Source organism: Streptomyces sp. CNP082 (genome assembly GCF_059570535.1).
In genome coordinates this window covers 1-56,964 of sequence record NZ_JCANSZ010000039.1, presented here as the reverse complement: position 1 = coordinate 56,964, position 56,964 = coordinate 1, and the positions used below count along the sequence as shown (strand labels likewise).

General features: G+C 71.9%; 52 protein-coding genes and 2 pseudogenes (1 of these 54 only partly in view). 20 read left to right on the top strand and 34 right to left on the bottom strand.

Annotated features, from left to right (window positions below; genetic code table 11):
- From B124_RS26315 to B124_RS26295, 5 genes are all read left to right on the top strand, one after another.
- On the top strand, window positions 1-379 hold the 3' portion of the coding sequence (locus B124_RS26315; RefSeq protein ID WP_496505442.1) for a TetR/AcrR family transcriptional regulator. It extends 188 nt beyond the left edge of the window; the window shows 379 of its 567 coding nt (coding positions 189-567); the start codon falls outside the window, past its left edge; the stop codon is at window positions 377-379.
- A 91-nt stretch (window positions 380-470) separates the two neighbouring features.
- Window positions 471-2,069 carry a DHA2 family efflux MFS transporter permease subunit gene (locus tag B124_RS26310; protein ID WP_496505441.1) on the top strand — a complete coding sequence of 533 codons (1,599 nt, stop codon included), beginning with the start codon at window positions 471-473 and terminating at the stop codon, window positions 2,067-2,069.
- A gap of 156 nt (window positions 2,070-2,225) precedes the next feature.
- Window positions 2,226-2,645 carry a YccF domain-containing protein gene (locus B124_RS26305; RefSeq protein WP_496505440.1) on the top strand — a complete coding sequence of 140 codons (420 nt, stop codon included), beginning with the start codon at window positions 2,226-2,228 and terminating at the stop codon, window positions 2,643-2,645.
- 201 nt (window positions 2,646-2,846) lie between these two features.
- Window positions 2,847-3,983, top strand: coding sequence for a family 43 glycosylhydrolase (locus B124_RS26300; RefSeq protein ID WP_496505439.1), 1,137 nt, complete (start codon window positions 2,847-2,849; stop codon window positions 3,981-3,983).
- Window positions 3,984-4,052: 69 nt separating this feature from the next.
- Entirely contained in the window at window positions 4,053-4,889 is an 837-nt protein-coding gene (locus B124_RS26295; protein ID WP_496505438.1) for a hypothetical protein, read from the top strand.
- A gap of 82 nt (window positions 4,890-4,971) precedes the next feature.
- On the opposite strand, the gene B124_RS26290 is transcribed toward B124_RS26295, so the two are convergent.
- Complete coding sequence (locus B124_RS26290) at window positions 4,972-5,376, bottom strand: winged helix-turn-helix transcriptional regulator (protein ID WP_496505437.1); 405 nt, start codon at window positions 5,374-5,376, stop codon at window positions 4,972-4,974.
- Between the two features lie 187 nt (window positions 5,377-5,563).
- Between B124_RS26290 and B124_RS26285 the strand changes: the two genes are divergently transcribed.
- Window positions 5,564-6,259, top strand: a complete 696-nt coding sequence (locus B124_RS26285; RefSeq protein WP_496505436.1) for an alpha/beta fold hydrolase — start codon at window positions 5,564-5,566, stop codon at window positions 6,257-6,259.
- A 320-nt stretch (window positions 6,260-6,579) separates the two neighbouring features.
- Window positions 6,580-6,742, top strand: a pseudogene (locus B124_RS26280) (SAM-dependent methyltransferase); the annotation flags it as partial.
- 79 nt (window positions 6,743-6,821) lie between these two features.
- Here B124_RS26280 and B124_RS26275 read toward each other — a convergent pair.
- The 12 genes and pseudogenes from B124_RS26275 to B124_RS26220 all read right to left on the bottom strand — a co-directional run.
- Window positions 6,822-7,157: pseudogene (locus B124_RS26275) on the bottom strand (hypothetical protein); the annotation flags it as partial.
- A 108-nt stretch (window positions 7,158-7,265) separates the two neighbouring features.
- The gene (gene htpX, locus B124_RS26270) at window positions 7,266-8,123 is read right to left on the bottom strand and encodes a zinc metalloprotease HtpX (protein WP_496505435.1); all 858 of its coding nucleotides are present in this window, start codon (window positions 8,121-8,123) and stop codon (window positions 7,266-7,268) included.
- Between the two features lie 141 nt (window positions 8,124-8,264).
- A complete protein-coding gene (locus tag B124_RS26265; protein ID WP_496505434.1) occupies window positions 8,265-9,845 on the bottom strand; it encodes an NADH-quinone oxidoreductase subunit N in 1,581 nt (526 codons plus the stop codon).
- On the bottom strand, window positions 9,845-11,440 hold the full coding sequence (locus B124_RS26260) for a complex I subunit 4 family protein (RefSeq protein ID WP_496505433.1): 1,596 nt from the start codon (window positions 11,438-11,440) through the stop codon (window positions 9,845-9,847). The genes B124_RS26265 and B124_RS26260 overlap by 1 nt, the downstream gene beginning before the upstream one ends.
- A 6-nt stretch (window positions 11,441-11,446) precedes the next feature.
- Complete coding sequence (locus B124_RS26255; protein WP_496505432.1) at window positions 11,447-13,528, bottom strand: NADH-quinone oxidoreductase subunit 5 family protein; 2,082 nt, start codon at window positions 13,526-13,528, stop codon at window positions 11,447-11,449.
- A complete protein-coding gene (nuoK, locus tag B124_RS26250; RefSeq protein WP_496505431.1) occupies window positions 13,525-13,959 on the bottom strand; it encodes an NADH-quinone oxidoreductase subunit NuoK in 435 nt (144 codons plus the stop codon). Before nuoK (B124_RS26250) ends, B124_RS26255 begins: the two co-directional genes overlap by 4 nt.
- Entirely contained in the window at window positions 13,959-14,540 is a 582-nt protein-coding gene (locus B124_RS26245; protein WP_496505430.1) for an NADH-quinone oxidoreductase subunit J family protein, read from the bottom strand. The genes nuoK (B124_RS26250) and B124_RS26245 overlap by 1 nt, the downstream gene beginning before the upstream one ends.
- The gene (locus B124_RS26240) at window positions 14,537-15,082 is read right to left on the bottom strand and encodes a 4Fe-4S binding protein (RefSeq protein ID WP_496505429.1); all 546 of its coding nucleotides are present in this window, start codon (window positions 15,080-15,082) and stop codon (window positions 14,537-14,539) included. Before B124_RS26240 ends, B124_RS26245 begins: the two co-directional genes overlap by 4 nt.
- Window positions 15,083-15,127: 45 nt before the next feature.
- Window positions 15,128-16,087, bottom strand: coding sequence for a complex I subunit 1/NuoH family protein (locus tag B124_RS26235; protein ID WP_496505428.1), 960 nt, complete (start codon window positions 16,085-16,087; stop codon window positions 15,128-15,130).
- Entirely contained in the window at window positions 16,084-17,223 is a 1,140-nt protein-coding gene (locus B124_RS26230; RefSeq protein WP_496505427.1) for an NADH-quinone oxidoreductase subunit C, read from the bottom strand. Before B124_RS26230 ends, B124_RS26235 begins: the two co-directional genes overlap by 4 nt.
- Window positions 17,220-17,834, bottom strand: a complete 615-nt coding sequence (locus B124_RS26225) for an NADH-quinone oxidoreductase subunit B (protein WP_496505426.1) — start codon at window positions 17,832-17,834, stop codon at window positions 17,220-17,222. The genes B124_RS26230 and B124_RS26225 overlap by 4 nt, the downstream gene beginning before the upstream one ends.
- The gene (locus B124_RS26220; RefSeq protein ID WP_496505460.1) at window positions 17,825-18,217 is read right to left on the bottom strand and encodes an NADH-quinone oxidoreductase subunit A; all 393 of its coding nucleotides are present in this window, start codon (window positions 18,215-18,217) and stop codon (window positions 17,825-17,827) included. Before B124_RS26220 ends, B124_RS26225 begins: the two co-directional genes overlap by 10 nt.
- A 291-nt stretch (window positions 18,218-18,508) precedes the next feature.
- Between B124_RS26220 and B124_RS26215 the strand changes: the two genes are divergently transcribed.
- Together B124_RS26215 and B124_RS26210 are read left to right on the top strand one after the other, a co-directional pair.
- Window positions 18,509-19,768: a sensor histidine kinase gene (locus B124_RS26215; RefSeq protein WP_496505425.1), complete on the top strand. Its 1,260-nt coding sequence runs from the start codon at window positions 18,509-18,511 to the stop codon at window positions 19,766-19,768.
- Window positions 19,769-19,917: 149 nt separating this feature from the next.
- Window positions 19,918-21,231 (top strand): sensor histidine kinase, encoded by a 1,314-nt coding sequence (locus B124_RS26210; protein WP_496505424.1) that lies wholly within the window; start codon window positions 19,918-19,920, stop codon window positions 21,229-21,231.
- Between the two features lie 587 nt (window positions 21,232-21,818).
- On the opposite strand, the gene B124_RS26205 is transcribed toward B124_RS26210, so the two are convergent.
- Window positions 21,819-22,967: a helix-turn-helix domain-containing protein gene (locus tag B124_RS26205; protein WP_496505423.1), complete on the bottom strand. Its 1,149-nt coding sequence runs from the start codon at window positions 22,965-22,967 to the stop codon at window positions 21,819-21,821.
- 782 nt (window positions 22,968-23,749) lie between these two features.
- Between B124_RS26205 and B124_RS26200 the strand changes: the two genes are divergently transcribed.
- The 4 genes from B124_RS26200 (at window position 23,750) to B124_RS26185 (ending at window position 28,460) form a co-directional block, all read left to right on the top strand.
- On the top strand, window positions 23,750-24,205 hold the full coding sequence (locus B124_RS26200) for an NUDIX domain-containing protein (protein WP_496505422.1): 456 nt from the start codon (window positions 23,750-23,752) through the stop codon (window positions 24,203-24,205).
- A 413-nt stretch (window positions 24,206-24,618) separates the two neighbouring features.
- Window positions 24,619-25,278 (top strand): response regulator transcription factor, encoded by a 660-nt coding sequence (locus tag B124_RS26195; RefSeq protein WP_496505459.1) that lies wholly within the window; start codon window positions 24,619-24,621, stop codon window positions 25,276-25,278.
- A gap of 223 nt (window positions 25,279-25,501) precedes the next feature.
- Window positions 25,502-27,391: a 2-oxoacid:acceptor oxidoreductase subunit alpha gene (locus B124_RS26190; RefSeq protein ID WP_496505421.1), complete on the top strand. Its 1,890-nt coding sequence runs from the start codon at window positions 25,502-25,504 to the stop codon at window positions 27,389-27,391.
- Window positions 27,384-28,460 (top strand): 2-oxoacid:ferredoxin oxidoreductase subunit beta, encoded by a 1,077-nt coding sequence (locus B124_RS26185; protein ID WP_496505420.1) that lies wholly within the window; start codon window positions 27,384-27,386, stop codon window positions 28,458-28,460. Before B124_RS26190 ends, B124_RS26185 begins: the two co-directional genes overlap by 8 nt.
- Before the next feature lie 75 nt (window positions 28,461-28,535).
- Here the strand turns inward: B124_RS26185 and B124_RS26180 are convergent, their stop codons facing one another.
- Entirely contained in the window at window positions 28,536-28,961 is a 426-nt protein-coding gene (locus tag B124_RS26180; RefSeq protein ID WP_496505419.1) for a winged helix-turn-helix transcriptional regulator, read from the bottom strand.
- Between the two features lie 63 nt (window positions 28,962-29,024).
- Between B124_RS26180 and B124_RS26175 the strand changes: the two genes are divergently transcribed.
- The 4 genes from B124_RS26175 to B124_RS26160 all read left to right on the top strand — a co-directional run bounded on the left by B124_RS26175 (window position 29,025) and on the right by B124_RS26160 (window position 33,287).
- On the top strand, window positions 29,025-29,891 hold the full coding sequence (locus tag B124_RS26175) for an NAD(P)H-binding protein (protein WP_496505418.1): 867 nt from the start codon (window positions 29,025-29,027) through the stop codon (window positions 29,889-29,891).
- A gap of 95 nt (window positions 29,892-29,986) precedes the next feature.
- Entirely contained in the window at window positions 29,987-31,045 is a 1,059-nt protein-coding gene (gene rarD / locus B124_RS26170) for an EamA family transporter RarD (RefSeq protein ID WP_496505417.1), read from the top strand.
- Between the two features lie 119 nt (window positions 31,046-31,164).
- On the top strand, window positions 31,165-32,505 hold the full coding sequence (locus tag B124_RS26165) for a hypothetical protein (protein ID WP_496505416.1): 1,341 nt from the start codon (window positions 31,165-31,167) through the stop codon (window positions 32,503-32,505).
- Window positions 32,502-33,287: an APH(3'') family aminoglycoside O-phosphotransferase gene (locus B124_RS26160; protein WP_496505415.1), complete on the top strand. Its 786-nt coding sequence runs from the start codon at window positions 32,502-32,504 to the stop codon at window positions 33,285-33,287. Before B124_RS26165 ends, B124_RS26160 begins: the two co-directional genes overlap by 4 nt.
- Before the next feature lie 83 nt (window positions 33,288-33,370).
- Here the strand turns inward: B124_RS26160 and B124_RS26155 are convergent, their stop codons facing one another.
- Both B124_RS26155 and B124_RS26150 read right to left on the bottom strand, forming a co-directional pair.
- Entirely contained in the window at window positions 33,371-33,826 is a 456-nt protein-coding gene (locus B124_RS26155) for an NUDIX domain-containing protein (protein ID WP_496505414.1), read from the bottom strand.
- An 18-nt stretch (window positions 33,827-33,844) separates the two neighbouring features.
- Window positions 33,845-34,465: a CGNR zinc finger domain-containing protein gene (locus B124_RS26150; protein ID WP_496505413.1), complete on the bottom strand. Its 621-nt coding sequence runs from the start codon at window positions 34,463-34,465 to the stop codon at window positions 33,845-33,847.
- Between the two features lie 20 nt (window positions 34,466-34,485).
- On the opposite strand from B124_RS26150, the gene B124_RS26145 reads away from it, so the two are divergent.
- Window positions 34,486-34,941, top strand: a complete 456-nt coding sequence (locus tag B124_RS26145; RefSeq protein WP_496505412.1) for a VOC family protein — start codon at window positions 34,486-34,488, stop codon at window positions 34,939-34,941.
- A 77-nt stretch (window positions 34,942-35,018) separates the two neighbouring features.
- Here B124_RS26145 and B124_RS26140 read toward each other — a convergent pair whose 3' ends face one another.
- Entirely contained in the window at window positions 35,019-36,254 is a 1,236-nt protein-coding gene (locus B124_RS26140; RefSeq protein WP_496505411.1) for a LolA family protein, read from the bottom strand.
- A 220-nt stretch (window positions 36,255-36,474) separates the two neighbouring features.
- Entirely contained in the window at window positions 36,475-37,485 is a 1,011-nt protein-coding gene (locus B124_RS26135) for a polyprenyl synthetase family protein (protein WP_496505410.1), read from the bottom strand.
- A gap of 188 nt (window positions 37,486-37,673) precedes the next feature.
- Here B124_RS26135 and B124_RS26130 point away from each other — a divergent pair, with 188 nt between their 5' ends.
- Complete coding sequence (locus B124_RS26130) at window positions 37,674-38,906, top strand: fumarylacetoacetate hydrolase family protein (RefSeq protein ID WP_496505409.1); 1,233 nt, start codon at window positions 37,674-37,676, stop codon at window positions 38,904-38,906.
- 159 nt (window positions 38,907-39,065) lie between these two features.
- Here the strand turns inward: B124_RS26130 and nuoN are convergent, their stop codons facing one another.
- From nuoN to B124_RS26060, 14 genes are all read right to left on the bottom strand, one after another.
- On the bottom strand, window positions 39,066-40,709 hold the full coding sequence (gene nuoN, locus B124_RS26125) for an NADH-quinone oxidoreductase subunit NuoN (RefSeq protein ID WP_496505408.1): 1,644 nt from the start codon (window positions 40,707-40,709) through the stop codon (window positions 39,066-39,068).
- On the bottom strand, window positions 40,702-42,312 hold the full coding sequence (locus tag B124_RS26120; RefSeq protein ID WP_496505407.1) for an NADH-quinone oxidoreductase subunit M: 1,611 nt from the start codon (window positions 42,310-42,312) through the stop codon (window positions 40,702-40,704). Before B124_RS26120 ends, nuoN begins: the two co-directional genes overlap by 8 nt.
- Before the next feature lie 4 nt (window positions 42,313-42,316).
- Window positions 42,317-44,218, bottom strand: a complete 1,902-nt coding sequence (nuoL, locus tag B124_RS26115; protein WP_496505406.1) for an NADH-quinone oxidoreductase subunit L — start codon at window positions 44,216-44,218, stop codon at window positions 42,317-42,319.
- A gap of 12 nt (window positions 44,219-44,230) precedes the next feature.
- The gene (gene nuoK, locus B124_RS26110; RefSeq protein WP_496505405.1) at window positions 44,231-44,530 is read right to left on the bottom strand and encodes an NADH-quinone oxidoreductase subunit NuoK; all 300 of its coding nucleotides are present in this window, start codon (window positions 44,528-44,530) and stop codon (window positions 44,231-44,233) included.
- 115 nt (window positions 44,531-44,645) lie between these two features.
- Window positions 44,646-45,530, bottom strand: coding sequence for an NADH-quinone oxidoreductase subunit J (locus B124_RS26105; RefSeq protein ID WP_496505404.1), 885 nt, complete (start codon window positions 45,528-45,530; stop codon window positions 44,646-44,648).
- Window positions 45,527-46,144 (bottom strand): NADH-quinone oxidoreductase subunit NuoI, encoded by a 618-nt coding sequence (nuoI, locus tag B124_RS26100; RefSeq protein WP_496505403.1) that lies wholly within the window; start codon window positions 46,142-46,144, stop codon window positions 45,527-45,529. The genes B124_RS26105 and nuoI overlap by 4 nt, the downstream gene beginning before the upstream one ends.
- On the bottom strand, window positions 46,137-47,525 hold the full coding sequence (gene nuoH / locus B124_RS26095; protein WP_496505402.1) for an NADH-quinone oxidoreductase subunit NuoH: 1,389 nt from the start codon (window positions 47,523-47,525) through the stop codon (window positions 46,137-46,139). The genes nuoI and nuoH overlap by 8 nt, the downstream gene beginning before the upstream one ends.
- A gap of 52 nt (window positions 47,526-47,577) precedes the next feature.
- A complete protein-coding gene (locus tag B124_RS26090) occupies window positions 47,578-50,049 on the bottom strand; it encodes an NADH-quinone oxidoreductase subunit G (RefSeq protein WP_496505401.1) in 2,472 nt (823 codons plus the stop codon).
- Window positions 50,046-51,392 carry an NADH-quinone oxidoreductase subunit NuoF gene (gene nuoF, locus B124_RS26085; protein WP_496505400.1) on the bottom strand — a complete coding sequence of 449 codons (1,347 nt, stop codon included), beginning with the start codon at window positions 51,390-51,392 and terminating at the stop codon, window positions 50,046-50,048. The genes B124_RS26090 and nuoF overlap by 4 nt, the downstream gene beginning before the upstream one ends.
- A complete protein-coding gene (gene nuoE / locus B124_RS26080; RefSeq protein ID WP_496505458.1) occupies window positions 51,392-52,108 on the bottom strand; it encodes an NADH-quinone oxidoreductase subunit NuoE in 717 nt (238 codons plus the stop codon). The genes nuoF and nuoE overlap by 1 nt, the downstream gene beginning before the upstream one ends.
- Before the next feature lie 47 nt (window positions 52,109-52,155).
- Entirely contained in the window at window positions 52,156-53,484 is a 1,329-nt protein-coding gene (locus B124_RS26075; RefSeq protein WP_496505399.1) for an NADH-quinone oxidoreductase subunit D, read from the bottom strand.
- Window positions 53,481-54,221: an NADH-quinone oxidoreductase subunit C gene (locus tag B124_RS26070; RefSeq protein WP_496505398.1), complete on the bottom strand. Its 741-nt coding sequence runs from the start codon at window positions 54,219-54,221 to the stop codon at window positions 53,481-53,483. The genes B124_RS26075 and B124_RS26070 overlap by 4 nt, the downstream gene beginning before the upstream one ends.
- On the bottom strand, window positions 54,218-54,772 hold the full coding sequence (locus B124_RS26065) for a NuoB/complex I 20 kDa subunit family protein (protein WP_496505397.1): 555 nt from the start codon (window positions 54,770-54,772) through the stop codon (window positions 54,218-54,220). The genes B124_RS26070 and B124_RS26065 overlap by 4 nt, the downstream gene beginning before the upstream one ends.
- Window positions 54,773-54,784: 12 nt before the next feature.
- Window positions 54,785-55,144, bottom strand: coding sequence for an NADH-quinone oxidoreductase subunit A (locus B124_RS26060; protein ID WP_496505396.1), 360 nt, complete (start codon window positions 55,142-55,144; stop codon window positions 54,785-54,787).
- A gap of 807 nt (window positions 55,145-55,951) precedes the next feature.
- On the opposite strand from B124_RS26060, the gene B124_RS26055 reads away from it, so the two are divergent.
- Window positions 55,952-56,689 (top strand): C40 family peptidase, encoded by a 738-nt coding sequence (locus B124_RS26055; protein ID WP_496505457.1) that lies wholly within the window; start codon window positions 55,952-55,954, stop codon window positions 56,687-56,689.
- Between the two features lie 70 nt (window positions 56,690-56,759).
- Here the strand turns inward: B124_RS26055 and B124_RS26050 are convergent.
- A partial coding sequence (locus B124_RS26050) for a transposase (protein WP_496505395.1) occupies window positions 56,760-56,964 on the bottom strand: 205 nt, incomplete at its 5' end.

Below are 56,964 nucleotides of genomic sequence, written 5' to 3'. Positions count from 1 at the left end.
CATCGAGGACACCGGCACCGTGATGCGCACCGCCGCCGAGGGCCTGTCGCCGGAGGAGGCGCACAAGGCGGTGGCCGTCGCGTACCAGCAGATGATCGAGAACCGCGACCTGCTGCTCATGCAGATGCAGATGTACGTCGCGGTGGCCTCGGCCGAGTCGTCGGGCGACCACGAGTTCGGCAAGCCCATCCGGGCCGCCTGGTCCGAGCACCTCTACGACTTCTCACTGCTGACATTCGAGGGCGACACCGCGGAGACCACCACCTTCCTCGCCTTCGGGATGCTGATCAACACCCTGGTCGCGCTCGGCTACCCGCCGGACGACCGGGTCTGGGACGGCTTCTGGCCCGAGACCAAGCCGAGCAAGCCGAGCACGTAGTCACACAGTCACGCAGTCACGCAGTACCGAAACCCCCGCGCATACGCATGGGCGCGAAAGTTATTGAGTAATAACTAATCAGGAGGGAACCATGTCCGCCACCGACACGGCCCCGGCCGCGGCCCCGCTGCCGGCCCCCGCCGGGCGCCGCCTCGGCCCCGTCTTCTGGGCGCTGCTCCTCACCAGCCTCGCCAGCTTCATGGGCGCGCTCGACAACCTCGTCGTCACCACCGCGCTGCACGCCATCCGCGACGACCTCGGCGGCGGCCTCGAGGACCTGGAGTGGACGGTCAGCGCGTACACGCTCACCTTCGCCGTCCTCCTCATGCTCGGCGCCTCGCTCGGCGACCGCTTCGGCCGCCGCCGGATGTTCGCCGTCGGCATCGCCGTCTTCACCGCCGCCTCCGCCGCCGCCGCGCTCTCCACCGGCATCGACGCCCTCGTCGCCGCCCGCGCCGTGCAGGGCCTCGGCGCCGCGCTGCTGATGCCGCTGTCGCTGACCCTGCTCTCCGCCGCCGTACCGGCCGCGCGCCGCGGGATGGCGCTCGGCGTCTGGGGCGCGGTGCAGGGGGTGGCCGTCGCGTCCGGGCCACTGGTCGGCGGGGCGCTGACCGAGCACATCTCGTGGCACTGGATCTTCTGGCTGAACGTGCCCGTCGGCCTCGCCCTCATCCCGCTGGTCCGGCTGAAGCTGGCCGAGAGCCACGGCCCCAACGACCGCCTCGACATCCCCGGCACCGTGCTCGCCAGCACCGCGCTCTTCGGCCTCGTCTACGCCCTGGTGCGCGGCAACACCGACGGCTGGACCGCCGGCCCCGTCCTCGCCGGGCTGATCGCGGCGCCGGTGCTGCTGGCCGCCTTCGTCGCGTACGAGCAGCGCGCCGCGCACCCCATGATGCCCATGCGCCTCTTCCGCAACCGCAGCTTCAGCGCCCTCAACGCCGGGAGCGTGCTGATGTCCCTCGGCATGTTCGGCTCGATCTTCCTGCTCAGCCAGTTCCTCCAGGACGTCGGCGGCTACTCGCCGCTGGAGGCGGGCCTGCGGATGCTGCCGTGGACCGCTATGCCGCTGGTCGTCGCCCCGATCGCCGGGTTGCTCTCCGACCGCATCGACGGCCGGCCGATCATCGTCGCCGGGCTGGCGCTGCAGGCGCTCGGCCTCGCGCTCTTCGCGCTGGCGGCCGAGGTCGGCTTCTCGTACGGGGCGATCCTGGCTCCGCTGACGGTGAGCGGCATGGGTATGGCGATGACCTTCGCGCCCTCCGCCAACGTCCTGCTCTCCAGCGTCCGCCCCGAGGAGCAGGGCATCGCGTCGGGCGCCAACAACGCGCTGCGCGAGCTGGGCGGCGCGCTGGGCATCGCGGTGCTGGCGGCGGTCTTCTCCGCCCAGGGCGGCTACGAGACGGGGCAGAGCTTCGTCGACGGCCTGACGCCGGCGCTGTGGGCCGGTGCGGCGGCGGTGGCGGCGGGCGCGGTGGTCGCGCTGCTGCTCCACAGGCACCGGCCGGCGGCGGCGCAGGCCGCCGCGTCGTCCGCCGCCGTCACGGCGGCGGAGGCGGACGCGGCGGAGGCGGACGCGGCGGAGGCGGACGCGGCGGAGGCGGACGCGGCGGAGGCGGACGCGGCGGAGGCGGACGCGGCGGAGGCGGACGCGGCGGGCGGGCAGGCCCGTACCCCGGTCGGCGTCTGACCGGACCCCGTGACCGTGACCGCGACCGGAACCGCCCCGCGCCACCCCGCGCGGGGCGGTTCCGTGCGCGCTGCGTTTTCGTCCCGCCGCTTCCCGTGCCGATACTTGTCCTGACGGACCGCGACCTGACACGACGGCCCGGGAGAGGCATCGACCATGAAGCTGTTCAACCTCCTCTTGAACGTCCTGTGGCTGATCTTCTGCGGAATCTGGATGGCGATCGCCTACACGATCGCCGCGCTGGTGTGCTTCATCCTGATCGTCACGATCCCCTTCGGCATCGCGGCGCTGCGCATCGCCGGCTTCGTCCTGTGGCCGTTCGGCCGTACGACGGTGGAGCGGCCGGGCGCGGGGACGCCGTCGCTCATCGGCAACGTCGTCTGGGTGATCTTCGCCGGCTGGTGGCTGGCCCTCGGCCATCTGATCACCAGCATCCCGCTGTTCCTGTCGATCGTCGGCATCCCGTTCGGCTGGGCCAACCTGAAGCTCATCCCGGTCTCGCTGATGCCGCTGGGCCGCGAAGTGGTCCCGACGGACGAGCGGTTCGGCTACGCGCGCACGCACGCCCCGCGCTGACACCGGGGGCTTCCCGCCCTGACAGGGGGTGGTTCACCGCGCCCGCGTTCTCTACGCTCCGGCTCCGACGACTTGTATCCGCTTTGTATTCGCGGCTCCTTGAATCGGCGGATCACCGATGACAAGGGGAGAACCGTGCGCAGACGCATCCGCCGGCTGCCGGCCGCGGCCGGGACCGCAGCCGGAGCCGGAGCCCGAACCGTGACCAGGACCGGGCCGAGGTCCGTCCGTCTCGCCGTCGTCGCCGCCGTCGCCGCCGTGACCTCGCTGGCGATCGGCAGCGCCGCCGGTTTACCGCTCCCCGCCGCGGGCGCCTCCGAGGCCGCGCCGCAGACGGCCACCGGCACCGGTGAGGTCTCCCCGATGGCGCACGAGTCGTCCTTCCAACTGGCCGACCCCGACACCGTACGGGCGAAGGACGGCAGGTTCATCACGTACGGCACCACCGTGCCCGCCGGGCGCGGGCAGCGGTGCGACGGCGCCACCGGGCGGCTCTACGTCCCCGTACTCGTGCACGGCTCCGGCAACACGGTCGGCATGACCAACTGCGCCTCCGGCGACGCGCTGCCCGGCGGGCCCGGCGCCTGGGCCGAGCCGGGCGGCGCCATCTGGGCGCCCGGGGTGGCCCGTTACGGCGACCGGTACTTCATGTTCTACACCGCCTCGCGCAAGGGCTCCGGGCAGAAGTGCATCGGCCGGGCGGTCTCGTCGTCCGCCCGCGGCCCGTTCCGCAACGCCGGCGAGTGGGCCTGCCCGCCGGGCGGGCGGTGGGCGATCGACGCCAACCCCTTCGTCGGCGGCGGCTCCCTGTACGTCACGTACCGGGACGACGCGATCGCGTCCGGCGCCGAGACCGGCATCTCGACCGTACGCACCGACAGCGAGGGCCGGGCCGTCTGGAGCACCCGCAGGGACGTGCTGAAGAGCACCGACATCACCTGGGACACCCGCGGGACCAGCGGCGGCACCCACGTCGTCGAGAACCCGTCGATGTGGCGGCGGGCCAACGGCACCTGGTACCTGATGTACTCCGGCAACAACTGGGACAGCGCCCGCTACTCCACGGGCATCGCCGAGTGCGGCACCACGCCGCTCCCCTCGTCGCGCTGCAAGCCCCTCCGCAACGGCGTGGAGCGCCCGTACTTCGGCTACACCGGCTCCGGCGGCCTCGGCCCGTACCGCGGCCTGCCCGGCAACCACCGGGGGCCGGGCGGCATGGACGTCTTCGCCGTGCCTGACGGCAGCTTCCGGGTGGTGTGGCACTGGTGGGACGGCGGCCCCCGGTACCTGATCAACGGCGCGCTGCGTCTCAACGACGGCGGCTACTACGTCCAGTAGCGACCCGGCCGGACACCCGGCACCCGTACGGCACCCGTACGGCACACCAAGCTCGCGGAGGGAGAAGTCGTGGCAGGGATCACCAGGAGACGCGCCCTCGGGCTCGGCGGCGCGGCCGTCGCCGGCACCGCCGGGGCCCTGGCCGCCGCCGGCAGCGCCGACGCGGCCGACGGCTGGCAGCGGCTCGTCGTCGTCACCGCCAACATCGGGCGCAAGAACCTCGGCCAGCGGGAACGCGCCATCCGCGACGTCCGGCACGCCGTGACGGTCGACGGCCGGCTCACCAAGCCGCTGGTGGGCTGGCAGGAGATCGGCGAGGGGGACGCCGACGGGCAGGAGCCGCGGTGGATCAACCAGTACTTCGGCACCGCCTACCGGAACATCTTCGTGAACCACGACAGCGCCAGCCGGGTGCCGATGTCGATCCCCAAGGCGTACGACATCGTCGACCGCAGGGTCACCTTCGTCCACGGCGGGAAGGCGGGCGTCTCGCCGCACCGGGTCATCACCGAGGCCGTGCTGGCGCGGGCGGACGACCCGAAGGTGAGGTTCGTCTTCGCCAACACCCACTACGTGGCCGGAGCGTTCAACGGTACGCAGGACCCGTACGAGGCGTGGCGGGACGACATGTGGCAACTGCACTTCCGCAAGCACCGCGACGACGTGCTCGGGTACTGGCGCGCCCGCGGCTTCCCGGTGATCTGGACCGGCGACGTGAACCGCAGCCCGATGCCGCTGCTCCTGCCCGACTACGAGAAGCGCGCCTTCGGCGGCGGGATCGACCAGATCGGCTGGGTCCCCGGCACGAACGGCACCCAACTGCGGCTGCGCTGGACGAAGGTCGTCCCCATGTACGTGGACGGCCACGACGCCCGCGTCGCCGTGATGCAGGTGCGCCGCGTCTGAGGACCCCGTCTGAGTGCCCCGTCTGAGGGCCGCGCCCCCTCCCGAAACGGCGCAGCCCCCGTCCCCGGGGGCTGCGCCGTTCTCAGTGGCAGCCGTCGTACGCCCGGCGTGCGGCGGCGATGACCGGCCTGTTCCGGTTCGCCCATGCGGCCAGGGTCTCCAGCGGTTCGCGGATCTCGTCGATCAGGGGGGTGGTGGCGTACTCCACCCGCGGTGGTGCGTCGGGGTGGACGGTGCGGGTGAGCAGCCCGTTCCGCTCCAGGTTGCGCAGGCTGTGCGTCAGCATCCGGCGGCTGATGCCCTCGATGGCGCGTTCCAGCTCGGTGAACCGCCGCGGCCCGTCGCCGAGTACGACCAGAACCTGGGCGCTCCACTTGTCGCCGATGAGGGCGAGCACCTCCCGCAGGGGGCAGGAGAGGTCCCACGGGGGCTCGTCTGAGGGGGACCGGGTGACCTGGTCTGTTATCGCGGTGTTCCGTTGCAACATAAAAGTGCCTTCTTCCGCAGTCGCCGGGTTTGCGGCACGATATCGGCTGTTACGAATCGTAACGTTCCTGGTGGCATCCGTGGGCGCGCTTCCGGGAGTCCGGCCGACGAGCATCCGGGGAGCGACGTTGCCGACAGCGCACAGCAACGGATCGAAGATCTTCTACGAAGTGTCCGGGGAGGGGCCCGTGGTGGTTCTGCACCCGGGCATGTTCCAGATCGGCGCGAGCTGGACCACCACCGGATACACCGCGGCCCTGGCCGCCGACCACACGGTGGTGGCCATCGATCCGCTCGGCCTGGGGGCCAGCGACGGACCACACGACCCCGCCGCGTACGCCCTGGAGCGCCGCGTCGCGAACGTCACCGCCGTCCTCGACGACATCGGCGCCGACCGCGCCACCGTCTGGGGCTACTCCATGGGCGCGCTGACCGCCCTCGGCATGGCGCTGCACGCGCCGGAGCGGTGCACCCGGATCGTCGCCGGCTCCTGGGACCCCGTGAACGGCTTCGCCTCGGCGGTGGCGCCCATCCTGAAGCGACTGGGACTGCCCGCCGACACCGACGTGTTCGGCCTGCTGTGCGAGGGCGCTACCGCGCACCCCTCCCAGGCCGCCGTCCTCGACGCCGCCGACCCCGCGGCGCTGCGCGCCAACTACGAAGCGTTCTCGCGCGACCGGGACCTTCAGGCCGGCCTGGCGGCCAGCGGGGTGCCGATGCTGATGTACTGCGGCACGAGCGACCCCTGGCACGAGCCGATGCACGAGGTGGCCCTGCGCAGCGGGGCGGCCTTCTTCTCCATACCCGACGCCGATCACCACGGCGGCTGGGTCCGGTCGGCGGAAGTACTGCCGCACGTACGGCACTTCCTGACCACCGGGTAACGGCACCGCACACAGCGGCCGGCCTCCGGCGCCGCCCGGCCCGGGGACGTTCCGGCGCCGCCCGGACGACGTGAGGACGGCGCACACTTCCCTCCGGCGGTCCGTGGGGGCGCGGATGCCGGCGGGAAGCGGGGGAGCGGGCGGGTCCGCCAGCCAGCGGACCCGCCCGCACCGGGCTGGGGCGGGGGCGGGGGGTCGGCAATGCTGCCGAATCCGCCGGGAAAGTGCTTCGGGCGGTGAGCAGAAGCGGCCCGCGGCGACCTCTCACCGGGGGTGGGACGGGTTCTACGGCGACCGCGCCAAGGGGGTGCCGTTGCGCCGACATCTTCGCCCTCACGGACGCGGAACTCGACGGCCCGTACGACCTGATCCTCGACTCCGGCTGCTTCCACCACCTGCCGCCGCATCGGCGGGTCAGCTGCCTCGCGCTGCTGGACCGCGCCTTGGCGCCGGGCGGGCACTTCGCGCTCACCTGCTTCACCTTGACGGGCGGCGGGTGGGGGCCGGGGGCGCGCTCACCCGCGCGCGTTCGCCACGCAACCGCCCAGGCCGGCCGGCATGATCAAAGCGCGGGCGGAGGAATCCGGTCGTAACTTGCGGTAACACCCCCCGTAATCCGGCCCAAATCGGGCCCCGTCGCCCGAGTTTGCTCTGTGACACGCACCAACCAGCCCTTCGGCGGTGGCTCCCTCGCGTCGGCCCGGGTCGGGTTGCCGGCGTCCAGGGCCGGGGCGAAACCGGTGCCCGCGTACGGCGTGACCCCCGTCGAGTCGCCCAGTTGGTCCGCCGCCCGCTGGACGCCCGAGGCGATCCCCGCGTCGCTTTCCGTCACGCCGCTCACCGCCGCGTACTGCAGCCCGATGATCCCGAACCCCAGCCCCGCCGCGATGAGCAGCATCGTCAGGCCCGCCGCCAGCGGGCTGAGCCCCTGTTCGTCCTGCCGCGACCACCGCGCCCACCAGACATGGGCCTCACGCTACCCCGGCGGGCAGGCGCAGGGTGCCCCTCAGCGGCCCGCCATGCGTTCCAGGCGGGCGATGCGCTCCGCCATCGGGGGGTGCGTCGAGAACAGCCGCGACATGTTGCCGGAGCCCCGCCGGAACGGGTTGGCGATCATCATGTGGCTCGCCGTCTCGATGCGCGGCTCCGGGGGCAGCGGGAGCTGCTTCGTACCCGCTTCGAGCTTCCGCAGGGCGCTCGCCAGGGCCAGCGGGTCGCCGGTGAGCTGGGCACCGGTCTGGTCCGCCTCGTACTCGCGCGAGCGGCTGACCGCGAGCCTGATGATGCTCGCCGCCACCGGGCCGAGGAAGAGGACCAGGAGCATGCCGAAGGGGCCGGGGCCGTTGCCGTTGCGGTCGCCGCTGGGGATCAGCCAGGCGAAGTTCACCAGGAACATCACCACCGACGCGAGGGCGCCGGCGATCGACGAGATGAGGATGTCGCGGTTGTAGACGTGCATCAGCTCGTGGCCCAGGACGCCGCGCAGCTCCCGCTCGTCGAGGATCTGCAGGATGCCCTCGGTGACGCAGACCGCCGCGGTGCGCGGGTCGCGGCCGGTGGCAAAGGCGTTCGGGGCGGGGGTGGGCGAGATGTAGAGGCGGGGCATGGGCTGGCGGGCCTCGGTGGAGAGCTCGCGCACGATGCGGTACAGGTTCGGCGCCTCGATCTCGCTGACCGGGCGGGCGCGCATGGCGCGCAGCGCCAGCTTGTCGCTGTTCCAGTACGCGTACGCGTTGGTGCCGATGGCCACGACGAGCGCGATGACCAGGCCCGTACGGCCGAAGATGCTGCCGATGACCAGGATCAGCGCGGACATGCCGCCGAGGAGCGCGGCTGTCTTCAGCCCGTTGTTCGACCGGTGCACAATGTGCCCTCCAAAGCCTGCCGCCGCACATGTCGGCCGTCTGTCTCCAGTGGACCCCTCCCAGGCACAGAACGCGCGGCTCACCGGGTAAGTTCCCTGGTCAGCGCAGACTCCCGGTGCGCCCGGGCGGGTGAAGCGGCGTTACAGCAGGGCTTCGCCCGCAAACTGGAGGACGAGCTGCGGGGCGCCCGAGAGCGCGACGCCGAGGGCCGCCGTCAGGCAGATCGCGCCGCGGAGCGGGGCGGCCAGGGGGGTGGGGCGGGTAAGGCGGGTGGTGTGGGTGGGTTCCGTCTGGGAGGGCGCCGGGCGGAACAGCAGTGCCGTCCACTTCAGGTAGTAGTACAGGCCCACGACCACGTTCGCCGCCGTGATCACCGCCAGCCACCCGAGACCCGCGTCCACCGCGGCGCCCAGGACCGTCACCTTCGCGAACAGGCCGATGATCCCCGGCGGCAGCCCCGCGAGGTTGACCAGGAAGAACGCCAGCGCCAGCGCGACCGGCAGCCGCGTCGCGGCGAGGCCCCGGTAGTCCGCGAGCCGGCCGCCACGGTCCCCCTTCGCCGCCACCGAGGCGACGACGGCGAAGGCGCCGAGGTTCACCACCCCGTACATCAGCGCGTACGACAGGGTGGCGCCCACCGCGCGCCCCGGCTCGTCGGCGTAGCCCGCGGCGGCGATCGGGACCAGCAGGTAGCCGGCCTGCGCCACCGACGACCAGGCCAGCAGCCGGACCGCGCTGTGCGGGGCGTCGAGGCGCTGGCGCAGGGCGGCGACGTTGCCCGCGGTCATCGTCAGTGCGGCCAGGACCGCGATCGCCGGGCCCCACACGTCGTCGTACGCGGGGAAGGCCAGCACGGTGACGAGGATCAGCCCGCTGAAGCCGACCGCCTTGCCGACGACCGACAGATACGCGGCGACCGGGATCGGCGCGCCGACGTACGTGTCGGGCACCCAGAAGTGGAACGGCACCGCCGCCGTCTTGAACGCGAACCCGACCAGCGTCAGCACCACCCCCGCCGCCGCCAGCGTCTCCAACTGCTCCGGCGCCGACTCCAGCCCGTCGGCCAGGCGCGCCAGGTGCAGGCTGCCCCCGGCGGCGTAGACGAAGCTGACGCCGAGGAGCATGACGGCGGTCGCGGTGACGGAGGAGAGGAAGAACTTCAGCGCCGCCTCGGACGACAGCCGGTCCCCGCGGCGCAGGCCGACCAGCGCGAACGCCGGCAGCGAGGCGACCTCCAGGGCGATCACGAGCGTGGCCAGGTCGCGGGCCGCTGGCAGCAGCGCCGCGCCGGCGGCCGAGGACAGCAGCAGGAACCAGAACTCCCCGGCGGGCAGCTTCGTCGCGCGCACGTCGTGGACGGACAGCAGCGCGGCGAGCAGCGCGCCCGCGAGGACCAGGAGCTGCACGACGAGCGCGAAGCGGTCGGCGGTGTAGCTGCAGACGTTTGAGTCGCCGGTGAGACAGAAGGTGCTGCGGTCGCCGTCGAGCAGCGGCAGGAGCGCGAGCAGGGAGACGGCGAGCGCGGCGACCGCGCCCCAGCCGAGGAGGTGCTTGGCGCGCTCGGGTACGAAGAGGTCGGCGACGAGCAGCGCGACGGCCGCCACGGCGACGATGGTGGGCGGGGCGACGGCGAGCCAGTCGACGGACTGGACGAAGGACTCGGCGAGGACCGTGTCCGCGGTCCCGCCGGCCGGGGTCACGGCGGCGTGTGCGTACGTCATCAGCTTCCTCCCGCGAGGAGCTTCTGCACGGCCGGGTCGGTGAGGCCCAGGAGTGCGGCGGGCCAGAGGCCGGCGAGGACGGTGAGGGTGACGAGCGGGCTCCAGGCGGCGATCTCGTAGCGGCGTACGTCCCCGAGGGCCGCCGGCTTGTCCGCCGTGCGGTCGCCCATGCAGACGCGGCGGACGACGACGAGCAGGTACGCGGCGGTGAGCAGCGTGCCGAAGCCGGCGACGGCCATGCAGACCAGGTACGCCGGCCGGGAGAGCCCCGCGGCCGGGTCGTACGCGGCGAACATCGCCAGCATCTCGCCCCAGAACCCTGCGAGCCCGGGCAGCCCCAGCGACGCGACGGCGCCGAAGGCGAGCAGCGCGCCCAGGCGCGGGGCGCTGCCGTAGAGGGCGGCGCCGGTGCGGCCGGCGAGGGCGTCGAGGTCGGTGGTGCCGGTGCGTTCCTTCAGGGCGCCGACGAGGAAGAAGAGCAGGCCGGTGATGAGGCCGTGGGCGATGTTGGCGAAGAGCGCGCCGTTGACGCCGGTGGGGGTGAGGGTGGAGATGCCGAGGAGCACGAAGCCCATGTGGCCGACGGAGGAGTATGCGATGAGCCGCTTGAGGTCGCCGCGCGCGCCGGTCCGGGCGAGGGCGAGGCAGGCGAGGGAGCCGTAGAGGATGCCGGTGACGCCGAAGGCGGCGAGGTAGGGCGCGTACGTCTCCATGCCGTCGGGGGCGATGGGCAGCAGGACGCGCACGAACCCGTACGTGCCCATCTTCAGCAGCACGCCGGCCAGGAGGACGGAGCCGACGGTGGGGGCGGCGGTGTGGGCGTCGGGGAGCCAACTGTGCAGCGGCCACATCGGGGTCTTGACGGCGAGGCCGATGCCGATGGCGAGGACGGCGATGAGCTGGGTGGTGTGGGTGAGGTTCGCCCCATTGTCAGTGGCGAGTGCCACCATGTCGAAAGTGCCGCCCTTGAACCCGATGAGGAGGAGGCCGAGGAGCATCACGACCGAGCCGAGCAGCGTGTAGAGGATGAACTTCCAGGCGGCGGGCCCGCGTCCGGCGCCGCCCCAGCGGGCGATGAGGAAGTACATCGGGATGAGCACCATCTCGAACGCCAGGAAGAACAGCAGCAGGTTGAGGACGGTGAAGGTGGCGAGCATGCCGCCTTCGAGGACGAGCAGCAGCGCCACGAACGCCCGGGGTGACGGCCCGGCGGCCCGCGGCGACAGCCGCTGATGTTCCTGTTCCTGCGCGAAGTAGCCGTAGACCGCGCAGAGGAAGGTCAGCAGCGCGGTGAGGACGAGGAGGGGGAGCGATACGCCGTCGACGCCTAGGTGCAGCCGGACCCCGAGGGCGGGAATCCAGCTCACGTCGGAGTCGGCCTGCATGGTCTCGGCTTCGTCGTAGTCGAAGCCGGCGGCCAGGACGACGGACAGGACGAACACGGCGCCGGTGACGGTGACGCCGTGGCGCAGCACAGCCTGGTCGGGGCTGGTGCCCTTCAGGCCGGGCGGCGCGGGGAACAGGGCGGCCAGGGCGCCGAGAAGGGGGAGTACGACGATGGCGGCGAGGACGAGCTGCATCGCGGTGTGGTTCATATGCGGTCAGCCTCTGGTGGCGGCGACGACGGCGACGGCCAGGACGAGCGCGCCGCCGAGCAGCGCGCTGAGGTAGCTCTGCACGTTGCCGGTCTGGGCGCGGCGGACGGCGGCGCCGAGCCACCGGGGCGCGGTGCCGGCGCCGCGTACGTAGGTGTCGACGACTTCCCGGTCCAGGAAGCGGACCAGGCGGGCCGCGGCCCGTACCGGGCGGACGAAGAGGGCGGCGTACAGGGCGTCGGCGTGGAAGCCGGCGGCGGCGTGCCGGTAGAGGGCGGGGCCGAGCAGGATCCGGCCGGGGTCCGTGGCGGTGCCGTCGGGGGCGGCGCCCGACGCGGCGGCGCCCTCCTGGGCCGGGCTGCCGTACACCGCGTCGTGGGTGTCCTCCGCCACCGCCTCGGTGAGGGCGGGCTCTTCGTCGGGGTGGGCGGTGACCGCGCCGACGGGGACGCGGGCGGCGGCCCCGGCGGTCTGCTTCCACGCCGCGTACGTCGCCAGCATGCCGACGAGCGCCAGCCCGGTGCCGAGGACGGCGGTGGCGAGCGTCGGGGTGAGGGTCTCGTCGTCGAGCCAGCCGGGAAGCCGGCCGACGGCGAGGCCGAAGGCGGCGGTCGGGAGGAAGAGCACCCACAGCACGGCGTTCATGACCACGGGGGTGCGCACGGGGTGCCCGGCACCGGGGACGCCGGCCTCGGGGACGCCTGCCTCGGGGACGGTGTCCGCGGCGGCTCGTGCCGGCGGTGCCGGTGCGGCGGCGAGGAGCCAGAGCCGGGCGGCGTAGGCCGCGGTGAGCAGGGCGGTGGCCAGTCCGGCGACGAGAACGGTCCAGCCGACCCCGGCCGGCACGCCGTCGGCGTGCCCGGTGGCCGTGTGCTCCGCGGCGGCGAGGATCGCCTCCTTGGAGAAGAAGCCGGCGAAGGGCGGGATGGCGGCGAGGGCGAGGAGGGCGACGGTCATCGTCCAGAAGGCGTCCGGCGCGCGCTCGCGCAGGCCGCCCATCCGGGCCATCGCCGCCAGCGAGTTGGTGCCCATGGCGTGGATGACCACGCCCGCGGCGAGGAAGAGCAGCGCCTTGAAGGCGCCGTGTGAGAGGAGGTGGAAGACGGCGGCGTCCCGGGAGCCGACGGCCAGCGCGCCGGTCATGTAGCCGAGCTGCCCGACGGTCGAGTACGCGAGGACGCGTTTGATGTCGTCCTGCGCCAGCGCGGCCAGCGCGGATCCGACCATGGTGACGGCGGCCACGACCGCCAGCACCACCAGCGCGGCGGCCGAGGCGGCGAAGACGGGCAGCAGCCGGGCCACGACGTACACGCCGGCGGCGACCATCGTCGCCGCGTGGATCAGCGCGGAGACCGGCGTGGGGCCGGCCATCGCGTCGGGCAGCCAGGTGTGCAGCGGGAACTGCGCGGACTTGCCCGCGACCCCGGCGAGCAGCAGCAGCGCGATGAGCGTGGGGTGGGCGATGCCGTCGCCGGAGACGGCCGCGTTCAGGACGCCCTCGATGCGGAACGTACCGGCGTCGGCGGCGAGCGCGAAGATGCCGAAGAGGAAGGGGACGTCGCCCAGTTTGGTGACCAGGAACGCCTTGAGCGAGGCGGCGCGTGCGACCTCGGTGTCCCAGTAGTGGCCGATGAGGAAGTACGAGCAGATGCCCATGACCTCCCAGCCGACCAGCAGCACCATCAGGTCGCCGGAGTAGACGACGAGGAACATCGCGGCGGTGAAGAGGGAGACGAGGGCGGCGTACGAGGAGTAGCGCGGGTCGTCGCGCAGGTAACCGGTCGAGTAGACCTGCACGCACGTGGCGACGACGCCGACGAGGACGGCGATCAGCACGGCCATGCCGTCCAGGTGCAGCGCCAGGTCGACGGGCACGGAGCCGGTCGGGGTCAGCTCGGTGGCGGCGGTCACCGGCTCGTCGCCGCCCTGCCGGACCGCGACGACGGCGGCGAGCACGGCGGCGGTCACGGACGGCAGCACCGCCAGCGGCTGCACCATGCCCGGCGAGCGGCGGCCCAGGAGCAGGCCGGCGACGGCGCCGAGGAAGGGCAGCAGCGGGACGAGGGCGGCGAGGGTGGTGATGGTCACGCGGTGGCCTCGGCCTTCTTCGACGCGGTCCCGGACTCCCCCGGCCCGGCGCCGGCTTCGGCTTCCGCGCCGGCGCCCGGGTCCGTTCCCGTGCCGGCGCCCGGGTCCGTACCGCCCGGGACGTCCGTGTCCGCGAGGTCACGCAGGCTGTCGACGGCGGAGGTGCCCCGGTTGCGGTACACCATCAGCACGATGGCCAGCCCGATGCCGATCTCGGCCGCGGCCACCGCGATGATGAACAGCGTGAACGACTGCCCGGCGCGCAGGGTGTCGCGGAGCCAGACGTCGAAGGCGACGAGGTTGAGGTTGACGGCGTTGAGCATCAGCTCGACGGACATCAGCACCAGGATGGCGTTGCGCCGGGCCAGTACGCCGTAGAGGCCGACGCAGAACAGCAGCGCCGCCAGCACCGCCGGATACGCGAGATGCATCAGCCCTCCCCGCCCTCGTCGCCGGCTGCGCCGTCCCCGGCCGCGGCCCCGCCGTGCTTGCGGGACAGCACGATCGCACCCACCAGCGCCGCCAGCAGCAGCACCGACAGCGCCTCGAACGGCAGCACCCAGTGCCGGAAGACGCTGGCCCCCAGCAGATCGGTCGTGCCCCTGGGCTCGTCCAGGTCGGCCCATGTCGTACGGAACGCGTCCACGACCAGCGTCACCAGCAGCACCGCCGCCGCGCCCGCCACGCCCAGCGCCACCCACCGGTTGCCCGAGTCGGCGTCCGGCGAGCGGCCTATCGGCGCCCGGGTCAGCATCAGCCCGAAGAGCAGCAGCACGACCACGGAGCCGACGTAGATCAGCACCTGCACCCAGGCCACGAACTCGGCGGTCAGCAGCAGGTACTCGACCGCCAGCCCGCCGAGCGCGACCACCAGCCACAGGGCGGCGTGCACCAACTGCCGCGTGGTCACGGTGATCACGGCGGCGCCGAGGGTCACGAGGCCGGTGAGGAGGAAGACGACCTCGACGCCGGTGGGCGACAGGAAGCCGTGGGACTCGGCGGCGAACGTCATGCGTCGTCGCCTTCCCCCGCCGCCGGCTCCCCTGCCGCCCGCTCCCCCGCCGCCGGCCCTCCCGTGTCCCGTACCCGCGCGGCCTCCGCCTTCTCCGCCGCCTTGCGCGCCGCGCCCAGCTCCTTCGGCTCCTCCCCCGCCGGATCCAGCGCGGGCGGCACCGGCACCGTCCACATCCAGTCCCGCAGCCGCTCCCGCTCGTGGATCAGCTCGTGGATATCGGTCTCCGCGTACTCGAACTCCGGTGACCAGAAAAGCGCGTCGAACGGGCAGACTTCGATGCAGATCCCGCAGTACATGCACAGCGCGAAGTCGATCGCGAACCGGTCGAGCACGTTGCGGCTGCGCTCCCGGCCGCCGGGGGCGGCGGGCGGCACGGTCTCCTTGTGCGAGTCGATGTAGATGCACCAGTCCGGGCACTCACGGGCGCACAGCATGCAGACGGTGCAGTTCTCGTCGAACAGCGCGATGACGCCGCGGCTGCGCGGCGGCAGCGCGGGCAGGGCGTCGGGGTAGTGGGCGGTGTGCGAGCGGCGCGTCATCGTACGCAGCGTGACCGCAAGCCCCTTGGCGAGCCCCTTCACCGGTCAGATCACCACCTTCACGATGCCGGTCAGCGCGATCTGCGCGAGCGCGAGCGGGATGAGGGTCGTCCAGGCGAAGCGCTGGAGCTGGTCCTCGCGCAGCCGGGGGTACGTGACGCGCAGCCAGATCACGGCGAAGGCGAGGATGCCGGTCTTCAGCAGCGTCCACAACCAGCCGAGCCCGTCGGCGTACGGGCCGTGCCAGCCGCCGAGGAAGAGCACGGCTGTCAGCGCGCTGAGCACGACGATGCCGGCGTACTCGGCGAGCAGGAACAGCGCGAAGCGCAGCCCGGAGTACTCGGTGTACGCGCCGAAGATGATCTCCGAGTCGGCGACGGGGGCGTCGAACGGCGGCCGTTGCAGCTCGGCGAGCCCGGCGGTGAAGAACACGAAGCCGCCGACGAGCTGCCACGGCAGCCACCACCACTCGAAGCCGTCCGTGATCCCGACGAGGGACACCGTCCCGGCGGCCATGGCGACGGAGGCGGCGGCGAGCAGCATGGGCAGCTCGTAGGCGAGCAGTTGCGCGGCGGTGCGGAGGCCGCCGAGGAGCGAGTACTTGTTGGCGGACGCCCAGCCGCCCATGAGGGAGCCGAGCACGCCGACGCCCATGACGGCCAGCACGAAGAAGATCCCGGCGTCGAGGGCCTCCCCGACGCCGCCGTCGGGGGCGAAGGGGATGGCGACGAGGACGACGAGGTACGGCAGGAGCGCGACGGCGGGGGCGAGCTGGAAGACCCGCCGGTCGGCACCGGCGGGGACGACGTCCTCCTTCTGCACGAACTTGACGCCGTCGGCGACGAGCTGGGCCCAGCCGTGGAAGCCGCCGGCGTACATGGGGCCTACGCGGCCTTGCATGTGGGCCATGACCTTGTGCTCGGTCTGGCCGACGACGAGCGGGAAGAGCAGGAAGACGACGAGCACGGCAAGCAGCGTGAGCAGGGTCTCGAACACGTCGTTCACGACTCACCGCCTTCGCCGGCGGCGTCGCCTGCGGCGGGCGGGGGCGACTCGTCGTCGGGACGCGGGTGTTGCCACGGGGCGTCGGGCGTACGGGTACGGGGTCGCGGCGCCCCCTCCGCCGGAGCGGCCCCGCCACCGCCGCCCCGCTGCGAGGCGGAACCCTCGCTCGCCGAGCGAGCACGCCGGGCGCCGCGTGCCGGGCCCTCGGCGACGGCCGACGCCGCGCCCTCCGCGTCGGCCGTCGGTGCCGTCGGCCCAGCCCCCTCCGTGGACCCTCCGTCCGCGGCCCGCTGCGACGCCGAGCCCTCGCTCGCCGAGCGGGTGCGCCGTGCACCGCGCGTCGGGCGGCCCGGCCCCGCTTCGCCGGGTGTCGCGTCGGACGGGGGCGCCGTCGGCCCGGTCCCCTCCGCTGACCCGCCGGCCGCCTCCGCTGGGCCGCCGCCCGCGGTTCGCTGCGACGCCGAGCCGCCCCCCGCCGAGCGGGCTCGGCGGGGGGCCGCGCGGCGCGGGGTGCGGGCCGGGGCCGGGGGGAGTTGGCCCTTCTGGGGGCCCCAGTCGTTCGGGTCGGGGACGCCCGGGGGCTGCATCTGGCGGCGTTTGGGGCCGCCGTCGTGGGGCTCGCCCGGTTCCTTCGCGCCCGGCCACGCCTTCGCCACCCGGGCCGCCAGGACGAAGTCCTTCCGCAGCGGGTGGCCCTCGAACTCCTCCGGCAGCAGCAGCGGCACCAGGTGCGGGTGGCCGGGGAAGCCGACGCCGAACATCTCGTGCGTCTCCCGCTCGTGCCACGCCGCCCCCGCGTACACGCCCGTCGCCGTCGCCAGCGCCGGCGCCGCGTGCGGCGCCGTCGTACGGAGCAGCAGCCGGCGCGGCGGGGTACCGACCGCGACGACGTGGGCGGCGATGCGGAAGCCCTCCTCCGGTTCGTCGACGGCGCTGAGCCAGTCGAAGAACGTGCAGCCCAGTTCGTCACGGGCGGTCTGCAGCGCCGCGGTCCAGGCGGCGGGCGGTACGTCCACGGTCAGGACCTCGTACGCCTCGCTGGCCACCGCTCCCGGGCCGAACAGCTCCTCCGCCGGCCGCGGCAGCCAGCCGACCCGGGCGGCCTCGTCCGGCTCCGCCTCCCCCGGCTCGGTCATCTGCCGCCCTCCCCGGCCGGCGGCTGCACCGGGCCGCCCCCGTCAGGCGGCTGCACCAGACCGCTGGTCAGCGCCGCCGCGGAGGCGCCGGGACCGGCCGCCCCGTTCCCGTACCGCTCCTCCAGCGACTCCCGCGCGATCTTCTCCTGCAGCTTCAGGATCCCCTGCAGCAGCGCCTCCGGCCGCGGCGGGCACCCCGGCACGTACACGTCCACCGGGATGATCTGGTCCACGCCCTTCGTCACCACGTGCGAGTCCCAGTACGGGCCGCCGCAGTTGGAGCACGCGCCGAAGGAGATCACGTACTTCGGCTCCGGCATCTGCTCGTACAGCCGCTTCACCGACGGCGCCATCTTGTCCGTGACCGTGCCGGACACCACCATCAGGTCCGCCTGCCGCGGGCCCGGCGCGAACGGGATGACGCCGAAGCGGATGAAGTCGTGCCGGGCCATCGAGGTGGCGATGAACTCGATCGCGCAGCAGGCGAGGCCGAAGTTGAAGACCCACAGGCTGTAGCGGCGGCCCCAGTTGAGCACGACCTTCATCGGCTGCGGCGCCAGCCGCTGCAGGACGCCCACGCGCTGCGCGGGCCGCACGGGGTTCAGGTCCATTCCAGGACGCCCTTCTTCCACGCGTACAGCAGGCCCACGGCGAGGAAGCCGAGGAAGATGAACATCTCCACCAGCGTCACCGCCCCGTACCCCGGCGCCGCGAAGACCGTCGCCCAGGGGAAGAGGAAGATGACGTCGACGGCGAAGATCACGTACAGGAAGGCGTACACGTAGTAGCGGACCTGCGTGTGCGCCCAGCCCTCCCCGACCGGGTCCACCCCGCACTCGTACGTCAGCAGCTTCTCGGGTGTCGGCACCGCGGGCCGCAGCAGCCGGGCGCCGCCGAAGGCGACCACGACGAGGAGCAGGCCCAGCACGGCGACGAGGCCGACCACCCCGTAGCCGTCGAAGTACCCGGCGGCAACGGCGTCGGCGGCGAGCATGTCCGGCACGTCCGCTTCGCTCCCTGGCTGCTGTGGCTGGATGGCCCGTGGGCATTCGGTCAGGCATCGACCTGTACGGGCAAGGAGTGTAGGCCCTGCCCCGCGCGCTGTGCCCCTCCCGTGTGCGCCACTTCCTGCGCGCCGGGATCGCCGCTGGCCCCGCACCCGCCCCACCGGCCCCACGGCCGCGGCCGAAACGGAGCATTCTCCGATACGGGTGGGGTTAACCCCCGTACGTTCCCCCCACACCCCCCATGGCGCCGCCGCGCTCCGACGCGGCACCCTGGGAGGATGACCCACAGCCGCCCCGGTGCGGCGCCGCTGGCCAGGCCGCGCCCGCCGCTGCCGCCGCCGCGCCCGCCGCTCGCGCCGCTGGCCACGTCGCGCGACGCCGAGCCGCTGCCCCCGCCGCACCCGCCGCTGAGCGGCAGGACCTGGCTTGAGATCGTGCACCTGCTGGTGAACCTCCCCCTGGCGATCTTCGCCTTCACCTACGTCTCGATCTGGCTGTACGCCGGCGCGGTGCTGTCGATCACCGTGATCGGCCTGCCGCTGCTGGCCGCGGGGCTGACCGGCGCGCGCGGGATCGGTTCGTGGGAGCGCGCGCGGGCGCGCGCGCTGCTCGGCGTGCACGTCGAGGCGCCGACGCCGATCCGGCGCAGCACGTACGGGGGCTTCCTGCCGTGGCTGTGGGCGACACTGAAGGACCCGGTGGGCTGGCGCACGACGCTCTACAGCCTGATGCGGCTGCCGTGGGGGGTCTTCACCTTCGGCGTGACGATGGTCTCGCTGTTCGTCCTGTGGCCGCTGCTGCCGTGGCTGGCGCGCGGGCTGACGGAGGTGGACCGGGCGATGGTCCGCGGGCTGCTGGGGCCGTCCGACTCGCTGGAGCGGCGGATCAAGGAGCTGGAGGAGAACCGAGGGGTCGTGGTGGACACGGCGGCGGCGGACCTGCGGCGCATCGAGCGGGATCTGCACGACGGCGCGCAGGCCCGGCTCGTGGCCCTGGCCATGGGGCTGGGGCTGGCGAAGGAGAAGCTGCTGGAGGACCCGGAGGCGGCGGCCCAGATGGTCGGCGAGGCGCACGGCGAGGTGAAGCTCGCCCTGGAGGAGCTGCGCGACCTGGCGCGCGGCATCCACCCGGCGATCCTCACCGACCGCGGCCTGGGCCCCGCGCTGTCGGCCGTCGCCGCCCGCTGCACCGTGCCGGTGTCGGTGACCGTCGACCTCAAGGACCGCCCGGCGCAGGCCATCGAGGGCATCGCGTACTACACGGTCTCCGAGCTGCTGCAGAACATCAGCAAGCACAGCGGCGCGATGTCCGCCAGCGCCGACGTGTGGCGGGCGGAGGGGCGCATCATGGTGCAGGTCACCGACGACGGGAAGGGCGGCGCCCGGCTGGACGGCGGAACGGGCCTTTCGGGGCTGACGGAGCGGCTGGGCTCGGTGGACGGGCTGCTGGTCGTCGACTCGCCGGAGGGCGGTCCCACGGTCGTCACCGCCGAACTGCCCTGGCGCAACCGCGAGTCCCAGGCGCAGGCGCGCGCGTAGACCCACCCGCGCAGTTCCACCGACGGTGGTGGGGTTTTCCCCCGTACCGACAGACCGACCTGCTCCATGGCCCGCGGCGCCCCCGCCGGGGAGGCTGGAAGCACAGGGTCGACAGACCTCACAGCGCTCCGGCAGAAGGACTTCCGACGATGGACAGCACCGCGTACGCTCCCGAGGCCCGCCGCCCGCGGCTTCCCCTCGCGCTGCGTGCCCCCTTCGAGGCACGCACCTGGCGCGAGTTCCTCTTCCACCTGCTCAGCCTGCCGCTGTCGATCGTGTTCTTCGTCTACACGATCACGATGCTGTCGCTGGGCGTCGGCCTGCTGATCACGTTCCTCGGCGTCCCCGTGCTCGCCGGGCTGCTGGCGGGCTGCCGCGGCGTGGGCTACTTCGAGCGGGCACGCGCGCGACTGCTGCTGGACCTGCACATCGACGAGCCGGAGCCGCTGCACCGGCGGGCCTCCGGGTTCATGGGCTGGGTCGGGTCGCTGTTCCGCAGCGGCGAGTCGTGGCGGGCCGTGGTCTACGGGCTGCTGCACCTGTTCTGGGCGGTGTTCGCGTTCGCCGTCTCGGTGTCGGTGATGTTCCTGAGCTGGTCGCTGGTCACGTACCCGCTGTGGCAGTGGACCCCGGCGGGCTGGGGCACCGACGGCCTCCAGGTGTACGGGGACGGGGACGGCAACGGCTGGTATCTGGACTCGCCGCCGGAGCAGCTCTTCGCGGTCGGCGTCGGCGCGGTGCTCGTGCTCGCCTCGCCGTGGGTGGTGCGCGGCCTGTCGTACGTGGACCGGCTGATGGTCGTCGGGCTGCTGGGCCCGTCGAAGCTGGCGACCCGGGTGCAGGAGCTGGAGACGGACCGCGGCGTCGTGGTCGACACGGCGGCGGCGGACCTGCGGCGCATCGAGCGGGATCTGCACGACGGCGCGCAGGCCCGGCTCGTGGCCCTGGCGATGGACCTGGGGCTGGCGAAGGAGAAGCTGCTGGAGGACCCGGAGGCCGCGGCCCTGATGGTCGACGAGGCGCACGGCGAGGTGAAGCTGGCGCTCCAGGAGCTGCGCGACCTGGCCCGCGGCATCCACCCGGCGATCCTCACCGACCGCGGCCTGGGCCCCGCGCTGTCGGCCGTCGCCGCCCGCTGCACGGTGCCGGTGTCGGTGACGGTGGACCTGCTGGAGCGGCCCGCGCAGTCGATCGAGGGCATCGCGTACTACACGACCTCGGAGCTGCTGCAGAACATCAGCAAGCACAGCGGCGCGAGCCGGGCCATGGTGGACCTGTGGCGCGCGGAGGGCCGGCTGATGATTCAGGTGACGGACGACGGCCGGGGCGGCGCGCGGCTGGACGCGGGCTCGGGTCTGGCGGGTCTTGCGGAGCGGCTGGGCTCGGTGGACGGGCTGCTGGTCGTCGACTCGCCGCCCGGCGGCCCGACGGTGGTCACGGCGGAGCTGCCCTGGCGGGCGTGAGCGCGGCGACGCCGCGCAAGTGACCGCCGGGGCCCGCCGCGGGGCGCGGCAACGCCGCGCAGCACCGACCGGGCTCGCCGCCCGAGCCCGGCTACGGGCCCGGCCCGCGGGGCGCGGGGCGCGGCAACACCGCCCAGACAACCGCCGGACCCACCGCCCTGGCCACGGCAACACCCCGCAGGTGACCGCCCGGGCCTACAAGCCCGGCTCCCCGCGCCCGCACGCCGCACGCCCGCGCCGGACGCCGCGGCACCCGGCCGCGGCCGGCTCCGCGCCCGCGCTCCCTCGGCGGATCCGACCCACTCCCCCCGGCTCTCCCCGACTCCCCCCAGCTCGCGACGCCGCCCCGGGACGGCCCCACGCCACCCCAGGGCCGCCGCGCGCCTCCCCGCTCGCGGCGACCTTCGCGTGGGGTAGTACCGCTCGGCCGCGATTTCAACATTCCATGTTGGGTGCCGGGGCTTCGCCATCCTTGCGGTAGCGGACGCTATGTGCGGCTATCCCGGGAACTTCTGACTCCATGGCCCCCGATCGCTGGCCCTTGCTGGGTGGCTGTCGGGGGCCACCCTTCATTCCTGACTGCTTGATCAGATTTTATACGGGTCTTCGCTTATCGAGGATTCGATGTGGTCTAGTGCGTCCCGTAGGTTGCTCGGGGCAGCGTGCATGTACTTCCCATTCTGCGCGGTGTCGCTGAGCAGCCTAAGCGTGCGGGCAGACGAAGTCTCCCCAACGATGGGGATGATTGACTCTGCCAAGTCTTCGGCATCCCGCCATGCCTGCACTCCCAGGAAACAGCCGAGAAGACGGACAGCGGAGATCGCCCTGTAGCCTACTGCTGCTCCTGATTCCTGACGCATGGCTCTTTGAAGGTAGGGAATCCCCTTCTTCCACTGACCTGATTCTTGGAAAACGGATCCCTGATGCCCGTCAATCTCGTCTGTGGTAACCCACCAGACCCAAAGAGGGTCGCCACTCGTTTCACTGTCTTGAAGTAGCGAACGGGCACAGTCGAATGATCGGATTGCTTCCGATTCTCGCCCTGCCCCGATGAGACCATTGGCTTCGCGGACTCTGAAAATGGCTTCAACGCGGGAGGAGATCCGGCCTTGCTCGATGACAGACCGTGCGATTGCCAGCTCTTCGCGGGGGCGCCCTACCCAGCCCGCCTGCATGGCGATGTTCTGCATGACCAGTAGCTCAACCGCCCGATCCCCTGAAAGTTTCGCCAAGAACAAGGATTCTTGGTTGAACCGGCGGGCTGGGCCGTGTTTCTCGGCGTCGAAGAGTGCCCATCCGGCAACTTCGGCCAACTCGGCTGCCGCTGCTTGAATATCGTGTTCGGTCTTCGGGTCGTAGCCCCCTTCTCCCAGGCGACGGTGAACCTTCTTGAAGGAACGCGCGGCTACGTCTGCAATGGGTAAGCCGTTCAATTCGTTGTCCAGCACGATAAGGCGCCGTGACATTTCACGGATAGTGAGCGCCATACCTTCGCCCTCGTCCTCGTTGAGAACGGGCAGCGCTGGTTCCTCAGGCATGAGCAGTGTGTCGAGTTCTTCGGGATCGACTTGAAGAATCTTGGCCATTCTTGGCCGCTGATGCGGTTGGGGCTCAACCTCCCCACGCTCCCACCGTTGCACCGTGCTGCGATCCACCCGCATCGCTTCGGCAAACGACTCTTGTGTGTGGCCGCATGTCCTCCGGCGCTGTACCAAGCGCTTCCGCCTGCCTGCCATGCCCGTACTCCGTCCGGCTGCCGTCTTCCCTGATCAGGGTACTCCGTGCAGCCAAAATGCAGCCTGAATACGGCAGTTCTGCCGTGGTGCTGCTGCTGGCCACTGGGAAGGGTGGGTGGACACAGGTCCCCCGCGACGGGCGAACGTCCGGGGAGTGGTCACCAACCGGTAGGAGGTTGACGACAATGGCCAAGGCTACGACCAGACTTCCCGCGAGTCGCCAGCGGGCGGGAGCGGACACCGACGCTTACCAGGAGGAGTACTCGACCTACGCGCCGAGCGGGGAAACGTGCCCCGCGTGCGAGCGGCCGATCAACAGCCTTGAGTTGTGCCGTCGGGTCGCACGTGACCGAACGTTGCCCGGTCCGGTCGTCCGCTACCGGCATGTGGAGTGCCCGACGTGACGGCCCCGGCGAGACGGCCGGACATCCGGGCGACGGCCTTGCCGCCCCCGGAACCGGTCAGCCTTGCTGGCGACCCGACCCGTCCGTACGCGGACTCTCCGGCGGGTTGGTGGTCCGAGCGGGGCGGAGCGCTGGACATGCGTTCTCAGGTGGTCTGCTTTCCGCCCACTGCTCAGCCGCCCCCGTGCCCCTTCCCGTGCAAGTTCTGCGAGCGGAAGGGGAGACGGTGAGGTGGGTGCGTGACGCCCTGGCCGCGTTCGCGGACACGGCCCACGAGAGGGCGGGGTCAAATCCTGGGCGTGACCCGCACCCCGCGGCATAGGTTGGCTCTGTCACCGCAAGCGCCCGCGGCGCGCTTGCCCTGTCGAAAGGGTGTGCATGAAGCGAATTGTTCCCGGCCTGTGGAAGCTCATTCGTGGCCCTTTGCAATGGCGAGTCCTGTGGTTCGCGCACGCCAAGTTCATGATTGGTGTGACGGGCGTGGTGCGCAACACGGAAGGAGAAGTCCTGCTCCTTAAGCATCGCATGTGGCCCGCTGATCGGCCGTGGGGTCTCCCTACCGGTTACGCGATCAAGAGCGAGGAATTCCAGAACACTATTGTTCGAGAGGTACGGGAGGAAACCGGCCTTGAAGTCGTTCCGGGGCGGCTCGTACAGGTGACCAGCGGCTACAAGCTGCGTGTGGAAATCGCGTACGAAGCCCTCCTCGTGGGCGGAGCTCTCAAGCCCGATGGCTTCGAGATTCTGGAGGCGAAATGGTTCAGGCTGGACGCACTCCCAGAAGGGACGCACGAGGCTCACGTTCAGTTGATCAAGGAGGGCGCGACGAGTTAGCCGCGCTCGCCCCGAACGAGACAGTAACCGGGCTCCGTGCGATGGCAGCGCTGGCGGTCATGCGTGCGGATGCCTCGGCACTCACGGGAAAGCATCCCGCCCACGTGTTCCGACCCCTGTCGGAAGTTCTCAGCAGGTGGGAGGCCGAGGGCATCGCCACCACCCAGCCCGCCGCGGGCGACTGACCGGTACCGGCCTCGGCTTCGGTGTCGTGCTCGCGCATCCACGTTATGCAGACCTGTCACCACCCCTGGGGAAGGGCACCCCCGCACGTCTGGTACGGCCCGGCCGGCGAGGCCCACGCGGCCCCGCCCTCGCGGTATCCGCTCCGGTGGCTCCCCCCGTCGCCGAATCCTGGGATGCTGGAGGTCTACACATCTTCGTATGGGGGGCAGGCAACGGTGGAAGACAGCGTGCGGGTGGTCATCGCCGAGGACTCGGTGCTGCTCCGGGAGGGGCTCACCCGGCTGCTCACCGACCGGGGGCACGAGGTGGTCGCCGGCGTCGGCGACGGCGATGCGCTGGTCAAGACGGTCGGCGAGCTGGCCGCCGGGGGCAGCGCGCCGGACGTCGTCGTCGCCGACGTCCGGATGCCGCCGACGCACACCGACGAAGGCGTCCGCGCGGCCGTCCAGCTCCGGCGCGACCATCCCGACGTCGGCGTGCTGGTGCTCTCGCAGTACGTCGAGGAGCAGTACGCCACCGAGTTGATCGCCGGCTCCAGCCGCGGGGTCGGGTATCTGCTGAAGGACCGGGTCGCGGAGGTCCGCGAGTTCGTGGACGCCGTCGTCCGCGTCGCCGAGGGCGGTACGGCGCTCGACCCGGAGGTCGTCGCCCAGTTGCTGGGCCGCAGCCGCAAGCAGGACGTGCTCGCCGGGCTGACCCCGCGGGAGCGCGAGGTGCTGGGCCTGATGGCCGAGGGGCGGACGAACTCCGCGATCGCCGGGCAGCTCGTCGTGAGCGACGGCGCGGTGGAGAAGCACGTGAGCAACATCTTCATGAAGCTCGGTCTCGCGCCGAGTGAGGGAGATCACCGCCGGGTGCTCGCGGTCCTCACTTATCTCAACTCCTGAACCCGCTGTAACCGGGGGCTCGCCGTGTGACAAGGGATTGCCCCCGGCGGCGGAGGACCCCCGGGGGACAGATGGCGACAAAGACGGATATACCTCGACGTCTCGCCACCGTCCAGTTTGCGGACAGAGTCGGGAAGGCATACCTAACCGACGTACGATGTTCTCTGGGTCAGGCGGTCGGAATCCCGTTCCCGAACGGCCGCCGCGAGGGAGGTCCACGAAGGTGACCAGCGAGGTCAACAGCAAAGAGGTCAAGCGCCTGGACCGGGTGATCATCCGGTTCGCCGGTGACTCCGGTGACGGGATGCAACTGACCGGGGACCGCTTCACCTCGGAGACCGCGTCGTTCGGCAACGACCTGTCGACGCTCCCGAACTTCCCCGCCGAGATCCGCGCCCCCGCAGGCACGCTGCCGGGGGTTTCCAGTTTCCAGGTGCACTTCGCCGACCACGACATCCTCACCCCGGGCGACGCGCCCCACGTCCTGGTGGCGATGAACCCGGCGGCCCTGAAGGCGAACATCGCCGACCTCCCGCGCGGCGCCGAAGTGATCGTCAACACCGACGAGTTCACCAAGCGCGCGATGACCAAGGTGGGGTACGAGGCCAGTCCGCTTCAGGACGGCTCCCTCGACGGGTACAGCGTGCACGAGGTGCCGCTGACCACGCTGACGGTCGAGGCGCTCAAGGAGTTCGGGCTCTCCCGCAAGGACGCCGGCCGCTCCAAGAACATGTTCGCTCTCGGCCTGCTGAGCTGGATGTACCACCGCCCCACCGAGGGCACCGAGCAGTTCCTGCGGACGAAGTTCGCCAAGAAGCCGGACATCGCCGAGGCCAACATCACCGCCTTCCGGGCGGGGTGGAACTTCGGCGAGACCACCGAGGACTTCGCCGTCTCGTACGAGGTCGCCCCGGCCGGGTCCGCGTTCCCCGCCGGCACGTACCGCTCGATCTCGGGGAACCTCGCCCTCGCCTACGGCCTGATCGCCGCCGGCCAGCAGGCGGACCTGCCGCTCTTCCTCGGCTCGTACCCGATCACCCCGGCCTCGGACATCCTGCACGAGCTGAGCCGCCACAAGAACTTCGGCGTACGGACCTTCCAGGCCGAGGACGAGATCGCCGGCATCGGCGCCGCGCTCGGCGCCGCCTTCGGCGGCGCGCTGGGCGTGACGACCACCTCGGGCCCCGGCGTCGCGCTGAAGGCCGAGACCGTGGGTCTGGCCGTGTCGCTGGAGCTGCCGCTGCTGATCGTGGACATCCAGCGCGGCGGCCCCTCGACCGGGCTGCCCACCAAGACCGAGCAGGCGGACCTGCTCCAGGCGATGTACGGGCGCAACGGCGAGGCGCCGGTGCCCGTCGTCGCGCCGGCCACGCCGTCCGACTGCTTCACGGCGGCCCTGGACGCGGCCCGGATCGCGCTGACGTACCGCACGCCGGTGATGCTGCTCTCCGACGGCTACCTCGCCAACGGCTCCGAGCCCTGGCGCATCCCGGAGGTCTCCGAACTGCCCGATCTGCGGGTGCAGTTCGCCAGCCAGCCGAACCACACGCTGGACGACGGCACCGAGGTCTTCTGGCCGTACAAGCGCGACCCGCAGACCCTCGCCCGCCCCTGGGCGATCCCCGGCACCCCGGGTCTTGAGCACCGCATCGGCGGCATCGAGAAGGAGGACGGCTCGGGCAACATCTCGTACTCGCCGTCCAACCACGACCTGATGGTGCGCACCCGCCAGGCGAAGGTCGACGGCATCGAGGTGCCCGACATCGAGGTCGACGACCCCGCGGGCCCCGACGGGGAGAAGGCGCGCACGCTGGTGCTGGGCTGGGGGTCGACGTACGGGCCGATCACCGCGGCCGTACGCCGCGTGCGCCGCGGCGGCGACCGGATCGCGCAGGCCCACCTGCGCAACCTCAACCCGTTCCCGGCCAACCTCGGCGAGGTGCTGGCCGGGTACGACAAGGTCGTCGTCCCCGAGATGAACCTCGGCCAGCTCGCGACCCTGATCCGCGCCCGCTACCTCGTGGACGCCTTCTCGTACAACCAGGTCAACGGCATGCCGTTCAAGGCCGAGCAGCTCGCCACCGCCCTCAAGGAGGCCATCGACAATGGCTGAGACGACCGCCGGGGGAACGGCGATCGAAGCACTTTCCCTCGTCCCCAAGGCCGAAGCCAAGCAGTCCATGAAGGACTTCAAGACGGACCAGGAGGTGCGCTGGTGCCCGGGCTGCGGTGACTACGCGGTCCTCGCCGCCGTCCAGGGGTTCATGCCGGAGCTGGGGCTGGCCAAGGAGAACATCGTCTTCGTCTCCGGCATCGGCTGCTCGTCCCGCTTCCCGTACTACATGAACACCTACGGGATGCACTCCATCCACGGCCGCGCCCCGGCCATCGCCACCGGCCTGGCCAGCACCCGGCGCGACCTGTCCGTCTGGGTCGTCACCGGCGACGGCGACGCACTGTCCATCGGCGGCAACCACCTGATCCACGCGCTCCGCCGCAACGTCAACCTCAAGATCCTGCTCTTCAACAACCGGATCTACGGCCTGACCAAGGGGCAGTACTCGCCGACCTCCGAGGTCGGCAAGGTCACCAAGTCCACGCCGATGGGCTCGCTGGACGCGCCGTTCAACCCGGTCTCGCTGGCGCTCGGCGCGGAGGCGTCGTTCGTGGCCCGTACGGTCGACTCGGACCGCAAGCACCTCACCGCGACGCTGCGCGCGGCGGCGGCCCACCCGGGCACGGCGCTGATCGAGATCTACCAGAACTGCAACATCTTCAACGACAACGCCTTCGACGTGCTCAAGGACCGCCAGCAGGCCGAGGAGGCGGTGATCCGGCTGGAGCACGGGCAGCCGATCCGCTTCGGCGCCGACCAGCACAAGGGCGTCGTGCGGAACGCGGCCACCGGCGACCTGGAGATCGTGGAGGTGACGCCCGGGAACGAGGCGGACGTCCTCGTCCACGACGCGCACGCCGCGACCCCGACGACAGCCTTCGCGCTGTCCCGGCTGGCCGACCCCCACACGCTGCACCACACGCCGATCGGCATCCTGCGGGACGTGGAGCGGCAGGTGTACGACGCGGAGATGACGGAGCAGCTCGACGACGCGGTGCAGCAGAAGGGCAAGGGCGACCTGGCCGGACTGCTCGCGGGCGGCGACACCTGGACGGTCCTCGGCTGAGCTGCCGACCGGCCGCCGGCTGACCCGACCCGGACCCCGGCCCGCACGGCGGGCCCGGGTCCGGCTGCGTGGGGATCAGGCCCGGGCCTCGTCGTATCCGGCGCGCGCCGCGTGCACCTCGGGCACGATGTCGTTCGCCCAGATCGCCAACGGCCGTACCAGCCCGGCCGCCTGCTCGCCGAGCGCCGTCAGGGAGTACTCCACGTGCGGCGGGATGACGGGCTTCGCCTCGCGCAGCACCAGGCCGTCGCGCTCCAGGGTCTGCAGGGTCTGCGCGAGCATCTTCTCGCTCACCCCGCCGATCCGCCGCCGCAGCGCGCTGAACCGCATCGTGCCGTCCAGCAGCGCCAGCAGCACCAGCACGCCCCAGCGGCTGACGACGTGCTCCAGGATGTTCCGGGCGGGGCAGTCGGCCGTGATCACGTCCGGGAAGTCCCGCAGCCGGGGCGCCGAGTCTGCCGCGTCCACCGCATCCGCCCCCGCCTCTATGCTTACTTTCATATCAGTACCTTACGTCGAAGTGGGTACTTTCATGTCGTAAGCGTGCAGATTACGGTGACTCTCATGAAGATCACCGTCACCGGAGCAACCGGACAATTCGGTCGGCACGTCATCGCAGGATTGCTGGAGCAACTGCCCGCGGAGCACGTGGCGGCCGTCGTACGCACCAGGGACAAGGCCGCGGACCTCGCGGCGCGCGGCGTGGAGCTGCGGATCGCCGACTACGACGAGCCGGCCACGCTCGCGGACGCCTTCCGCGCGGGCGAGCGGGTGCTGTTCGTCTCGGGCAGCGAGGTGGGGCGGCGGGTGCCGCAGCACCGGGCGGTCGTCGAGGCCGCCGCCGCGGCGGGCGTCGGGCTGCTCGCGTACACCGGCGTCCTGGGCGGGCCGAAGGCCGACTTCCGGCTGGCGGACGAGCACAAGGCCACCGAGCAGCTGATCCTCGACTCCGGCCTGCCGTACGCCTTCCTGCGCAACGGCTGGTACCACGAGAACTACACCGAGAACCTCGCCCCCGTGCTCGAACACGGCGCCGTCATCGGCAGCGCGGGCACCGGCCGGGTCGCCTCCGCCGCCCGCGCCGACTACGCCGCGGGGGCCGTCGCGGTGCTGACCGGCGAGGACATCGAGGGCGAGGCGTACGAACTGAGCGGCGACACGGCATGGAGCCTGCCGGAGTACGCCGCCGAGGTCGCCCGGCAGTCCGGCACCCCGGTCACGTACCGCGACCTGACCCCCGACGCGCACCTGCGGACCCTGCTCGACGCCGGGATGCCGCAGCCGGTAGCCGAGATGCTGGTCGACATCGACGCGGCGATCTCCCGCGGGCTGCTGGCCGCCACTCCGGGCGACCTGGCCCGGCTCATCGGCCGGCCGACGACACCGCTGGCGGACGCGGTGGCGGCGGCGCTCAGGGCCCAGCGTTCGTAAGGACCCAAATACTGATACGGATATGACAATGGGCCCTTCCGCCCGCTACCGTCAGCACGGCGCAAGCCGTGGGACTGCGGGACGGGAGGGCGGCCGTGGGGTCATCAGGTGAAGCTCCGGCGCGCGCGGCGAGCGAGACGCGCCTCGGGCTCCTCTACGGCTTCGCCGCGTACGGCAGTTGGGGTGTCATCCCGCTGTTCTGGCCGCTGCTGGAGCCCGCGAGCCCCGCGGAGATCCTGGCCAACCGGATGGTGTGGTCGCTGGTCGCGTGCGTGCTGCTCCTGCTGGTGCTGCGCCGCTGGGCCTGGATCCGGCCGCTGCTGCGCGAGCCGCGGCGGGTGGGACTGGTCACGGCCGCGGCGGCGACGATCACGGTCAACTGGTTCGTCTACATCTGGGCCGTCAACTCCGGCCACGTCGTCGAGGCCGCCCTCGGCTACTTCATCAACCCCCTCGTCACCATCGCCTTCGGCGTGCTGCTGCTGCGGGAGCGGCTGCGTGCGCTCCAGTGGGTCGCGGTCGCGGTGGGCGCGGCGGCGGTGGTCGTGCTCACGGTGGGCTACGGCCGGCTGCCGTGGATCGCGCTGGTGCTGGCGTTCTCCTTCGGCACGTACGGGCTGATCAAGAAGCGGGTCGGGCTTGAGGGCATCGATTCGTTCGCGGCGGAGACGTCGGTGCAGTTCCTGCCGGCGCTGGTGTTCATGCTGGTGCTCGGCGCCCGCGGGGACTCGACGTTCCACACGGAGGGCGTGGGCCACGCGCTGCTGCTCGCGAGCTGCGGGGTGATCACGGCGTTCCCGCTGATCTGCTTCGGCGCGTCGGCGGTGCGGCTGCCGCTGTCGACGATCGGGCTGATGCAGTACCTGGCGCCGACGCTCCAGTTCCTGCTGGGCGTGCTGTACTTCCACGAGTCGATGCCGGCGGAGCGCTGGGCGGGCTTCCTGCTGGTGTGGCTGGCGCTGGCGCTGCTCACGTACGACGCGCTGCGCACGGCGCGCCGGGGCCGGCTGGAGCTGCGCCGGGCGGCGGCGGAGGCGCGGGCGGCCCGGCCGGCGGAGCCGGCGGGCGGGAGCCCGGCGGCGGGGGCTGCGGCCGGGGATCCGGACACGGCGCGGGCGAGCGCGGAGACGGCGGACCCGGCGCGACCGGTGTGAGGCGTCTGGGTCCGGCGGCGGACGGCCGCGCGGTGCCGACGCTGAAGGCGCCACGGTCGCGTACGTCCGCCGCCCACGGCGGCGGGGGCCGGCCGGGAAGGCGCGCGTAGGCTGCGGGGATGGCGAGCAAGCGGGTGGTCGAGTCGAAGTTGCCGGGGCAGGTGGGGACCGCGGGGGTCATGGGCGCGCTCGCGGGTGCCGCGCTCGCCGGTGGCCGCGGCGCCCGTGCGGTGGCCGCGGGCGCGGCGGCCGGGGCGGTCGGCCTCGGGGTGGCCGAGGCGGTCTCCCGGGTGCGGCAGCGGCCGGGTGAGATCCCCGCGCTGTGGCAGCGCATCGCCACGAGCGGCGCGCTGGCCGCCGCCGCGGGCTGGGCGGTCACCCGGCTGACGGGCGCGGGCCCGGTGACGGTGGGCACGGTGGCCGGCACGGCGGCGGGGGCGCTGGGGATACGGCCGCAGAAGGTGGCGCTGGGCCCGGTGGTAGGCGCGGCGGTGGGCGGCACGGTCGCGCTGCGCGAACACGGGCACGGCTCCGCCGCACCCGGGAGGGTCGCCGCGCGGGGGGCCGCGGTTGCCGCCGGTGCTGTTGTGGCGTTTCGGGTCATCTCCGCGCTCGTGTTCCGGGAGGCGCAGGTCAGTCTCGTCGCCGAGGAGGTCCCCGCCGCGGACCTGCCCTTCGTCGTGCCGCTCGAAGCGCGGTCCGGCTACGTCGGCACCTCGTACGTACGTGACCTCGCGGGCGTCCTCGGCGGCACCTACACCGCCGACGCGCCCGATGTCGGCATCGTCGAGTCCCTCGACGCGCTCGCCGGACCCGGCTTCGACCCCGCCGACGTGGACCCGCGGGTGCGGGAGTTCTATGAGCACACCGCCCGCTTCACCCTCGACATCGAACCCCGCTGGCGGCTCTGGGTCCGCCCCGGCTACCTCCTCTACCGCACCCTCGTCGCCCAGCCCCTCGGCCAGGCCAACGTGCCCATGAACCAGCGCGAGGTGCAGCGCGGCATGCGCAGCCGCATCGACACGATCACGCCGGCCCCGGACGGGCCGGCCGGGGCCACCGCCGTCCGCGGCTGGATCCGGTCCTTCGCGGACACCGACGACCCCATCTACGTCGGCATCTACACCACGTACCGGCACGGCGACCGCGGCTACGTCAGCGTCGGGTTCCCGCTCCCCCACGCCAGCTTCACCGCCACCCTCCTCCCCCGCGCCCGCCCCGGCGGCGGCCTGACCCTCACCAGCCACGCGGGCGCCCGCGCGGGCACCGACCACCCCGGCCACTACCTCGCGTACATCGACCCCGAGACCCGCGAGCTGACCACCCTCGGCGTGCACGGCTTCGCCGAGCATCTCGACGTGTACGTGACGGACGACGGCCGGCTGCGCGCCGAGCACGCCTTCTCCGTCTTCGGCATCCCGTTCCTGGTGCTGCACTACCGGATGGAGCGCAGAGGATGACGCACGACGGCGGCTGGACGCCCGTCACCAGCGGCGAGTCGGGAGCCGCCGTCTTCCGCAGCGCGGACGGCACCCGCTACGCCAAGCACGTGCCCGCGACCGACCCCGCCGGCGCCGCCGCGCTCGCCGCCGAGCGCGACCGCGTCGCCTGGCTGGCCGGCCAGGGCGTACCGGGACCCCGCGTCCTCGACTGGCACGAGGACGCCACCGGCGCCCGCCTGGTCACCGCCGCCGTCCCCGGCGTCCCCGCGGACCGGCTGCCGCCCGACGGCCTGCGGGCCTGCTGGGGCCGCATCGCCGAGGCCGTACGGACCCTCCACGCGCTGCCCGCCGCCGACTGCCCGTACCGCAGGGACCTGGACGACGTGATGGCCACGGCCCGCGACGTCGTCGCCCGCGGCGCGGTGAATCCCGACTTCCTCCCCGAGGAGCAACAGGACACCCCCGCCGCGGAGTTGCTGGCCCTCCTCGAACCGCAGCTCCCGCGGCGCCGGAAGCAGGCGGCGGCCGACACGGTCGTCTGCCACGGCGACCTCACCCTGCCGAACATCGTCCTCGACCCCGGCACCCTGGACGTGGCGGGCTTCGTCGACCTGGGCCGCCTGGGACTCGCCGACCGCCACGCCGACCTGGCCCTGCTCCTCGCCAACGCCCGCGAGACCTGGCTGGCGGAGGCCGAAGCCCGCACCGCGGACGCCGCCTTCGCCACCCGCTACGGCACGGCCCCCGACCCCGACCGCCTCCGCTTCTACCTCCACCTCGACCCCCTTACCTGGGGCTGACCCGCCCTCAGCCCGCCCTCAGGCCGCCGTCAGGCCGCCGTCAGGCCGCCGTCAGGCCGGATCAGCAAGCCCTCAGCCCGCCGTCAGGCCGGCGCGCCCGCCCTGATCAGCCGGACGTGGGCCTCCTGCAGCCCCTCCGGCAGATCGTCCGGGCTGAACCACTGGGCCGCCAGGATCTCGAAGTCGTCCAGCCTGAGGGTCCCGCCCACGTGCAGCGCCTCGTACGCGATCTCCGCGCGGAGCCGGTAGCCGCTGGTCACCTGGACCAGCCGGCCCGGGACGACGTCGAGGCCGGTCTCCTCCCGCACCTCCCGGACGACGGTCTGCGCGAACTCCTCGCCCTTGACCGCGTAGCCGCACGGCAGCCCCCAGGGGCGGGCGTCGGGCCACAGGCGGTGTTTGAGCAGCAGGACCTGCCCCTGTTCGTTCCGCACCACGCCCGTCACGCCGATCATGAACTTGGCCTGCGTGAGCCAGAGAACGCGCCACTGGAGGGAGCCGCGCAGGAGTTTCCACGCCCTGGCAACGATTCGCTTCACACGCGTCCTTTCGGGGTTTCAGGGGTGGTCGTCCGACTCCCGGCGGGCTCTGAGGGCACGGACCTTGTGGCGGTTGCCGCAGCGTTCCATCGAACACCAGCGGCGGCGGCCCGGACGGGAGGTGTCGGCGAAGAGGAGGTAGCAGCGGTCGCCGGCGCACTCGCGGATGCGGTGGGCGTACGGGCCGGAGAACAGGTCCACCGCGTCGCGGGCGACCGTCGAGAGCAGGTGGGCCGTCGTGGCCGGGCCGGGGGACCAGGAGGCGGCGCCGTCGGGGGTGAGGCGGAGGGCCAGGGAGGGGTGGGCCGCGGCGGTGTTGAGGGCGGCGAGGTCCCCTGCGGGGAGGCGTTCGGCGTGGGCGCGGGCCCGGGTGAGGCGGAAGAGGGCGTCGCGCAGGTGGCGTACGGCGGCGACGCCGGCGTCCGTGACCGTCAGCTCCGGCGCCGGGCGGAGCCTGCTCGCCGCCGCCCACGCCGTGACGTCCGCGGGGGTGTGCAGCACCTCGTACCGCGCGAAGGGGCCGGGACCGCCCGTGGTCAGCAACTCCAGGCTGAGCGCGCCCGGATCGAAGCGGAAGACCTGGCCGTCCGGGGGGCGCATCTCGATGCCCGGGGCGCGGGCGCTTGCCTCGTCCACCACGTAACCAGTATAACCGGTACATGGTTCCCACGCACTGGAAAGTCGTCATCGACGCCACCGACCCGCACGCCCAGGCCGACTTCTGGGCCGCCGCCCTCGGGTACGAAGTCGAGGACAACAGCCCGCTCATCGAGCAGCTCCGCACCGCCGGCGCCATCCCCGAGGACGTGCTGACCCGCCACCGCGACCGCCGCGCCTGGCGCACCGCCGCCGCCGTCCGGCACCCCGACGACCCGTACGACCCCGCCTCCGGCGCCGGCCTGGGCCGGCGGCTGCTCTTCAACCAGGTCCCCGAGCCCAAGCCCGCCGGCAAGAACCGGCTCCACCTCGACCTCCACCCCGAGTCCGGCCGGCGCGAGGAGGAGACGGCCAGGCTGGCGGAGCTGGGCGCGACCGTGCTGCGGCACGTCAAGGAGCAGGGCGGGGAGTGGACGATCATGGCCGACCCGGAGGGCAACGAGTTCTGTGTCCACTGACCGGGACACGCGCGAGGGCCGCCGCGTGCCGTGAGGCGCGCGGCGGCCCTCATTTGGAGAGAGCGTCGGTGGTGCGGTCAGTCCGCGGCGGCCTGGAGGGCCTCCGGGGTGACGGCGCCGACGTAGACCTTGTCGTCCGTGATCAGCACGTTCACCAGTCGGCTCTCGAAGACCCGGCCGGCGTCGGTCTTGTCCGTGAAGAAGTCGAGGGCGGCCCCGACCCCGTCCTCGCTCAGCGTGCCACCGGGGAGGGAGAGTTCGGCGATCGTGCCCCAGCCCTCGCCGTGGACCTTGACGTCCTCCAGGCCGGCGAGGCTGCCGCCCTCGGCCCAGTCGCCGCCGGCCGGGCCGCCGCCGGCCCACTCCTCGCCGGCCCAGTCCTCGCCGCCGGCCCAGCCGCCGCCGAAGCCCTTGCCGAAGCCACCTCCGAAGCCCCCGCCGAAGTCCTCGCCCAGGTCCCTCTCCGTCACCTCAGCGCCCGCCGGCGGTGCGAACAGGTCCGCGTCCGGCTTGTTGAAGTCGACCTTCGTGAAACCGACGTCCACGACCGCCTTGCCGTCGTCCGCCGTCAGCGCCACCCGCAGCGGCACGCCGTTGTCGGCGTCCACCGCGATGGTGATGTCCCGGACGGTGGACTCGTCCTGCTTCGGCGTCAGCCGCAGCTCGTACGCGTCCTGCCCGGCCACCTGCGCCGTGCCGGCGACCGACACGTCCGTCGTCTCGCCCGCGGCCTTCAGCAGCCGCTCCGCGAGCTCCTGCGGGGTGGCGTCCTTCAGGTCCTTCGGGAGGGCGAAGCCGTCGTGCTCCGCAGAGCCCTTCCCGGCGCCCTCCGGGACCGTCGAGTGGAACACCTCGTCCGCGTCGCCGTCGAAGGTCCACACGTCCTCGCCGTTGTGCACCACCGTGTGGTCGCCGTCCGGCCCGGGCAGCGTGACCCGCTGCTTCTCCGGGCCGTCGGCCGCGATCTGCAGTTTGGTGTCGCCGGCGAGCAGCCGCGAGAGGTCCGCGCCCCCGCCTCCGCCGCCGAAGGGTATCGACGGCAGGCCCAGGTCCGTGCTGACCTTCACCGTGCCGTCGACCGACTCGACCTCCGACGCCAGCGCCTTGGTGATCAGTTCCTCGGCCGTCACGTCGGCCGCGGAAAGACCCTCGTCCTGGGCGAGCGCGGGCACCAGGCCGATGGTGGCGGCGGCGAGGCCCGCGACACCCAGGGGCACCCCGTAGCGCACCGCCTTTCTGCGCCGGGCCGCGGCGAGTTCCGCCGCGCGGTCCTCGGCCGGGTCGGCGGGTCGCTCCGGTGGGATCAGTGCCATGGGAAGTACCTCCGTCTCCGCGGTGGTCCGCGGAAAGTCATCCACTGCTTCGCACGCCGTACGGGGCGTATCACCCATCTCAACAAATCGGGCGGCCCAAGGCGTCAGCCCGTGGGCGCACCTTCGATTACTCCTGTCGTATGACGGCACCCGCCCGGAATGAGGACTCACCCTGATCGATGTACGGGGCATCCAACTGGGCGCCGACGCGGACCCGCCGCTACCCGGCCCGGTCCACCACCGCGTCGCACAGCCCCTCCAGCGCCGTCCGCGCCGGGCAGGCCGGCAGCGCGGTCAGGATCGCCCGCGCCTCGGCCGCGTACCGTACGGTGTCCCGCCTGGCCTGCTCCACCGCCGGGTGGGCCCGCAGCCGGGCCAGGGCCTCCGCGTGCCGCGCGTCGTCCGTCAGGTCGTCGGCGAGGAGCGCCGCCAGCTCCAGGTCCGCCGGCCTGCGGTAGCGCTGGGCGGCGGCGCGCAGGTGCAGCACCGGCAGCGTCGCGACGCCCTCGCGCAGGTCCGTGCCCGGGGTCTTCCCGGACTCGGCGCCGTCGCTGGTGATGTCCAGCAGGTCGTCCGCGAGCTGGAAGGCGATGCCGATGCGCTCGCCGTACTGCGTCAGCACCTCCACCACCGACTCGTCCGCGCCCGCCGTCAGCGCGCCGAAGCGGCCGGAGACGGCGATGAGCGAGCCGGTCTTGCCGGCGAGGACCTCCAGGTAGTGGTCGACCGGGTCGCGGCCCTCGGCCGGCCCCGCGGTCTCCAGGATCTGCCCGGTGACCAGCCGCTCGAACGCCTGGGCCTGGATACGGACCATCTCGGGGCCCAGGTCGGCGAGCAGCCGCGAGGCGCGGGCGAAGAGGAAGTCGCCGGTCAGGACGGCGACGGAGTTGGCCCAGCGGCTGTTGGCGCTGGGTACGCCGCGGCGTACGGCGGCCTCGTCCATCACGTCGTCGTGGTAGAGCGTGGCCAGGTGCGTCAGCTCGACGACGACGCCCGAGGGCGCGACGCCCGGCGCGTACGGGTCGCCGAACTGCGCGGCGAGCATGACCAGCAGCGGGCGGAATCTCTTGCCGCCGGCGCGGACGAGATGCCGCGCGGCCTCGGTAATGAACGGCACATCGCTCTTCGTCGCCTCGAAAAGCCCTTCCTCGACGGCCGCGAGCCCCGCCTCGACATCGGCTTCCAGGGCTCGGTCCGAAACGCTGAGCCCCAAGGGCGCGACCACGGTCACGAGGGCTCCTCCTGTCTGCAGACGTTCACGTGGAACAGATTGTCGATGTGTCGTTAGCAGCACCATGCACCACGTGCGCAGCGTAGCCGGTCACGCGACGATCACGTCGGGCGGCTTCCCCTTGGCCGACCTGGGGGTCGTAACCTGAGGTCCCCAGCCCACCGACCACGATGAGGCAGGACTCCGCGATGTCCGAGCACAGCCCGCTCGACGTGCCAGAAGGTGATCCCTTCGGGCCGCACAACCTTCCGTACGGCGTCTTCTCCGTGCCCACCGGCACGGACCCCGCCGGCAAGGACCCCGCAGGCGCCAGCCCCCGCGTCGGCGTGCGCTACGGCGCATCCGTCCTGGACACCGCCGCCGTCGCCGCGGCCCTCGGCTCCCCGCACGCCGCGCTGCTCGCCGCCGGGACGCTGGCGCCGCTGATGGCCGCGGGCCGGCCGGTGTGGCAGGCCGTACGGGCCGAGGTGACCGCCTGGCTGACCGACCCGGCGCACCGCGCGGCCGTCGAGCCGCACCTGCACGCGCTGGAGGGCATCGCGCTGCACCTGCCGTTCGAGGTCGGCGACTACGTCGACTTCTACGCCAGCGAGCACCACGCCGCCAACGTCGGCCGCATCTTCCGCCCCGCCGAGGACCCGCTGACGCCCAACTGGAAGCACCTGCCCATCGGCTACCACGGCCGGTCCGGCACGATCGTCCCCTCCGGCACGCCCGTCGTACGCCCGGCCGGCCAGCGCAAGGGCGCCGACGGCGCAGGACCCGTGTTCGGCCCGTCCCTCCGCCTGGACATCGAGGCGGAGGTGGGCTTCGTCGTCGGCGTACCGTCGCGGATGGGCACGCCCGTGCCCCGTACCGCCTTCCGCGACCACGTCTTCGGCGTCTGCCTGGTCAACGACTGGTCCGCGCGCGACGTCCAGCCCTGGGAGCAGCGCCCCCTCGGCCCGCACCAGGCGAAGTCCTTCGCCACGTCCGTCGGCACCTGGATCACCCCCCTCGACGCCCTCGAAGCCGCCCGCGTCGCGCCGCCGGAGCGTACGCACCCGCTGCTGCCGTACCTCGACGACACGGGTGCAGGAGAGCCGGACAACGGCTACGACCTGCGCCTTGAGGTACGGATCAACGGGGAGGTCGTCTCCCGGCCGCCGTTCGCCTCGATGTACTGGACCGCGGCGCAGCAGTTGGCCCACATGACCGTCAACGGCGCCTCGGTACGCACCGGCGACCTCTACGCCTCCGGCACGGTCAGCGGGCCGGAACCCGATCAGGTGGGCTCGCTGCTGGAGTTGACGAAGGGCGAGGGCCCGTGGCTGGCGGACGGGGACGTCGTCGAGATCGACGGCTGGGCCCCCGGCCCGCGCGGGGTGCGGATCGCCCTCGGCGGGGTCACCGGCCAGGTGAAGCCGGCCGCCGCAGGCTGAGCCGACGTCCGTCGGGGAGCAGAGCGCCGGGATCCGGGGGCAGCGCCCCCGGGATCCTGCCGGCGCCCGGCCCGGCGCAGCCGCCGGCCCCCGTGGCGCGGACCCGGGCGCCAGCCCTCGGGGGCCCGGGGGCAGAGCCCCCGGCCCTCGCGGAGCGGCCTAGCGGACGAAGAACCCCGCGTCCCCGGCCAGCTCCAGGAAGTACTGCGGAGCCACGCCCAGCACCAGGGTCGCGGCCAGGCCGACGGCGATGGTGGTGACGGTGAAGGCGCTCGGCACGGCCACCGCCGGGCCCTCGGGCCGCGGCTCGCTGAAGAACATCAGCACGATGACCCGTACGTAGAAGAACGCGGCGATGGCCGACGCGATGACACCGACGACGACCAGCGGCGTCGCGCCGCCCTCCGCCGCCGCCTTGAACACCGCGAACTTCCCGGCGAAGCCGCTGGTCAGCGGGATGCCCGCGAACGCCAGCAGGAACACCGCGAAGACCGCCGCGACCAGCGGCGAACGCCGGCCGAGCCCCGCCCACTTCGACAGGTGCGTCGCCTCGCCGCCCGCGTCCCGTACCAGCGTGATGACGGCGAACGCGCCGAGCGTCACGAAGGCGTACGCGGCCAGGTAGAACAGCACCGAGGAGATGCCCTCCTCGTTGGCCGCCGTGACACCGGCGAGGATGAAGCCGGCGTGCGCGATCGAGGAGTACGCGAGCAGCCGCTTCACGTCGGTCTGGGTGATCGCGAGGATGGCGCCGATGACCATCGTGAGGATCGCCACCCCCCACATCACCGGCCGCCAGTCCCACTTCATCCCCGGCAGCACGACGTACAGCAGCCGCAGCAGCGCGCCGAACGCGGCGACCTTGGTGGCCGCGGCCATGTAGCCGGTGACGGGCGTGGGCGCGCCCTGGTAGACGTCCGGGGTCCACATGTGGAACGGCACGGCGCCGACCTTGAAGAACAGGCCGAGCAGCAGCATGGCGCCGCCGATGAGCAGCAGCGCGTCGTTGCCCATGGTGTCGGCCAGCGCCGGCGTCATGTTCTGCGGCTTGCCCGCGACGACGTCGGCGATGACGGCGTACTTCACGCTGCCCGCGTAGCCGTACAGCAGCGCGATGCCGAAGAGCAGGAACGCCGACGAGAAGGCGCCGAGCAGGAAGTACTTCACCGCCGCCTCCTGCGACATCAGCCGCTTGCGGCGGGCGACGGCGCAGAGCAGGTACAGCGGCAGGGAGAAGACCTCCAGCGCGATGAAGAGCGTCAGCAGGTCGTTCGCGGCGGGGAAGATGAGCATGCCGCCGGTCGCGAACATCAGCAGCGGGAACACCTCGGTGGTGGTGAACCCCGCCTTGACCGCGGCCTGCTCCGCCTTGCCGCCGGGCACGGCCGCGGCCTCCGCCGCGAAGGAGTCGACCTGCTTGCCGTGCGCGGCCGGGTCCAGCCGGCGCTCGGCGAAGGTGAACACCGCGAGCACGCCCACCAGCAGGATGGTGCCCTGCAGGAAGAGCGCCGGGCCGTCCACGGCCAGCGCGCCCATCGCGGCGGTCTGCGCCTCGTCGGTGCCGTGGCCGGTCGCGGCCAGCGTGATGACGGCGCCGAACGCCGCGGCCATGGCGAGCACGGCGAGCCCGACCTGCACGACGTAGCGGTGCCGCCGGGGGACGAACGCCTCGATGGCGACGCCCAGGACGGCCGCGCCGACCACGATCAGCGTGGGCGCCAGCAGGTCGTACTCGATGTGCGGCGCCTCGATCTTGTCGACGCCGTCCTGCGCCATCCACAGGCTGTGGACACCCCTACTCATGCGCGGCCTCCACAGGGTTCACGTCCGGCTCCGGGTCGGACTTCTGCACGTCGGACATGGTGTGCTCGACGGCCGGGTTGACGATCTCGGTGAGCGGCTTCGGGTACACCCCGAGGCCGATGAGCAGCGCGATCAGCGGCGCCACCACCAGCACCTCGCGCACCCGCAGGTCGGGCAGCTTCGCCACCTTCTCGGCGACCGGCCCGGTCATCGTCCGCTGGTACAGCACGAGGACGTAGATCGCGGCCAGCACTATCCCGACGGTGGCCACGATGCCGATCGCCGGGTAGCGGCTGAACGTGCCCACCAGCACCAGGAACTCGCTGACGAACGGCGCCAGACCCGGCAGCGACAAGGTGGCCAGGCCGCCGATCAGGAACGTGCCGGCGAGCACCGGCGCGACCTTCTGCACCCCGCCGTAGTCGGCGATGAGCCGCGAGCCGCGCCGGGAGATGAGGAACCCGGCGACCAGCATCAGGGCGGCGGTGGAGATGCCGTGGTTGACCATGTACAGCGTCGCGCCCGAGTGGCCCTGGCTGGTCATCGCGAAGATGCCCAGGATGATGAAGCCGAAGTGGGAGATCGAGGCGTACGCGATCAGCCGCTTGATGTCCCGCTGCCCGATGGCGAGCAGCGCGCCGTACAGGATGCTGATCACCGCCAGCACCAGCACCACCGGCGTCGCCCAGTCGCTCGCCTCCGGGAACAGCCCGAGGCAGAAGCGGAGCATCGCGAACGTGCCGACCTTGTCGACCACCGCGGTGATGAGCACGGCGACCGGGGCCGTCGACTCCCCCATCGCGTTGGGCAGCCAGGTGTGCAGCGGCCACAGCGGCGCCTTCACCGCGAAGGCGAAGAAGAAGCCGAGGAAGAGCAGCCGCTCCGTGGACGTCGACAGGTCCAGGTCGCCGTCGGCCCGCGCCCGCAGGATCTCCTGCAGCGAGAACGTGCCCGCGTCGAGCTGGTCGCTGGTGGCGGCGTACAGCCCGATGACCGCGGCCAGCATGATCAGGCCGCCGGCCAGGTTGTACAGCAGGAACTTCACGGCCGCGTACGAGCGCTGCCGCGCCGCCTCTTCCTCGCCGTGCTGGTGTGCCTTGTCCCCGAAGCCTCCGATGAGGAAGTACAGCGGGATGAGCATGGCTTCGAAGAAGATGTAGAAGAGGAAGACGTCCGTGGCCAGGAAGCTTATGATCACCATCGCTTCGACGGCCAGGATCAGCGCGAAGAAGCCCTGGGTGGGGCGCCAGCGCGAGGACGTTTTCCCGGCCGGGTCCGCGTCGTGCCAGCCCGCGAGGATGACGAACGGGATCAGCAGCGCCGTCAGCGCCACCAGCACGACGGCGATGCCGTCGACCCCCAGCTCGTATCTCACCCCGAAGTCGGCGATCCACGCCCGCGACTCGGTGAGCTGGAAGCGGTCGCCGTCCGGGTCGAACCGGACCGCGATCACCGCCGCCAGCACCAGCGTCACGAGCGAGACGCCCAGCGCGAGCACCTTGGCCAGCTCGCGCTTGGCCGCGGGCACCGCGGCGGTGGCGATCGCGCCCACGGCGGGAACAGCGGCGGTGATCGTCAGCAGCGGGAAGGAAGAATCAGCCATGGGTTCAGACCGCCCTCATCAGCAGGGTGGCGGCGATGAGCACCACCGCGCCCCCGAACATCGAGACCGCGTAGCTGCGGGCGTAGCCGTTCTGGACCCGCCGCATGCGGGCGGAGAGCCCGCCGAACGCCGCCGCGGTTCCGTTGACGATGCCGTCGACCAGCTTGTGGTCCAGGTAGACCAGGCCGCGGGTCAGGTACTCGCCGGGCTTGACCAGCGCCACGTGGTTGAAGTCGTCCTGCAGCAGGTCGCGCCGGGCGGCGCGGGTGAGCAGGGAGCCGCGCGGTACCGCGGCGGGGACCGGGCGGCGGCCGTACTGCAGCCAGGCCACCGCGACGCCGAGCACCATGCAGGCGACGGTGGCGCTGGTGACCATCCCGACGCTCAGGCCCTCCGGCAGGTGCCCGTGCTCGAAGCCGGTGACCGGCTCCAGCCAGTTGACGAACCGCTCACCGACGTCGAAGAACGCACCCGCGCCGACCGAGCCGACCGCCAGCACGATCATCGGGATCGTCATGGACTTCGGCGACTCGTGCGGGTGCGGCTCGTTGCCGTCGGCGTCCGGCTCCCAGCGCCTCTCGCCGAAGAACGTCATGAGCATCACGCGCGTCATGTAGTACGCGGTGATCGCCGCGCCCAGCAGCGCGGCGCCGCCCAGGATCCAGCCCTGCGTACCGCCCTTGGCGAACGCGGCCTCGATGATGGCGTCCTTGGAGAAGAAGCCGGACAGCCCGGGGAACCCGATGATCGCCAGATAGCCGAGGCCGAACGTGACGAACGTGACCGGCATGTACTTCCTGAGGCCCCCGTACTTGCGCATGTCGACCTCGTCGTTCATGCCGTGCATGACGGAGCCCGCGCCGAGGAAGAGCCCGGCCTTGAAGAAGCCGTGCGTCACCAGGTGCATGATCGCGAACGCGTAGCCGATCGGGCCGAGCCCGGCGGCCAGCACCATGTAGCCGATCTGCGACATCGTCGAGCCGGCCAGCGCCTTCTTGATGTCGTCCTTCGCACAACCGACGATCGCACCGAAGAGCAGCGTGACCGCGCCGACGATCGTGACGACGAGCTGCGCGTCCGGCGCCGCCTCGAAGATCGCGCCGGAGCGGACGATCAGGTAGACGCCCGCGGTCACCATCGTCGCGGCGTGGATCAGCGCGGAGACCGGCGTGGGGCCCTCCATCGCGTCGCCCAGCCAGGACTGCAGCGGCACCTGCGCCGACTTGCCGCACGCCGCGAGCAGCAGCATCAGCCCGATGGCCGTCATCCGGCCCTCGCTGGACTCGCCGACCGAGTTCATCACCGGCTCGAACGCGAAGGTGCCGAAGGTGGTGAACATCAGCATGATCGCGATGGACAGGCCGACGTCGCCGACGCGGTTGACGATGAACGCCTTCTTCGCCGCCGTCGCCGCGCTCGGCTTGTGCTGCCAGAAGCCGATCAGCAGGTACGAGGCGAGGCCGACGCCCTCCCAGCCGACGTACAGCAGGAGGAAGTTGTCCGCGAGGACGAGGATCAGCATCGCCGCGAGGAAGAGGTTCAGATAGCCGAAGAACCGGCGGCGGCGCTCGTCGTGCTCCATGTAGCCCACGGAGTACAGGTGGATGAGCGAGCCGACGCCGGTGATCAGCAGCACGAACGTCATCGAGAGCTGATCGAGCTGGAACGCCGCCTCCGCCTGGAACCCCTCGACCGGAATCCAGGTGAACAGGTGGCTGTGCAGCGCCCGCTCCTCGCCGTCCTTGCCGAGCATGTCGGCAAAGAGGGCCAGGCCGAGGACGAAGGAAGTGAAGGCCAGGGCCGTGCCGAGCCAGTGGCCCGTACGGTCCAGCCTCCGCCCGCCGCAGAGCAGCACCGCCGCGCCGAGCAGCGGCGCCGCGACGAGCAATCCGATGAGTGACTCCACTGGTGCGTCCCCTTACAGCTTCATCAAAGCGGCGTCGTCGACCGAAGCCGAGTGGCGGGAGCGGTAGAACGACACGATGATCGCCAGGCCGACCACGACTTCCGCGGCGGCGACGACCATGGTGAAGAAGGCGAGGATCTGGCCGTCGAGGTTCCCGTGCATCCGGGAGAACGTGACCAGCGCCAGGTTGCAGGCGTTCAGCATCAGCTCGATGCACATGAACACCACGATGGCGTTCCGCCTGATGAGCACCCCGGCCGCGCCGATGGTGAACAGCAGCGCGGCGAGATAAAGGTAGTTGACCGGGTTCATGACATCACCTTGTTCTCCCCCTGGGACTTCGTCCCGGGGGCGCCCCCATCTCCGCCCGCGCGGCGAAGGTCACGACACGCTGTCGGGTGCGGCTGGGCAGCCGCGCGTGCGTCGCTCACTGTCCCTCTCCCTTTCCGGCCGTGCCACCGGTGCCGGCGCTGACGGCGTTCTTGCCGTCGCCTTCGCCGGTGTCCGGTTCCAGGGCCTTGCCCTGGTAGTCGGCGGTGCGCTTCTCTATGGCCGCGAGATCCGCCAGCGCCTGCGCGGAGACGTCCCGGATCTGGCCGCGGTCGCGCAGCGTGCGGTTGACGGTCAGCTCGGACGGCGTGCCGTCGGGCAGCAGGGCCGGGATGTCCACCGCGTTGTGGCGGGCGTAGACGCCGGGCGCGGGCAGCGGCGGCACCTGGACACCGTCGCGTACGCGCTGCGCGGCCTGCTCGCGCTGGGTCGGGGTGCCCTCGGTCTTCTCGCGGTGGGTGAGGACCATGCCCGCCACCGCGGCGGTGATCAGCAGCGCGCCGGTCAGCTCGAAGGCGAAGACGTAGTCGCGGAAGATCAGCGCGGACAGCCCGTGGACGTTGCCGCCGGCGTTGGCCTCCTCAAGCCCCTCGAAGCTGCCGAGGCTCGCGTTGCCGATGCCGGCCATCAGCAGCACGCCGAAGCCGATGCCGCAGAGCATCGCCAGCCAGCGCTGGCCCTTGATGGTCTCCCTCAGCGAGTCCGCCGCGCTGATGCCGACGAGCATCAGCACGAAGAGGAAGAGCATCATGACCGCGCCGGTGTAGACGACGATCTGGACGACGCCGAGGAAGTACGCGCCGTTGGCGAGGTAGAAGACCGCCAGGATCACCATCGTCCCGGCGAGGCAGAGCGCCGAGTGCACCGCCTTCCTCATCATCACGGTGCCCAGCGCACCGGCGACGGCGAAGACGGCCAGCACCCAGAACTGGGTCGCCTCCCCGGTGGAGGTGGTGTAGCCGACCTGGGCGAGGGCGTTCATGCCTGGACTCCTTCGGCGTGCTCCGGGTCCGGCCCCTGCGCCGACTCGCCCTTGCTGACGGCGACCTGGCGTTCCGTGCCCGGGGCGGCCTCGGTGACGAGACCGCTGTAGTAGTCCTTCTCCGTCATCCCCGGGTAGATGGCGTGCGGCGAGTCGACCATGCCTTCCTGCAGGCCGGCGAGGAGCTCGTCCTTGGTGTAGATGAGCGACTCGCGGCTCTTGTCGGCCAGTTCGTACTCGTTGGTCATGGTCAGCGCCCGGGTGGGGCACGCCTCGACGCACAGCCCGCACAGGATGCAGCGCAGGTAGTTGATCTGGTAGACGCGGCCGTAGCGCTCACCCGGCGAGTAGCGCTCCTCTTCGGTGTTGTCCGCGCCCTCGACGTAGATCGCGTCCGCCGGGCAGGCCCACGCGCACAGCTCGCAGCCGATGCACTTCTCCAGCCCGTCCGGGTGCCGGTTGAGCTGGTGGCGGCCGTGGAAGCGGGGCGCCGTCGGCTTCTTGTACTCGGGGTACTGCTCGGTCAGCCGCTTCTTGAACATGGCCTTGAAGGTCACGCCGAAGCCGCCCACCGGGTTGACGAACCCCTGCTTGTCCTTCTTCTCGTCAGCCATTGTCGGCCTCCTCAGTGTCGCCTCCGGGACCGTTCGTGCCCACCAGCTCACGCTCGCGCTCGTGGCGCGAGGGACGGCGGGGCACGGGCGGGAGGGTCTGACCGGGCAGCGGCGGTACGGGATAGCCCTCCGCCATCGGGTCGAACTCCGGCTTGGGCTGGGCCGCCACGCGGGCGGCCTCCTCCTTGTCCTGGCGGTCGCGGAAGATGTCCACGACGAAGGACAGCAGCAGGATCACCAGCAGCCCGCCGGCGATGTAGAGCACGATCTCGGTGAAGTCCACGTCCTCGTTGCGCAGCGCCCGGACGGTGGCGACCAGCATCAGCCAGACCATGGAGACCGGGATGAGGACCTTCCAGCCCAGCTTCATGAACTGGTCGTAGCGCACCCGCGGGAGCGAGCCGCGCATCCACACGAAGATGAACATGCAGGCGAGCAGCTTGCCGAAGAACCAGAGCATCGGCCACCAGCCGGTGTTGGCGCCCTCCCACACGCTGCTGATCGGTGCGGGCGCGCGCCAGCCGCCGAGGAAGAGCGTGACGCCCACCGCGGACAGCGTGATCATGTGCACGTACTCGGTGAGCATGAACAGCGCGAACTTGATCGACGAGTACTCGGTGGAGTACCCGGAGACCAGGTCGCCCTCGGACTCCGGCATGTCGAAGGGCAGCCGGTGCGCCTCGCCGATCATCGAGACGATGTAGACGAGGAACGAGACCGGCAGCAGTACCCCGAACCAGCGGTCGTCCTGAGCCGCGACGATCTCCGAGGTCGACAGCGACCCGGAGTAGAGGAACACCGCGGCGAACGACAGGCCCAGCGCGACCTCGTACGAGATCACCTGGGCCGTCGCGCGGACACCGCCGAGCAGCGGGTACGTCGAGTTGGACGCCCAGCCGGCGAGGACCACGCCGTAGGCCCCGATGGACGCGGTGGCCAGCACGAACAGCATGGCGACCGGGAGGTCGGTGAGCTGCAGCGCGGTGCGCTCCCCGAAGATCGACACCTGGTTGTCGGCCGGGCCGAAGGGGATGACCGCGATGGCCATGAAGGCGGGGACGGTGGCGATGATCGGCGCCAGGATGTAGACGAACTTGTCGGCGCCCTTGGGGATGATGTCCTCTTTGAACATCAGCTTCATGCCGTCGAAGAGCGACTGCAGCAGGCCCCAGGGACCGTGCCGGTTCGGGCCGATGCGCAACTGCATCCAGCCCAGCACCTTGCGCTCCATGACGATGGCCGCGAGGACCATCACCACCAGGAACGCGAAGCAGAAGACCGCCTTGAGGAGGATGAGCCACCAGGGGTCGCCCCCGAAGTAGCCGAGATCCTCCGCGGCGAGGACGCTCGCGCCGTGCGCCGCTGGTGCGCTTGCGATCACCGTCGTACCTCCGTCGTATACGCAGCTACGCAGGTTCGCGTCCGCATCGAAGTCACGCTTCGACCTCCTTGGATACGGCGGAAACCTGGACCAGGTCGCCGGGGTTCGCGCCCGTGGCCGCCGTCACGCCGGGGGTCGCCGACTGCAGTGGCAGCCACACGACCTGATCGGGCAGCTCCGCCGTGACCCGCAGCGGGAACGTCACCGTGCCGGCCGGGCCGGTGACCGCAAGCGGGTCGCCGTCGGCGACGCCGGTGGCCTGGGCGGTGGCGGGCGACAGCCGGGCCGCCGCCTCGTGGCGGGTGGCGGCCAGGGCGTCGTCGCCCTCCTGCAGCCGGCCCTCGTCGAGCAGCAGCCGGTGGCCCGCGAGCACCGCCTCGCCGGCGCCGGGCTGCGGCAGCGGCGCGGCCCGCTCGTCCGGCGGCACGGGGCGCGCGCCGGCGGTGCGGATGCCGAGGCGGTCCAGCTCGGCCCGTGCCGTACGGGCGTCGGGCAGGCCCAGGTGGACGTCGAGGGCGTCAGCGAGCATGTGCAGCACCCGCTGGTCGGCGGGCGCGACGCGGCGGGTCATCTGGTCCGGCTTCAGCGCGGCCTCGAACGGCCGGGGGCGGCCTTCCCAGTTGAGGTACGTGCCCTGCTTCTCGGCGACGGCGGCCACCGGGAAGACCACGTCGGCCCGCTCGGTGACCTCGCTGGGCCGCTGCTCCAGGCTGACCACGAACTCCGCCCGGTCCAGCGCCTCGCGGGCCTTCGCCGGGTCCGGCAGGTCGCTGACCTGGACGCCGCCGACGAGCAGCGCGCCGATGTCACCGGCCGCCGCCGCGTCGAGGATCCCGCCGGTGTCGCGGCCCGCCGCGTGCGGCAGTTCCGCCAGGCCCCAGGCGGCGGCGGTCTCGCGGCGCGCCTCGGTGTCGGTGGCGGGCCGGCCGCCGGGCAGCATCCCGGGCAGCGCGCCGGTCTCGATCGCCCCGCGCTCGCCGGCGCGGCGCGGGATCCAGGCGAGGGTGGCGCCGGTGGCCTCCGCGGTGCGTACCACGGCGGACAGCGCGCCGCGTACCCCCGCCAGCCGCTCGCCGACGAGGATCACCGCGCCCTCCTGGCGCAGCGCGTCGGACGCGGCCTTGCCGTCCTCGCCGAGGCCGGCGCCGGAGCCGAGGGCGTCGAGCCAGCTCGGTTCGGTGCCGGGGGCGGCCGGCAGCAGCGTGCCGCCGGCCTTCGTCAGGCCCCGGGTGGCGAAGGGGGCGATGGCGTAGACCTTCAGGCCCTTCTTCCGCCACGCCTTGCGCAGCCGGAGGAAGACGCCGGGCGCCTCCTCCTCGGCCTCCAGGCCGGCGAGCAGCACCGCGGGCGCCTTCTCCAGGTCGCCGTAGGTGATGCCGCGTCCGCTGCCGGCGATCCGCGCGGCCAGGAACTCCGTCTCCTCGGCGCTGTGCACCCGGGCGCGGAAGTCGATGTCGTTGGTGTCGAGCCCGACGCGCGCGAACTTCGCGTACGCGTAGGAGTCCTCCAGCGTCAGCCGCCCGCCGGTGAGCACTCCCGCCCGGCCGCGGGCCGCCGCCAGGCCGGTGGCCGCGACGCGCAGCGCCTCGGGCCAGCTCGCCGGCTGCAGTTCACCGTTCTCGTCGCGGACCAGCGGGTGGGTGAGCCGGTCGGGGAGCTGCGCGTAGCGGAAGCCGAAGCGGCCCTTGTCGCACATCCACTCCTCGTTGACCTCGGGGTCGTTGTCGGCGAGCCGCCGCATGACCTTGCCGCGGCGGTGGTCGGTGCGGGTGGCGCAGCCGCCGGCGCAGTGCTCGCAGACGGTCGGCGAGGAGACCAGGTCGAAGGGGCGCGAGCGGAAGCGGTACATCGTCGAGGTGAGTGCGCCGACCGGGCAGATCTGGATGGTGTTGCCCGAGAAGTACGACTCGAAGGGCACGCCCTCGCCCGTACCGACCTGCTGGAGCGCGCCGCGCTCCAGCAGCTCGATCATCGGGTCGCCCGCGACCTGGTTGGAGAACCGGGTGCAGCGCGCGCACAGCACGCAGCGCTCGCGGTCGAGCAGCACCTGCGCCGAGATCGGCACGGGCTTTTCGAAGGTGCGCTTCTGGCCGTCGAAGCGGCTCTCGGCCTGCCCGGCGGACATCGCCTGGTTCTGCAGCGGGCACTCGCCGCCCTTGTCGCAGACCGGGCAGTCCAGCGGGTGGTTGATGAGCAGCAGCTCCATGACGCCGCGCTGCGACTTCTCGGCGACGTCGGAGGTGAGCTGCGTCTTGACCACCATCCCGTCGGTGCAGGTGATGGTGCAGGACGCCGACGGCTTGCGCTGGCCCTCGATCTCGACGATGCACTGCCGGCAGGCGCCGACCGGGTCGAGCAGCGGGTGGTCGCAGAACCGCGGGACCTCGATGCCGAGTTGCTCGGCGGCCCGGATGACCAGGGTGCCCTTGGGCACGCTGACCTCGACGCCGTCGATGGTCAGCGTGACCATGTTCTCCGGAGCGACAGGCTTCTCGGGCGCCTTCTCCGGCTCCGTGACGGTCACGCGGTCACCTCCTGGTGGGTCGTGGAGCCGGGGGTGTCGGCCCAGGCGGTGGATCTGGCCGGGTCAAAGGGGCAGCCGCCGCCGTTGATGTGCTGCTCGTACTCCTCGCGGAAGTACTTCAGCGAGGAGAAGATCGGCGCGGCGGAGCCGTCGCCGAGGGCGCAGAACGACTTGCCGTTGACGTTGTCGGCGATGTCGTTGAGCTTGTCGAGGTCGTCCAGCGCGCCCTTGCCCGCCTCGATGTCGCGGAGGAGCTGGACCATCCAGTACGTGCCCTCGCGGCAGGGCGTGCACTTGCCGCAGGACTCGTGCTCGTAGAACTCGGTCCAGCGGGTGACGGCCCGCACCACGCAGGTCGTCTCGTCGAAGCACTGCAGCGCCTTGGTGCCGAGCATGGAGCCGGCGCCGCCGACGCCCTCGTAGTCGAGGGGGACGTCCAGGTGCTCGGCGGTGAGCATCGGGGTGGACGAGCCGCCGGGGGTCCAGAACTTCAGCCGGTGGCCGGGGCGCATGCCGCCGCCCATGTCGAGCAGTTGGCGCAGCGTGATGCCGAGCGGCGCCTCGTACTGGCCGGGGCGGGCGACGTGGCCGGAGAGGGAGTACAGCGTGAAGCCCGGGGACTTCTCACTGCCCATCGTGCGGAACCACTCCTTGCCCTTGTTCATGATCGAGGGAACAGAGGCGATGGACTCGACGTTGTTCACCACAGTGGGGCACGCGTACAGGCCCTCGACGGCGGGGAAGGGAGGACGCAGCCGGGGCTGCCCGCGGCGGCCCTCCAGCGAGTCGAGCAGCGCGGTCTCCTCGCCGCAGATGTACGCGCCGGCGCCGGCGTGCACCGTGACGTCCAGGTCGAGTCCGGAACCGAGGATGTTCTTGCCGAGGAAGCCGGCGGCGTACGCCTCCCGGACGGCCTCGTGCAGCCTGCGCAGCACCGGCACGACCTCGCCGCGCAGGTAGATGAACGCGTGGTTGGACCGGAACGCGTGACAGGCGATGACGATGCCCTCGATGAGGGAGTGCGGGTTGGCGAAGAGCAGCGGGATGTCCTTGCAGGTGCCCGGCTCCGACTCGTCGGCGTTGACGACGAGGTAGTGCGGCTTGCCGTCGCCCTGCGGGATGAACTGCCACTTCATGCCGGTGGGGAAGCCGGCGCCGCCGCGACCGCGCAGACCGGCGTCCTTGACGTACGCGATGACGTCGTCGGGCGGCATCGCGAGCGCCTTGCGCAGGCCCTCGTAGCCCTCGTTACGGCGGTACGTCTCCAGGGTCCAGGACTCGGGGTGGTCCCAGAAGGCGGAGAGCACCGGGGTCAGCAGCTTCTCCGGCGAGTCGACGGTCATCACGCGCCCTTTCCTTCACCGTCTCGCGGCCCGACGACCCGACCCGGGCCCGGTGCCGTTTCGCCCTTGGCCATGCGCAGCCCGGCGAGCGAGGCGGGGCCCGCGCCGCCGGACTCGGCGACGGCGCCGGCGCGTTCGTCGGGGAAGCCGGCCAGTATGCGGGCCGTCTCCTTGAACGTGCACAGCTTCGCGCCGCGGGTGGGGTGCACGTCGTTGCCGGCGCGCAGGTCGTCCACGAGCCGCTTGGCGGACTCGGGCGTCTGGTTGTCGAAGAACTCCCAGTTGACCATCACCACGGGGGCGAAGTCGCAGGCGGCGTTGCACTCGATGTGCTCCAGGGTGACCTTGCCGTCCTCGGTGGTCTCCTGGTTGCCGACGCCCAGGTACTCCTGCAGCTCCGCGAAGATGGCGTCGCCGCCCATGACCGCGCAGAGCGTGTTGGTGCAGACCCCGACCTGGTAGTCGCCGGAGGGCTTGCGCCGGTACATGGTGTAGAAGGTGGCGACCGCGGTCACCTCGGCGGCGGTCAGGTCGAGCATCTCGGCGCAGAACTGCATGCCGGTGCGGGTGACGTGGCCCTCTTCCGACTGCACCAGGTGCAGCATCGGCAGCAGCGCGGAGCGGCTGTCCGGATAGCGGGCGATGATCTCCCCGGCGTCCGCGGCCAGCCGCTCGCGCACCTCGGCCGGGTAGTCCGGGGCCGGCAGTTGGGGCATGCCCAGCGAGACGGCCGCCTGGCTCCCCGGGTCGCGTTCTGCTGTCGTCATCGGTCGACGCCTCCCAGCACCGGGTCGAGCGACGCGATCGCCACGATCACGTCGGCAACCTGGCCGCCCTCGGTCATGGCCGCGATGGCCTGCAGGTTCACGAACGACGGCTCGCGGAAGTGCACCCGGAACGGGCGGGTGGCGCCGTCGCTGACGGCGTGGACGCCCAGTTCGCCCTTGGGGGACTCCACCGCCACGTACGCCTGCCCCGGCGGCACCCGGAAGCCCTCGGTGACCAGCTTGAAGTGGTGGATCAGGGCCTCCATCGAGGTGCCCATGATGTTCTTGATGTGATCCAGCGAGTTGCCGAGGCCGTCGGGGCCCAGCGCGAGCTGGGCGGGCCAGGCGATCTTCTTGTCGGCGACCATCACCGGGCCCGGCTCCAGCCGGTCCACGCACTGCTCGACGATCCGCAGTGACTGGCGCATCTCCTCCAGCCTTATGAGGAAGCGGCCGTAGGCGTCGGCGGTGTCGGCGGTGGGGACGTCGAAGTCGTACGTCTCGTAGCCGCAGTACGGGTCCGTCTTGCGCAGGTCGTGCGGCAGCCCGGTGGCGCGCAGCACCGGGCCCGTGATGCCCAGGGACATGCAGCCGGCCAGGTCCAGGTGCGCGATGCCCTGCATCCGGGCCTTGAACGCCGGGTTGTTGGTGGCCAGCTTGTCGTACTCCGGGAAGTTCTTGCGGAGCGTCCTGACCGTCTCCCTTATCGAGTCCACCGCGCCCGGGGGCAGGTCCTGGGCGAGGCCGCCGGGGCGGATGAACGCGTGGTTCATCCGCAGGCCGGTGATCAGCTCGAACAGGTCGAGGACCAGCTCGCGGTCGCGGAAGCCGTAGATCATGACCGTGGTGGCGCCCAGCTCCATGCCGCCGGTGGCGATGGCCACCAGGTGGGAGGAGATCCGGTTCAGCTCCATCAGCAGCACCCGGATGACCGTGGCCCGGTCGGGCACGTCGTCGGTGATGCCGAGCAGCTTCTCGACCGCCATGCAGTACGCGGCCTCGTTGAAGAACGAGGTCAGGTAGTCCATGCGGGTCACGAAGGTGGAGCCCTGGGTCCAGGTGCGGTACTCGAGGTTCTTCTCGATGCCCGTGTGCAGGTAGCCGATCCCGCACCGGCACTCCGTCACGGTCTCGCCGTCGATCTCCAGGATGAGCCGCAGCACGCCGTGGGTGGACGGGTGCTGGGGGCCCATGTTGACGACGATCCGCTCGTCGTCGGCCCGGTGCACCGACTCGACGACCTCGTCCCAGTCGCCGCCGGTGACGGTGTAGACGGTGCCCTCGGTGGTCTCCCGGGCCGCCCCGGTCGCGTGGGTGGTGCTCATCGGTACGACCTCCGCTGGTCGGGAGCCGGGATCTGGGCGCCCTTGTACTCGACGGGGATGCCGCCGAGGGGGTAGTCCTTGCGCTGCGGATGGCCCTGCCAGTCGTCGGGCATGAAGATCCGGGTCAGCGCCGGGTGGCCGTCGAAGACGATGCCGAAGAAGTCGTAGACCTCGCGCTCGTGCCAGTCGTTCGTCGGGTAGACGTCCACGACGGACGGGATGCGCGGGTCGGCGTCGGGCGTGCTGGTCTCGATCCGGAGGAGCCGGGTGTGGGTGAGCGAGCGCAGGTGGTACACGGCGTGCAGCTCGCGGCCCTTGTCGTCGGGGTAGTGCACGCCGGAGACGCCGGTACACAGCTCGAAGCGCAGCGCCGGGTCGTCGCGCAGGGTCCGCAGCACGCGCGGCAGGTACTGGCGGTCGACGTGGAAGGTCAGCTCGCCGCGGTCGACGACGGTCTTCTCGATGACGTTCTCGGGGACCAGCCCCTGCTCCTCAAGGGCGCCCTCCAGCTCGTCGGCGACCTCGTCGAACCAGCCGCCGTACGGCCGTACGGACTCGCCGGGCAGCCGGACGCTGCGCACCAGCCCGCCGTAGCCGGAGGTGTCGCCGCCGTTGACGGCGCCGAACATGCCGCGCTGGACGCGGATGGTCTCGCCGTGGTCGCCGCGCCGCCCCGGCAGGTTCTCGGCGTTCACGTCCTGGTCGGGGTTGACCCCGTCCGTGCTCTCCGCACTCACCGGAGAAGACCCTTCATCTCGATCGTCGGCAGCGCCTTCATCGCGGCCTCCTCGGCCTCCCGGGCCGCCTCCTCGCGGTTCACGCCGATCTTGTCGTGGCGGATCTTCTCGTGCAGCTTGAGGATCGCGTCCAGGAGCATCTCGGGGCGCGGCGGGCAGCCGGGCAGGTAGATGTCGACCGGCACGACGTGGTCGACGCCCTGCACGATCGCGTAGTTGTTGAACATGCCGCCGGACGAGGCGCAGACGCCCATGGAGATGACCCACTTGGGGTTCGGCATCTGGTCGTACACCTGGCGGAGCACCGGCGCCATCTTCTGGCTCACCCGACCGGCGACGATCATCAGGTCGGCCTGGCGGGGCGAGCCTCGGAAGACCTCCATGCCGAAGCGCGCCAGGTCGTAGCGGCCGGCGCCGGCGGTCATCATCTCGAACGCGCAGCAGGCCAGGCCGAACGTCGCGGGGAAGACCGACGACTTGCGTGACAGCCCTGCGAGTTCCTCGACCGTACTCAGGATGAACCCGCTCGGGAGCTTTTCCTCAAGTCCCATTCGTGGTGCCTCCTAGTCCCATTCCAGTCCGCCGCGCCGCCACACGTAGGCGTAGGCGACGAAGACAGTGAGCACGAAGAGCAGCATCTCCACGAGCCCGAAGATCCCCAGGGCGTCGAAGGAGACGGCCCAGGGGTAGAGGAAGACGATCTCGATGTCGAAGACGATGAACAGCATCGCCGTCAGGTAGTACTTGACCGGGAAGCGACCGCCGCCGGCCGGCCCCGGCGTCGGCTCGATGCCGCACTCGTAGGCGTCGAGCTTGGCCCGGTTGTAGCGCTTGGGACCCACGAGCGCCGCCGTGACCACGGAGAACACCGCGAAGGCCGCCGCAATGGCTCCGAGCACGAGGATCGGCGTGTATTGGTTCACCGCTGCCCCGCTCCTCTCCAGTCGACGATGACTGCCTGCCAGTCCACACCGGACTCGCGTTCCCGCCCCACCAAGATCACGTACATGTGAGGCAGTTCACAAGCCCTACTGATGGGCATCTTATGCCCCCTGGCCTGTGATCTGTGACACCGGGGTCCCCTTCGACTTCGTGATCCTTACCACCCGGGGACCGGCCGGACGGGCGAATGCCGACGGGGCGGGTCACGCGGCGCGATGCGATGATCACCGGATCGCTGCTGCCGCCATGAAGCTGCAGGTCAGCGAGGTGGCAGTGGAGAGCTCCGGGTACGGGGATTTCACCGGGGCCGGCGGGAGGCGAATTCGAGCGCCCGCACGCTCAAGTGATATTCGAGCGTCCTGCGGCGTGCGTACGCGCCTTCGGCCGTCCCCGCGGGGAGCACGCGCCGCGGAAACGGATCCGAGTGATGTGGGCCACAGCACGAGTTCGGAGCGGGAGCCGTTGCTTGGCTTGCGGCGGAAGAAATGATAACCGTCCGGCAACGTTCGGCGGCCGGCCCAAATCCCGTGCGTATCGCGCAGGTAACGACGCGCGGGCCGCCCGGCACCGGTCATCGCTCGGGGAACAGACCACTCAAATGCCTCATTTCGCAGGCCGGCGCGCCAAGTGTGGCGCATCCCACGACTGTTGAAACACGGACCTTACGCCTGATAGCGCTGGTGTTCATGTCCCGTAAACCGCACATACCCAGCCACCGGAAACCCCGGCGCCGGCAGACCCCCGCGTGGGTCGTCCGCACCGGAGTCGCCGGTGGCGCCCTCGGCACGATGGTCGCGACGGCGGCGTCCGCTCCCGCCCTCGCCGACTCCAGCAGGACGGCCGGGTCGACGGCCACCGAGTCGACCGCAGAACTCCCCGCCGTGAACGTGAGCACGGCGCTCGCCACCGGCGTCGAGCAGAGCGCCGACGCCACCCAGACCGCGGCCCTGCGCCTCGAACTGCGCACGGACGCGGAGGAGGCCGCCGACGACGCCCGTAAGGCGGCGGCGAAGGCCAAGAAGAAGGCGGAGGCCCGCGAGGCCGCCGAGGAGCGCGCCCGCGAGCAGGCGGCAGCCCGCGCCGCGGAGCGCGAAGAACTCGCCACGGCCGCCGCACCCGCCGCCGACTCCGCCCCGGCCGCCGAGACCCCCGCGGCGGCCCCGGCCGCGTCGGGCAGCGTCGGCACGGTGCTGGACTTCCTCAACGCCCAGGTCGGCAGGGCGTATGTCCTGGGCGGCACAGGCCCGTCCTCGTACGACTGCTCGGGCCTGACCCAGGCGGCGTTCCGCACCGTGGGCGTGGAACTCCCCCGCACGGCCGCGGAGCAGTCCACGGTCGGCACCCCGGTCGCGGTCTCCGACGTCCAGCCGGGCGACCTGGTCTTCTGGGGCGGCACTGGCTCGGCGTACCACGTGGCCGTGTACATCGGCGACGGCAAGTACCTGGACGCGGCCAACCCGTCGAAGGGCGTGGTGATCCAGGAAATGTCGTACTACATGCCCACCTCGGCCGCCAGGGTCCTCTGAGCCCGTATCGGCACGACACGAGAGCCCCCCGCCGGTGGCGACGCTGTTGGTTAATCCGCCCCGCTGGATCTCATCCAGCGGGGCGGAGTGCTGCGAAGGGTGAGACGCGGGTGCGGGCGAGGGGCCTGCCGGTGAGCCAGGCGTCGATGCGGGCGAGGTTGATGGCGGCGCCGGTGAAGTGGTGCTGGAGCCGGGTCTTGGCGAGGCCGCGGTAGCGGGATCTGCGCAGGCCGAAGGCTTGGACGCCCTGGGAGATGGTGCCCTCGACGCCAGCG

Excerpts from the sequence above, each read along its gene's own strand:
- nuoK (WP_496505405.1), bottom strand. The coding sequence starts at position 44,530 with ATGAACCCGGTCAACTACCTTTATCTCGCCGCGCTGCTGTTCACCATC.
- B124_RS26075 (WP_496505399.1), bottom strand. The coding sequence starts at position 53,484 with ATGAGCACCACCCACGCGACCGGGGCGGCCCGGGAGACCACCGAGGGC.
- B124_RS26105 (WP_496505404.1), bottom strand. The coding sequence starts at position 45,530 with ATGAACGCCCTCGCCCAGGTCGGCTACACCACCTCCACCGGGGAGGCG.
- B124_RS26055 (WP_496505457.1), top strand. The coding sequence starts at position 55,952 with ATGGTCGCGACGGCGGCGTCCGCTCCCGCCCTCGCCGACTCCAGCAGG.
- nuoI (WP_496505403.1), bottom strand. The coding sequence starts at position 46,144 with ATGGCTGACGAGAAGAAGGACAAGCAGGGGTTCGTCAACCCGGTGGGC.
- B124_RS26245 (WP_496505430.1), bottom strand. The coding sequence starts at position 14,540 with ATGACGTTCGCCGCCGAGTCCCACGGCTTCCTGTCGCCCACCGGCGTC.
- B124_RS26260 (WP_496505433.1), bottom strand. The coding sequence starts at position 11,440 with ATGAACCACACCGCGATGCAGCTCGTCCTCGCCGCCATCGTCGTACTC.
- B124_RS26305 (WP_496505440.1), top strand. The coding sequence starts at position 2,226 with ATGAAGCTGTTCAACCTCCTCTTGAACGTCCTGTGGCTGATCTTCTGC.
- B124_RS26165 (WP_496505416.1), top strand. The coding sequence starts at position 31,165 with ATGGCGAGCAAGCGGGTGGTCGAGTCGAAGTTGCCGGGGCAGGTGGGG.
- B124_RS26310 (WP_496505441.1), top strand. The coding sequence starts at position 471 with ATGTCCGCCACCGACACGGCCCCGGCCGCGGCCCCGCTGCCGGCCCCC.
- B124_RS26265 (WP_496505434.1), bottom strand. The coding sequence starts at position 9,845 with ATGACGTACGCACACGCCGCCGTGACCCCGGCCGGCGGGACCGCGGAC.
- B124_RS26290 (WP_496505437.1), bottom strand. The coding sequence starts at position 5,376 with ATGTTGCAACGGAACACCGCGATAACAGACCAGGTCACCCGGTCCCCC.
- B124_RS26210 (WP_496505424.1), top strand. The coding sequence starts at position 19,918 with ATGGACAGCACCGCGTACGCTCCCGAGGCCCGCCGCCCGCGGCTTCCC.
- B124_RS26120 (WP_496505407.1), bottom strand. The coding sequence starts at position 42,312 with ATGGCTGATTCTTCCTTCCCGCTGCTGACGATCACCGCCGCTGTTCCC.
- B124_RS26145 (WP_496505412.1), top strand. The coding sequence starts at position 34,486 with ATGGTTCCCACGCACTGGAAAGTCGTCATCGACGCCACCGACCCGCAC.
- nuoF (WP_496505400.1), bottom strand. The coding sequence starts at position 51,392 with ATGACCGTCGACTCGCCGGAGAAGCTGCTGACCCCGGTGCTCTCCGCC.
- B124_RS26140 (WP_496505411.1), bottom strand. The coding sequence starts at position 36,254 with ATGGCACTGATCCCACCGGAGCGACCCGCCGACCCGGCCGAGGACCGC.
- nuoE (WP_496505458.1), bottom strand. The coding sequence starts at position 52,108 with ATGCCCCAACTGCCGGCCCCGGACTACCCGGCCGAGGTGCGCGAGCGG.
- nuoN (WP_496505408.1), bottom strand. The coding sequence starts at position 40,709 with ATGAGTAGGGGTGTCCACAGCCTGTGGATGGCGCAGGACGGCGTCGAC.
- B124_RS26200 (WP_496505422.1), top strand. The coding sequence starts at position 23,750 with ATGAAGCGAATTGTTCCCGGCCTGTGGAAGCTCATTCGTGGCCCTTTG.
- B124_RS26175 (WP_496505418.1), top strand. The coding sequence starts at position 29,025 with ATGAAGATCACCGTCACCGGAGCAACCGGACAATTCGGTCGGCACGTC.
- B124_RS26065 (WP_496505397.1), bottom strand. The coding sequence starts at position 54,772 with ATGGGACTTGAGGAAAAGCTCCCGAGCGGGTTCATCCTGAGTACGGTC.
- B124_RS26240 (WP_496505429.1), bottom strand. The coding sequence starts at position 15,082 with ATGACGCGCCGCTCGCACACCGCCCACTACCCCGACGCCCTGCCCGCG.
- B124_RS26130 (WP_496505409.1), top strand. The coding sequence starts at position 37,674 with ATGTCCGAGCACAGCCCGCTCGACGTGCCAGAAGGTGATCCCTTCGGG.
- B124_RS26205 (WP_496505423.1), bottom strand. The coding sequence starts at position 22,967 with ATGGCAGGCAGGCGGAAGCGCTTGGTACAGCGCCGGAGGACATGCGGC.
- nuoK (WP_496505431.1), bottom strand. The coding sequence starts at position 13,959 with ATGCATCTCGCGTATCCGGCGGTGCTGGCGGCGCTGCTGTTCTGCGTC.
- B124_RS26230 (WP_496505427.1), bottom strand. The coding sequence starts at position 17,223 with ATGACCGAGCCGGGGGAGGCGGAGCCGGACGAGGCCGCCCGGGTCGGC.
- B124_RS26225 (WP_496505426.1), bottom strand. The coding sequence starts at position 17,834 with ATGGACCTGAACCCCGTGCGGCCCGCGCAGCGCGTGGGCGTCCTGCAG.
- B124_RS26185 (WP_496505420.1), top strand. The coding sequence starts at position 27,384 with ATGGCTGAGACGACCGCCGGGGGAACGGCGATCGAAGCACTTTCCCTC.
- B124_RS26215 (WP_496505425.1), top strand. The coding sequence starts at position 18,509 with ATGACCCACAGCCGCCCCGGTGCGGCGCCGCTGGCCAGGCCGCGCCCG.
- B124_RS26180 (WP_496505419.1), bottom strand. The coding sequence starts at position 28,961 with ATGAAAGTAAGCATAGAGGCGGGGGCGGATGCGGTGGACGCGGCAGAC.
- B124_RS26160 (WP_496505415.1), top strand. The coding sequence starts at position 32,502 with ATGACGCACGACGGCGGCTGGACGCCCGTCACCAGCGGCGAGTCGGGA.
- B124_RS26220 (WP_496505460.1), bottom strand. The coding sequence starts at position 18,217 with ATGCTCGCCGCCGACGCCGTTGCCGCCGGGTACTTCGACGGCTACGGG.